Source organism: Nocardia carnea (assembly GCF_029869215.1).
Classification (GTDB): domain Bacteria; phylum Actinomycetota; class Actinomycetes; order Mycobacteriales; family Mycobacteriaceae; genus Nocardia; species Nocardia carnea_B.
Window position 1 is genome coordinate 1 of sequence record NZ_JARWPM010000447.1, and the last position, 57671, is coordinate 57671.

A 57671-nucleotide genomic window follows, 5' to 3' on the forward strand; every position below is an offset into this window, starting at 1 on the left:
CCCCCCCCCCCCCGCCCCGCGGGCCCGGCGGGGGCCCCCCCGGGCCTGCCGGGGCACCCCGGGGCCCCGCTTTCCCCCGCGGGCCCGGCCCCGGGGGCCCCACCCCCCCCGGGCACCGGCCCGTCGATCAATCGCGGAAGGCGTCCTTCACCTTCTCGCCGGCGTCCTTCAGGTTGGATTTGACCTGATCGGCCTTGCCTTCGGTCTTCTTGTCCTCGTCACCGGTGGCCTCGCCGTACTTCTCCTTGGCCTGACCGGCGAGGTCCTCGGCCTTGTTGCTGAGCTTGTCGGTTCCGCTCACAGCCGGACTCCTCTCGTCGGGACGACCGGCCTGCCCTATCCGGCCGGTCCAGGTCCGGGTAACCACCACACGGTCACCTAAACAGGCCCGCGCGGGAAGGGGCCGCGCCATCCGAGCTTGCACTCGATGCCAGCGAGTGCTATAAGAAAATCTGCGTCATCTGGCATAGGTTATCTCTTGGAGAAGTACTTGGTCATGACAGTTTCGGAATTGCCCGCAGCATCCACCCGAGACCGTGGCGATGCGCTACCCGAGGTGAACCCCGTGGTGTGGCCCGAACCGAGCCCGCTCGACGAGTGGTGGCACCGGATCATGCACGACGAGCGGAATGCGGGGTCGCGGTGAGCACGCCCGCGCGTCCGCGCAGCGGCGGAACCGGTACCACCCGGACACGTAACTCGACGTCGTGGCGGACGGGAAAGGTGATCTGGTTCGACGCCCGCAAGGGGTTCGGGTATCTGCAGCCCGACGACGATATCGCCCCGGTTTTCGTCGAATACCGCAGTATCGACGCCACCGGTTACCGCACGCTGTTCCCGGACCAGCGGGTCGTGTTCACCAGCGCCGAGCGGGCGGGCGGCCCGGAAGCGGTCACCGTCCGCACCTGCGACCCGCCGGGCACCGTCCACACCGATCCGGAACCGGAGCTGCCGATGTCGGCATAGCGCCCGGTGTCCCCGCACCGCCCTGCCGCTTCACCGCGCGGGAACCACGCGGCACCGATACGGTGAGCCCATGGCGCGTGCCACGAACAAACGCCCGGCCGAACTCGACCGGCTCATCGCGAGCGACCGGATCGAGGTGGCGGCCACCCTGCTGGTGGCCGTCTTCGCCGGCCGGGTGGACGAACCGTACGCGTATGTCGGCGCGTACCCGCTCGTCACCCTGCTGGCCGAACAGTACGACATCGAGTTGAAGAGCAAACTCGCCTGGAACCCGCGGCGCGAACCTGATGGCACGGTGCTCCGGCTCGCCATCGATATCCAGTCGGCCTGGCGCGCGGCGGGCCTGACGGGGCGCGGTTCGTCCACCGAGAGCGGTGAAGAGGTCCTGCTGTTGCGCGGGGCCACCGTGCTGGCCGGCGACGATCCCCAGCGGGCGGTGTGCGCGGCGCTCGCCGAATCCGGCGCCTCGCGGTCGTTCCGCTGAACTTCCGCGGTATCTGGATGATTCAGGCGGGATGGCCCGGTTCCAGGTCCGCGACGTGGTGGTAGCGCAGCGCCGCGGTATCGGACCGTACGATCTCACCCTCCTCCGGCGCCAGCACCAGCCCCATGTGGTCACCGAAATCGTGCCGGGCGAGAACGCGGCCGCAGAACCAGGCCGGCGCGGCGTCCAGGACGGGCACGCCGTGCGGTCCGGTTCGCCACGCGCAGTGCACGAACTTGTCTATCTCGTCGCCGGTTTCACCACCGAAGAGCGCGGCGAGCGGCGTATCGCCGGCGCCGGCGAGATGCACCGCGACGAACTCCGCGTGCTGGGCCAGCCGGTAGGTGTAATTGGCTTTGGACAGGCAGACCAGGAACCGCGCGGGCTCGATCGCGACCTGGGAGGCGAACCCCACCAGGCATCCGGCCCGCTGCGCACCGGCCGCGACGGTCACCAGATAGATCGGTGCGTCGGCGGCGGCCACCAAGGCGTCGAAGGCACCCTCGCGGTGCCCGGAGTTCTCCGGCATGTGCTGTGTATAGCCGGCGGCCGCGGGGCGCCGGGCGATGCGGCCCGCGCGCCGGATCCAGCCGCCAGGACGGCCGCGCCGGGCGGCCGGGCGAAGCCTTGGTGGTCACGAGCCCGGTTACTATGGCGGGCATGTTCTGCGACCGAATGCCGAAGGTGGCGCGGCGGAGCCGGCCGGAGGAATCCCATGCCTTCCGGATCTGATTCCGAGGGGCTGCTCGTGCCTGCTGTCCTCGGCAGCGCGCACGAGCAGGCCGAGGAACTGGCCGAGATCGCCGGCCGTACCGGACTGCGGGTGGCGGTGGCCGAATCACTCACCTCCGGTCAGCTCGCGGCGGCACTGGGCGCGGCAGGCAATTCCGGGGAATGGTTCCGCGGTGCGGTGGTGGCCTACAGCCGCACGGTCAAACATCATGTGCTGGGCGTCCCCGAGGGCCCGGTGGTCTGCGAGCCGGCGGCGGCGGCGATGGCCGAAGGCGTCCGGACGCTGCTGGAGGCCACGCTGGCTGTCGGCGTCACCGGAGCGGGCGGTCCCGATCCGCAGGACGGGCACGAACCCGGTTCCGTATGGTTCGCCGTTTCGGCCGGCGGAGTGGTGGAGACCGACCATCGGCACTTCGCCGGTGAACCCGCCGAAATCCTGGATCAGGTGGTGGTCCACGCGGTCGGCCTCCTGCTGAACAGGGCACGACGACTCGATACCTGAGCGCGCGCCCGCCGCAGGGGCGGCCCCGCTCGGCGCCACTTCCCGCCGGGCAGTTCGCGGCCCGCGCCGATGTGTGGATCCGCCACCCGGCCCGGCCGCGCCGTCGTTCAGGAACCGCGCAGCATGCGGCCCGCCGCCTCGACAGCCGGCGCCGAACTACCGGCGTCGGCGACGAAAACCGCGAAGGCGAGATCGCCGCGGATCCCGACGAACCAGCCGTGGGCATGGGTGTTGTCACCGTATTCGGCGGTCCCGGTCTTCCCGAGCAGGCCGTCGATATCGGCCAGTTGGGTGGCGGTTCCGGCGGTGACCGTTTCCCGCATCATGGTTTTCAGCTGATCGGTCACCGCGGCGGGCAGCGGTTGCGGACTCCGGTCGGGTTCGCCCGGTTCGCCGTCGACCATCATCGGCGCCGGCGTCGTGCCGTGCGCGATCGACGCCGCCACCAGCGCCATCCCGAACGGTGACGCCGTCACCCGGCCCTGCCCGATACTCGACTCCACGCGTTGCGCGGGCGTCTGCGCTACCGGCACACTGCCCGTCACCGTGGTGACCCCGGGCGTCACGTAGTCGACGCCGAGTCCGAGACGTTCGGCGGTGGTGGTGAGCGCCTCCGGCGGCAGCCGGACGGCGAGCCCGGCCATGGTGGTGTTGCAGGAGTGGGCGAAGGCGGTGTGCAAGGGCACCGGGCCCAGATCGAAATTGTCGTCGTTGGGGATACGCCGGCCCTCGATATCGGCGACGCCGGGGCAGGGCAGCACGGTATCGGGGGTGGCCAGGCCGTTGTCGAGGACCGCGGCCGTCGTCACCGTCTTGAACGTCGAACCCGGGGGGTACAGGCCGGTGAACGCGAGCGGGCCCGCGGCGTCGGCGGCCGCGTTCTGGCCGGCGGCCACGATCGCCCCGGTGGACGGGCGCAGGGCGACGATTGCCGCCGGGGTGCCGATCGGGTCGAGTGCGGTTTCCGCGGCACGCTGCAGACCTGTATCGATAGTGGTGCGGATATCGGTGGTCTGCCCGGGGTCCCGGCCGGCGATCCGGGTCGTGCCGTCGGCTGTCCGGGCCTGCACCGTCCAGCCCGCCGCCGCGTCGGCCTGCTCCTGCCACAATTCGGCCAGGCCGGACAGGGTCTGCGCCGACAGGGCGCGATCGGTGGTCAGCAGCCGTTTCTGCGGAGCCAGAGTGACACCCCGGGTGGCGGTGAGCGCCTCACGAATCGGCGCGATATCGGTTTCGCGCAGACTGATCGCGGTGACCGGACCGCCCTGCGCGGCGGCGAGGTCGGCGTCCAGCGAGGCCGCGGTGATTCCCGGTGCCAGCGGGGCGAGCAGACTCGCCACCGCCGTGGTATCGGCACCGGGCGCGAGCTGGACCAGCGTGACCACCTGTTCGGACATCAGTTCCCCGCCGGCGGCGTCGAGGACCCGCGCGGGGTCCGGATACACCGGGGTGTAGGACAGCTCGCCCCGGTCCAGGCCCGGCGCGAGAGTCACGGGGTCCCACCGGACGCGGTGGCCCGCATCGGTCTCCACGGCGGTGCCGGTGGTCGTGTATTTCCATTCCGCGGTGCCCTGCGCGCCCAGTTTCCAGGTGGCCTCGAGGGTGAAGGTGTCGTCCTCGACACCGGCGACGGTGTAGGTGACCTCCTTGCCGAGCCCGTCGTAGAGCGCACCGATACTCTCCTGCGCGCGGGCGGGGTCATCGGTGAGCGCGGCCGCGGCGGCGACGTCGTCGCGGTTGAGTGCCGCGGCGAAATCGCCGGCCGTGGTCTCGGGCTCGGGCGGCCCGGAGGAACAGCCGGCCAGGGCCAGACCGAGGATCGTCAGCAGGACGAGGACTTTCCGGTCGATACGCATCACCCGCGACTGTATCGACCCCGCCGTGCCGCGCGCTGCCCCGCACCCGGCGTGGTGCGAGCCCGCCGCGGACCGGCGCCACCGGCCGGCCCGGTACCTCCGATCCGCGCGCGGGCGGCGTCTACTCTCGGTGCATGCCTGCCCCACCGCCGACCGTCACCCGGTTGCGGCCGTTCGCCGCGACCGTTTTCGCCGAGATGACCGAACTCGCCGTACGGCACGGGGCGATCAATCTCGGGCAGGGTTTCCCGGACACCGACGGCCCCGCGGCCATGCTCGAGGTGGCCCGCGCGGCCATCGCCGAGGGCGGCAACCAGTATCCGCCGGGACGCGGTATGCCGGTGTTGCGGCAGGCGATCGCGGCCGATCGCGCTCGCCGCTACGGCACCCGGTACGACCCCGCCACCGAGGTTCTGGTAACCGTCGGCGCCACCGAGGCGATCAGCGCCGCCGTGCTGGGACTCGTGGAACCGGGTGCGGAGGTGGTGCTGATCGAACCCTTCTACGACTCCTACCCGGCCGCGGTGGCGCTGGCGGGAGCGCACCGGCGCACCGCGCGGCTCACCGCCGCGGGCGCGGGTTTCGTCCTCGATCACGACAGCCTGCGGGCGGCGATCACCCCCGCCACCCGGATGCTGATCCTGAATTCCCCGCACAATCCCACCGGAACGGTCCTGGGCCGCGCGGATCTGGCCGCGATCGCCGAAGTCGCCTGCGAACACGATCTGCTGGTGCTGACCGATGAGGTGTACGAGCATCTCGTCTACGACGGCGCCGAGCACATCAGTATCGCGACCCTGCCCGGGATGGCCGAACGGACGCTGGTGGTCTCGAGCGCCGCGAAAACCTTCGGTGTCACCGGCTGGAAGATCGGCTGGGTGTGCGGACCGGCCGCCCTGATCGACGGCGTGCTGGCCGCCAAACAGTTCCTCACCTTCGTCGGCGGCGGCCCGTTCCAGCCCGCGGTCGCCCATGCGCTCACCGAGGAACTCGGCTGGGTGGCGCGGCAGCGCGAGGCGCTGGCGGGGCAACGGCGGCACCTGTCCGCGGCGCTCGCCGCGGCCGGCTTCCGGGTGTACCCCAGTGCCGGAAGCTATTTCGTGTGCGCCGATATCCGCCCGCTCGGCCTGGCCGACGGTGTGGCGTTCTGCCGCGACCTGCCCGGACGGGTCGGCGTGGCCGCCGTACCGGTGAGTGTTTTCACCGACGACCCCGCACCGTGGCGCCCGCTCGTCCGGTTCGCGTTCTGCAAACGACCCGAGACGCTCGACGAAGCGGTCCGCCGGCTCGCCGGCTCGGGTTAGCGCTCACTCCCGGCCTTCGGGGTGCACGGGGACGTCGTCGTCCCAGGGCTGCCGGACGACCATATCCGCGACCCGCACGTACCCGCGTTCGAATTCCCCGGTCGCGGCGTCCACCAGGCGGTAGGTCTGCCGCTGCCGGTGGATCGGCTGGGCGTCCAGCAGCACCACCCGCACCTCGCCGGGTTCGAAACCGCACCGTTGTTGCAGGGCGGCGATCAATTGCTCGTTGTGCAGGTGGCCGTCACCGAAATTCCAGCCGAGCGCGGTGGAACAGATGCGTTCACCGTCGGTGAGCATGTAGTCGGCCTCGTTCTGGCCGGCCATCGCCCGGTGCGCCAGGGTGAACAGCGCTTTGCCGTGGGTGTTGAACGCGCGGAAGGCGTATCCCAGGAACAGCGGGATCTGCGCCGCTTCCCGGCTGCCGTAGTAGCGCTCGAGCTGGGCGGCGGGCATGGCAGCCACCGCGGTGATCCCGGCGCGGATCTTGGCGTCGGCCGACGGCTTGATACACCACAGGCCGGTGTCCCAGTTTCCGGCGTAGTACCGCATCCCGGGCAGGAAGGACACCTTGCGCGGGAACAGGTTCCCGAGGGTGACCGTGCCCGCGAGCACCAGGAACAGCAGTACCACCGGCAGCGGATCACCCACATCACCGAGACCGATATCGGCGTGCGCGACGAACAGCGTCAGCACACCGAAGATCATGAAAACGTTCCACTCGAGCGGCACACCCATCGGGATCGAGGTGAGGATCACCAGATGGAAGCAGATCAGCGCGGTGGCGGCGATCGCCGTGGGGATCCCGCCGTGGCTGAACAGCAGCACGATTCCGGCGAACATCTCGACGGCGGTACCGCCGTGCGCGAACCACCGGGACAGGCGGCCGGGCCGCAGATCGTCGGGGAACCGCTCGAAGAACAGGCGTTTGAGCGCCCGGGGGCGAACCACCGGGCTGTTGGACATCATGGTGGACACCACGAACGGGAAATGCTTGTTCAGCTTCGACACCGCCGCGCCCACCCAGATGACGACGAAGACGACCTTGGCGGCGACGATCGTATCCGCGCCGCCGAACAGGAAGGTCACCGCGAGCGCGCCGTACACCTCACCGCGCGCCGCCAGGAAAATGGTTTTGTCGCGCAGGCCGAGAATCGCGAGCAGGCCGAGGACCGCGGCGATCTCCCACATCGGTAGCAGCCCGACCTGTGTATCGATCCCGGCCACCGGCCCGGTGCCGTCGGACAGCAGCGCGACCAGCAGCATGATCAGCAGGGCCGCGTACAGCACCGCGTCGAACGGTGTGCGGGCGGTACCGCGGGTCAGTGGTATCCGGCCCGGCCACGGCGGCAGCCGGATCGTGCCGGGCCGCAGCCAGTACAGGATCGACCCCATCGGCGGGAAGAAGCGGTTGTTCAACGGCCCGAAACCGCAGCCCAGGCCGACCACTTCGAACAGCATGGTGAACAGCACGACCTTCTGGAACACGATCGGCTCCGACCACCACGACCCCACCGCCGTGAACCCGTCGATCCCCGCGGTGGTCAGCGCGAACAGCATGCCGCCCAGGATGTAGAGCGCGATCTTCACCACGTAGAACAGATGCAACGCCGGCGGCGTCCCGAAGCCGACCTCGGCCCAGTGCCGGGCCATCGGCCGGATCTTCTCCGCCCTGCTGCCGCGGCTCCATTCGTCCAAATCCACCACCGGAAGCTCCGGCCGGAGGATGCCGAACAACCGATCCGTTGTACCCACTGCGCGCCGCCCGATCCTTCTCGTTCAATCACGTGATTGAAAAAGGTACTACGGGCGGGCAGCGGTGTGCTCCCTTTCGGTCGAATTCCACCTCCGGGTCTACTCGACGAGCCCCTCGCCCTTCAGCCAGTCGTAGGCGACATCGGCGGGATCCTCGCCGTCGATATCGACGCGGCCGTTCAGCTCCTGCATCAGGTCGTCGGTGAGACGTTCGGAGATCGTCCCGATCAATGCGCGCAGCGGCGGATAGCGTTCGGCGATCTCGCCGCGGACCACCGCGGTGCCGCTGTAGGGCAGGAAGAATTTCTTGTCGTCCTCGAGGACCACCAGGTTCAGGTTCTTCACCCGGCCGTCGGTCGTGTAGATCATCCCGAAATTGCAGGGAGCGCCCTGGGCCGTCGCCGTGTAGACCACACCGGAGTCCATCCGGGTCACATTGGCCGCGGGTACGCCGTTCGGATCGTTGTACGGGATCGCGTACTTCTGCAGCATGGGCAGGAAACCGTCGGAGCGGCTGAAGAATTCGTCGTCGACGCAGAAGGTCCGCTCGGCGATCGGCAGCGCGGCCACCTCGGACAGGGAGCGCACGCCCAGTCGTTCCGCGGTCGGCGTGGACGCTCCGAACGCGTAGGTGTCGTTGAAGTTGGCCGGGGGCAACCACTCCAGGTCGTATTCGCTCTTCTCGATATCGTGGACGCGCTGCCACAACTCCTGCGGATCGGCGATGGTCTCGGTGCGATTGTGGTAGGTCACCCAGCCGGTGCCGGTGTACTCCCAGAGCACATCGGCGTCGCCGTTGAGTTGCGCCTGCCGCGACGACGCCGATCCCGGCGCGCCGGTGAGATCGCTGACCTCCGCACCCGCCGCGGCCAGATAGGTCGCGGTGATCTTGCCCAGCAACACCCCCTCGGTGAAGCTCTTGGAGGTGACGGTGATGCGCGCGCCGTCCAGCGGGCGGGCACCGTCCGGCAGGGTCGCGTCGTGGAAGGTCCCGGACGAACTCACCAGCCCGCAACCGGCCAGCACCAGCGCGAGCACGCCGGCCAGGACCGCCGGCCGGATCCGGGGCGCTGTCATGAGATTCCTCGCGGGGTCGCGGCCAGTTCGACGAGCCGGCCCAGCCAGTCGATGATCAAGGCCAGCAGCGCGACCAGGATCGCGCCGGAGACGAGCAGTTTCGGCAGGAACAGGGTGACTCCGGTGGTGATAAGAGTCCCGAGGCTGGTGGCGCCGATGAACGTACTGAGGGTCGCCGTGCCGACCAGGATCACCAGTGCGGTGCGTACCCCGTTGAGGATGACCGGTACGGCCAGCGGCAGTTCCACCTGGAACAGCGTGCGAGCGCCCGAGAAACCGATCCCCCGCGACGCCTCGATCGTGCGCTGGTCCACCTGCCGCAACCCCACGATGGTGTTCTGCAGGATCGGTAGCACCGCGTACACGACCAGGCCCACGATCGCCGTGCGGAACCCGGTGCCCAGCCAGAAGGTGAACAGGACGAGCAGGCCCACCGCGGGCGCGGCCTGGCCGATATTGGCGATATTGACGGCCGCCGGCTCGAATCGCCGCAGTGCGGGCCGGGTGAGGGCGATACCCAGCGGGATCGCGATCACCACCACGATCACCGTCGCCGTCACGGTGAGCTTGATGTGCTCGAGGAGGGTGGTCTGCAGATTCGCCCAGCTCAGCGATGCCTGCTCGGTCGGGGTGAAGGTTGTCGACCGGTACCACAGGACGTACCCGATACCGATGACGAGAATGATGAGCGGTTCGAACCAGACATCCAGCGGCACACGGCGAATCCGGTTCATGACGTCCCGGCCGAATCGTTGTCGCCGCCACCGGTTCCGGCGGAATCGGCCGGGTTCGGCGCAGTCGCCGCACCCCCGGGCGCCCGGGTCGCCGCGGACGGTGCACTACTCGCCGCGGGCTGCGCGCCGGGTCCCGCTTTCCCGGCGGGAGACTCCGCACCGGACGCGACGGATGGTTCGTCGGCGGCGGCGACCACCGGGGTCGGCGCCGGATCCGTCCCGTCGACATACGTGGTGTAAGAGACCTCGGTTTCCTCCTCGCGCACGTCGGCGAGTTTGTCGCGGATCACCTCGGTCACCGACCCGATACTCAGCGAGCCCACCACCGCGCCGCGGCCGTCGGTGACGAGGGCGGCACCCTGGCTGGTCGCGAGCATGGCGTCCAGCGCGTCGTTGAGGGTCGAGGACCGGGCCACCACCGGCAGCCGGCGGTCGAGGAAATCGGAGACTTCGGGTTTGGTCGCGAGTTCGGCGAGCGTCGGCCACGACCGCGGCCGTCCGGCACCGTCGACGACGACCACCCAGGTGTGCCCGGCGGCCCGCGCGCGTTCGATCACCGCCGGGGCGGGCTCCCCGACCCGGGCCGTGACCACCTCGTCGCAGGCGATATCGCGCACCCGCGACACGGTCAGATACGCGAGCTTCGCGCCGGAGCCGACGAATTCCTCCACAAACGGGGTCGCCGGATCGGTGAGGATCTCCTCCGGGGTGGCGTACTGCTCGATATGCCCGCCCTCGGACAGGATCAGCACCCGGTCACCGAGTTTGGTCGCCTCCTCGAAATCGTGGGTGACGACCACGATGGTCTTCCCGAGTTCGTGCTGGATGGCCAGCAGGCTGTCCTGCAGCCGGGCCCGGGTGATCGGGTCGACCGCGCCGAACGGTTCGTCCATCAGCAGTACCGGCGGATCGGCCGCCAGCGCCCGCGCCACCCCGACCCGCTGCTGCTGACCGCCGGACATATCCTTCGGCAGCCGGCCCGCGAATTCCGCCGGATCGAGACCGACCAGATCGAGCAGGTATTCGGTGCGTTCGGCGATCCGTTTCTTGTCCCAGCCCAGGACCCGCGGGATCGCGCCGACGTTCTTGGCGACGGTCCAGTGCGGGAAGAGTCCACCGGATTGGATGACGTAGCCGATGGACTGCCGCAGCTTGTCCGGATCCTCCCGGGTGACATCGCGGTCACCGATGAGGATCCGGCCCTCGGTGGGTTCGATCAGCCGGTTGATCATTTTCAGCGTGGTCGTCTTCCCGCACCCCGACGGCCCGACGAACGCGACGATCTCACCCGCGGCGATTTCCAGGTCGAGCCGGGCCACCGCCGGGGTCTCCTGCCCCTTGTAGCGCTTGACGACCGCGTCCAGGGTGATCGACGCACCGGTCACCGCCCGATCCGTCGTCGCCGGGGCGGTCCGCCCGGTCACAGCCTCGGTCACAACGCCTCCTCGGGAGCGAGTTCGTGCGGTCGGCGGAGGCCGGCATGCGGGTGGTGGTGCGTCATGACAATCCTCGTGCGATGGTGAGGCGGCCGAGCAGGACCAGCAGCGCGTCGAAGACCAGCGCGATGATCACGATGAGAACGGTGCCGGTCAGTGCCATCTCGAGCGCGTTCGCACCGCCGAGCCGGGAGAGGCCGTTGAATATCAGCGACCCCAGCCCCGGCCCGAGGACATAGGCGACGATGGCGGCGACACCGACGATCATCTGGGTGGACACCCGGATACCGGTGAGGATCACCGGCCAGGCAATCGGCAGTTCGACGGTGAGCAGGATCCGCCCGCGCGAAAAACCGATTCCCCGCGCCGATTCGATCACCGACGCCGGCACCGAACGCAGGCCCACGATCGCGTTACCGATCACCGGCAGGGCCGCGAAGAAGGCCAGCATCAGGAACGACGGGACGACCCCGAGACCGAAGGGCACCAGCAGCAGCGCCAGCAGGGCCAGCGACGGAATCGTCAGCGCGACCCGGCTCGAGGTCAATGACAGCGCCGACAGCAACGGCAGCCGGTAGACCGCCACAGCGATCAGGACGGCGGCGATACTGCCGGCCAGGACGGTCTGGAACGCCAGCGACGCATGCTGGTAGGTGAGGAACGCCAGAGTCTCCCCTCGTCCCTGGACGTAACTCCATATGTTCACGGGATTCCCATCGTCGACCGTGGACCGGCCGGTACCGGTCCGCGCGAGGTCACGGATGCGCGAGCCGCCAAGAATAGTCGACACCAGCGGCTCCGGCCGGGTACGGCACGCGGGTGGCGACCTCGGCAGACGGTCGGACGGAGACTGTGCCGACCCGCGACCAGGCCGGGAACGACGGACGCGGCGGCGCGGTCGCCATTGCGATCACAGTGATCACAAGTGCCGCCCTCACGCTCCGGGGATCACCGATTCACCGTGCGCATAGGTTTTGCGGAGTTCGGTTTTCAGTACTTTCCCGCTGGGATTGCGCGGCAGCTCGGCGACCACCGCGATCTCCTTGGGGCATTTGTATCCGGCCAGCTGGGTCCGGGCGAACGCCTCCACGCCCTCCGCGGTCGGCGGCGCCGCCGGGTCCGCCGGTACGATCACCGCGAGCGGCGCCTCGCCCCAGGTGGGATGCGGCACGCCGATCAGCGCGACATCGGCGATCCCGGGATGCGCGGCGAGCACGTTCTCCACCTCGGCACAGTAGATGTTCTCCCCGCCGGAGATGATCATGTCTTTCTTGCGATCGACGACGTAGATGTAGCCGTCTTCGTCCTGCCGCACCAGATCACCGGAGTGGAACCAGCCCCCGGCGAAGGCCGCTTCCGTTTCGGCCGGTTTGTTCCAGTACTCCTTCATCACCGTGGGGCCCCGGTAGACGATCTCCCCGACTTCACCGGGCGCCACATCGTTCATCTCGTCGTCGACGATGCGCGCCTCCACATTCAGGATCGGCGTACCCACCGAACCGATCTTGCGGATCGCGTCCTCGCCGCGCAGGGTGCAGGTGACCGGGCTGCATTCGGTCTGCCCGAACGCCGTCGACACCGAGGCCTGCGGGAACGTCTCGATCATGGTGCGCAGCAGGGTCGTCGAGGCCGGCGCCGCGCCCCAGGAGATCTGCCGCAGCGCGGACAGATCGTAGTCCCCGATATCGGGCAGCGCACAGATCGCCTGCCACTGCGCCGGAACGAAGAAACAACTGGACACCCGTTCCCGCGCCAGCAGTTCCACCGAGGCGCGGGGATCGAACCCGCCGGACGCCGTGATCACGAAGGTACCGCCGGGCAGCAGGCACATCAGATAACTCGACAATCCGGCGATATGGAACAGCGGTGCGCCGTTGAGCGCCACCGGGTCGACATCACCGGAACTGCCCTGGTGCAGGCTCACACTGAACGCGTGCAGCAGCAGGTTGGTATGCGTGAGCACCGCACCTTTGGGGCGGCCGGTCGTGCCGGAGGTGTACATGATGTACGCCGCCGAATTCTCGTCGAGGGCGAGCGCGGGACATACCGGATCGGCGGCGGCCAGCGCCGTGTCGTAGTCGTCGCCGTGCTCCCCGTTGCCGCCCGGTCCGGTGCCGATCACCAGACAGGACCGCAGTCCCGGAGCTTGTGCGCGCGCATCGGCCAGCACGCCCGCGAACCGGGCGTCCACCACCGCCGCGACCGCACCGGAATCCGCCAGCAGATACGCGATCTCGGCAGCGGTCAGCCGAAAGTTGATCGGTACGCAGAGCGCACCGATCCGCATGGGCGCCAGGAACGCCTCGATGATCTCCATCGAGTTCAGGCCCAATACGGCGACCCGGTCGCCCGCGCCGACACCGCGCTCGCGTAATGCGTTCGCCAACCGGGAGACGCGCTCGTCCAATGTGCGGTAGTTACGTGATATTCCGCCGAATCGCACGGCCGGTGTCTCCGGGATCTTACGGGCGTGGCGGGCGAGCTGATCGCCTGCGCTCATTCCTCGGGACATCATTTCCGCAGCACCGGCCATATCGCACTCCAGATTCGGTCGATCGAATCCGAAGCCTACGCCCGCCGGCTCTCCGTTCGTAGCGAATTCGGCATTCTCGACTACTACCGGGGCACCGCGGGCACGGAACCGGCTGCGGCGCAGCAGCCGTGGCGATACGGCCCCGGAATTCGGTCGGGGCGGCGTACCCGGCTCAGGCGTGCAGCACGGCGTGGTCGACGGTGATCGGGACGGTTTCCCAGCCGCGCATCGTGGAGGTGGAGGAGAGTTCCAGCGCCGTCCAGTCGACTTCCCAGACGGGGAAGCGTTTCAGGAACTCCTCCAGCGCGACCCGCGCCTCGAGCCGGGCCAGCGCGGCGCCCAGGCAGTAGTGCGTGCCGAAGCCGAAGGTCCGCAGATTGCTGATCCGGCGGTGGATATCGAAAGTGTCCGGATCGTCCCAGCGGCCGGGGTCGCGATTGGCGGAGGCCACCAGCAGCATCATGGCGCTCCCGGCCGGCACGGTGCTGCCGTGCAGTTCGATATCCGTGGTCACGTAACGGGCGATGGCGTGACCGGTGGGTTCGAACCGCAGGGTCTCCTCGATCGCGTTCGGGATCAGCCGGGCGTCGTCGACCAGCTCGGCGCGCTGCTCGGGGTAACGGGCCAGCAGGGTGCCCAGCCAGCCGAGCAACCGCGCGGTGGTTTCGTTACCGGCACCTGCCACCACCGAGATGTAGGTCAGGATCTCCTGTCGGGTGAGCGTTCGTGTCACACCTTCGGTGTCCTCGAATTGGGCGTTCAGCAATTCCGTCATCAGGTCGTCGGAGGGGTGCTCGGCACGCCAGTCGATGTATTGGGCGAAGGATTCGGCGTGCGGAATCGCCTGATCCGATACCTGCATCTGCTGTCCCGGCTCGGTGCGCAGGTTCGCGTCCGCGCGGTCACGAACCCCCTGTTGATCCGATTCGGGGATCCCGAGCAGCATCCCGATCACCCGCATCGGCACCTCGTTGGCGAACGCGGTCATGAGATCGAAGCTCCCGGCGCCGGCCAGGCGGTCGAGCGACCGCGTGCACATCTCGCGGATCCGCGGTTCCAGCGAGAGCACCCGCCGCGGTGTGAACACCCGCGCGAGCAGCGCCCGGTGGATATCGTGCGCGGGCGGGTCCTCCATCAGCAGAGTGCCGGGCGGGATCTCGATACCCGCCTTGATGATCTCCAGGATCGGCCCGCGCGCCGAGGAGAAGGTCTGCCAGTCCAGGAGCGCGCGGTCGACATCGTCGTAGCGGCTCAGGACGTAGAAATCGTGCTTTTCGTTGTAGTAGAGCGGCGCTTCCTCCCGCAACCTCCGGTAGACCGGGTAGGGATCGCGGGCGATATCGCGGTCGAAGGGGTCCCAATAGACCTGATCTGCACGGCGCACAGGCGAACTCCTTCGGTCGCTGCACGGGCCGGCGCCGGGTTTCCAGGACCGGAAGCGACACCGGAAGAATCCCACTTTCAAATGCCGGTAACGACATTATCAATCATGGGCCCGCCCGGTGGCCGAATGCGGGAAACACAGAGCAGCGGGGCGCCGGGCGGCGGGCCGGGGGGGGGGCGGGGGCCGCCGCCGCGCGGTGTGAAGCGGGCGGGGATGAGCCCCGCCCGCCCCCCCGGCGACACACCCTCTCAGTTGCCGGGGCGGGGTAAATCCCCGCGCCAAGCCCCCGTCTCGTGGCCGCGGGATTCGATGAACTCCTTGAAGCGCTCGAGATCACCCTTGACCCGGTGATCCAGGATCTTCAGCTTGTCCGCGGCCTGCTCGACGAATCCCTCCGGGTCGATATCCATCTGCGTGATGACCCGGGTGGTCGAATCGTCGATCCGGTGGAAGGTCACGACCCCGGCGTGCTTGGGACCGACGTCGGAGCGCCAGGCGATCCGTTCCTCGGGGTGCTGCTCGGTGATCGTCGCGTCGAACTCGCGGACCGACGGGCCGATCGAGACCTTCCAATGGGTATGGGTGTCGTCGAGCTGGTCGACCCGTTCGACGCCCTCCATGAACTGCGGAAACGATTCGAACTGCGTCCACTGGTCGTAGGCGGTGCGAATCGGTACCTCGACCTCGGTCGAAGCGGTGACAGTGCTCATTCACTACCTCACTTGCTCTCGCGCCCGGTGACGTCCCGGCATCGGGTTCGGCCGGCGACGCCCCGGAATGCGGTTTCGGTACACGCACGGCCTACCCGGGCGACCGCCGGACAAACAGCCGGCGCAGACAACGACTCTTCGGAAGAAAGCGGCTCCGGACAGAAATACTTCCGTTTCAAGACGGCTGTCCGCGCGACCGTTCCGGTCGCCGTACCGAGGAACCGGAATCGTCGCTGCTCGAGCGGTCGCGGGAGAATCGGCGCCGCCGATCGGGCGGGGGACGTTTTGCCCGACTTCGCCGGTAACGAATGCGTCACGTTACCATCGCCCCCCGTGACCGACACCATGATGAGGGCGGACCTGACGCCCGCGGAGCACTCTCGCGCCCCCGCGCCCGCACGCGGGCACTGGGCGCAGCCGGTGGCGTGGGTCGCCGGCCTGCTCGCCACCCTGCTCGCCCTGGCGGTGCCGCTGCTGCCGGTGCACGTGGACAAGACGACGATCAGCTGGCCGCAGCAGGGTTCCACCGACAGCATCGCCGCGCCGCTGGTCTCGTACGCGCCGGTCACCTTCGATGCGACCATCCCCGGTGAGGCGCTGCAGCAGCTGGCCGCACGCGGCGGCCTGGCCGCGGCGACCATGCCCGCGCAGGCGCCCGATCTGGAGAAGTACGGATTCGTTGCGCGGGTCCAGCCCGCGGCGGACGGCTCGCCCGCCCGCCTCGAGGTGGTGCTGCGCAGCCAGTCGATGTTCAGCCTGCCGGTCACCGAACTGGCCGACGCGACCCTCACCGTGCATTCCGACCGTTCCCTGACCAGCGCGGAACTCACCGGGACCGCGGTGCAGCCGGTGGTCCTGCAAGGTGATTTCCGGCCACAGTTGGTCGGCGTCTTCAGCGATCTCGACGGTTCGGCGGGCACGACGGTGACCGCGGAGGTCGACAGCCGGTTCTCGGTGGTACCGACCTTCGCGAAACGGGCGGCCGGAGTCCTGGCGGTGCTGTGCGCGCTGGTCTCGCTGGCGGCGCTGTTCCGGCTGGACCATTCCGCGGGGCGTCGGATCCGCCGCCTGGTACCGCAGCGGTGGCGCGGCTGCACCGGTATCGACGCCGTGGTCCTCGCGACGTTGCTGGTCTGGCATTTCATCGGATCCACGACGTCGGACGACGGCTATCAATTCGGTATGGCCCGCACCTCCCTGGCTTCCGGTTATATGGCCAACTATTTCCGGTTCTTCGGGGTGCCCGAGAACCCGGTGGGCACCCCGCCCTACGACGTGATCGCCCAGTTGACCGAGATCAGTATCGCCAGCCCGTGGGTGCGGTTACCGACGCTGCTCGCCGGTTTCCTCGCGTGGCTGGCACTGAGCCGGGAGGTGATCCCGCGGCTGGGCGTGGTCCTGCGCCGCGACCGGGTCGTCGTCTGGACCGGGGCGCTGGGGTTCCTGGCGGTGTGGCTGCCCTACAACAACGGATTGCGCCCGGAACCGGTGATCGCGGTCGCCGTCTTGCTCACCTGGTGTTTCGTCGAACGCGCCATCGCGGCCAGGCAACTGCTGCCCTATGCGATCGCCGTTCTGATCGCCGCGTTCAGTCTCACCGCGGCGCCCTCGGGCGTGATCTGTTTCGCGCCGCTGGCCGCCGGGGCACGCTCGGTGGTGCGGTTCGCCCTCGACCGCGCACGCGGGATGGCGGGCGGGCAACGGTCCCGGGCCGCCCGGGTACTGGCCTACGGCGCACTGCTCGCGCCGCTGACCGCCGCCGGCACCCTGGTCCTGGTTTTCGCGTTCGCTGTCCAGCCGCTGTCGGCGATGTTCGAGATGACCCGCGTGCACAACGAGGTCGGTCCTTCGATCCCCTGGTACGACGACTATGTCGCCTACCAGCGGTTGTTCACCCCCACGGCCGACGGTTCGATCGGGCGCCGGTTCGGCATGGTCGCGATGTGGCTGGGACTGCTGGTGTGCGCGTTCGTCATGTTGCGCAAGGGCGGCCGTATCCCGTTCGTCGCACCGGGCCCGGCGAAACGGCTACTGGGGATCACCTTCGGCGCGATGCTGCTGATGGCGACCGTGCCGACGAAGTTCACCCACCACAACGGCGTGTTCGCCGGGCTGGCCGGGGCGGTCGCCGTGGTCACGGCCGTGGCGGTGGGCCCGAAGGTGATGCGGGCGCCGCGCTATCGGGCCCTGTTCGCCGCCATCGTCGCGGTGGCGCTGGCGCAGATCTTCACCGGCGTCAACAAATGGTTCTACGCCTCCGATCACGGAATTCCGTGGTGGAACGAGGCGCCCTCGATCGGTGGCCTCGGTATGAGCCAGATCTTCCTGACGGTCGCCGTACTGTGCCTGGCACTCGCCGCCTGGTGGCATCTGCGAGCACCGGAACCGGGTATCCCGCATCGGGTTTCGCGCCGGGCCTGGCGGCTGGCGAAGATCCCGCCGCTGACAGTGGCGGCCGCCCTGATCGTGCTGTTCCAGGTGGGCTCGTTCGCCACTGCCGCCGCCACCCAGTATCCGGCCTTCTCGCTGGCGCGTTCCAATATCGACGCGGTCCGGGGCGAGCCCTGCGGGATGGCCAACGACGTGCTGGTCGAAACCGATCCGAATGCCGCGATGCTGCCCCCGCTGTCCGGCGACGCCGCGAGCACCTTCGCCGGCGAGGGCACCGGATTCGTATCCCACGGGGTCGCGAATGTGACCTCCGACGACGATCAGCCGAAGGACGAGGAAAGCAGTATCGCCGATGCCCTGGGCGACGAGGGCTCCGACGGCAGTTCCCGGACCCAGACCGGCGGTGCGCCGCTACCGTTCGGGCTCTCCCCCGGCACCCCGGTGCTCGGCACCGCCGGACAGCAGGAGGCCGCCGAATTGACCACCGGCTGGTACCGGCTGCCCGCGCCCGGGGAGCGCGACGGGATCATGGCGATCACCGCGGCCGGCCGTTTCCGGGCGATCACCCAGGACGGTTCGGTGATGCCGGGGCAACCGGTGGATATCGAATACGGCACCGCGGAGTCGGCGACCAGCGCCCGGACCCTCGGCGTGGCGATCCCCATCGATATCGGACCGACGCCGTCCTGGCGGAACCTGCGGGTACCGCTGGACCAGATCCCCGCGGCAGCCGATGTGGTGCGCATCAAGGCCAGGGACCTGTCCGTCGACTCCCAGGAGTGGATGGCGCTCACGCCGCCGCGGATCCCGCGGACGCAAACGGTCGACGAGCTGATCGGCTCGCAGCAGCCGGTGCTGCTGGACTGGGCGGTGGGCCTGCAGTTCCCGTGTCAGCGGCCGTACGACCACAAGGACGGGATCGCCCAGCCGCCCGGCTGGCGCATCCTGCCCAACCGCCCGGCGTCGGCGACCACCTCGATGTGGCAGAGCCACGACGGTGGCGGTCCGCTGGGCTGGACCCGCCAACTGCTGCGGTCACAGACCTTGGCCACCTACCTGAAGGACGATTGGAGTCACGACTGGGGCCAGCTGCAGCGGCTCACTCCCCTCGACCCCGCGACACGACCGGCCGTACCGGCAGTCACCCAGGAAACCCACGGAGGCCTGTGGAGCCCCGGGCCGATCAACGTCTCCTGGTGAGCCGGACGGTTCCCGGTCGGCGGCATCGCCGGACGGTCGGCGGCGCACCGCGTTCCGGCGGATCAGTACGCCCCGTCGCCCCGGAGCACGGCCCGCAACGTCCGGGCGATGATCCGCACATCGAGCAGCATGGACCAGTTCTCGACATAGGAGATATCGAATTCCACGGACTCTTCCGGAGTCAGGTCCGAACGGCCGCTCACCTGCCACAATCCCGTGATACCGGGGCGCACCAGCAGACGGCGGCGCATCACCCCGTCGTAGGAGTGGACCTCGCGCCGCACCTGGGGGCGCGGCCCCACCACGCTCATATCGCGGGCCAGCACATTGAAGAACTGAGGTAGTTCGTCGAGGCTGTACCGGCGCAGGAAACGCCCGACCGGGGTGACCCGGGGATCGTTCTTCAGTTTGAAGAACAGCGGATTCCCGCCGTGCGCGGTGATCAGCGCGGACGCTTCCCGGTCCGCCCGCACATACATACTGCGGAATTTCACCATCCGGAAAGGTTTGCCGTCCATGCCGATCCGCTCGGACAGGTAGAACACCGGGCCGGCGCTGGTCGATTTGACCGCCACGGCAATGGCGAGCAGAAGCGGCGAGATCAGGGCCAGGATCAGCGTGGAAAAGCAGAGATCGAATACGGCCTTGCCCAGTGAGAGCGCCCGATCGTATTGCGGCCGCTCGATATGCAGCATCGGCATCCCGGCGAGCACCTGATTCGACATCCGGGTACCGGAGATGTCCATCACCCCCGGCGCGACGATGAGGTCGGTGCCGAACGCGTCGAGATCCCAGGCGAGCCGGCGGATATCGCGCGGACCCAGCCGGTCGGTGGCCATCACCACCACGGTATCGGCGCCGGTACGGCGGACGGCGCTGCGCACGGACCGGTCGTCGCCGACGATGGGGATATCGCGGCGGCCGGCCCGCAGGGTGGCGGGTTCGGTGAGCGCGGCACCGGTGGGCGTACACACCCCGACCACGTGATACCCGTACATATCCTGTTCCGACAGGGCGGCGGCGATGGCCCGGGCCGCCTCGGGGCCCCCGACGACGAGTACGGAGCGCCGGTACCTGCCCGAAGCCCGGCGGCGAGCGGTATGTCTTCGCCACAGTGCCCGGGTGACGACCAGACCGGACAGGCCGGCCGGTAACGCGACCACCAGGTACCCCTGCGCCGTCTCGATACGCAGGAGCAGCGCCGCGATCGCGAGGGCGCCGAACAACTGAAGGGTGGCCGAAACGAGCCGCCGGTACTCGTCGCCGCCGGCACCCACGGTGTGCGGAGCCCGGGAACCGTTCCAGCCCAGCACGATCGACCACCCGGTCGCGACTCCGATCGTGAGCGCGACGGCACGGAGGTCGAAGACCGGGACGGGGGGCTCGCCGGCGAGACCGGCCAGGTGCGCGCCCAGCGCCGCCAGCGTGACCACGAGGGTGTCGGTACCGGCGAGCCGGCGGAGATGTCCCGCGCGCCACGAGTCCCGGTCAGCGGGATTCGGCAGGTGCAGGTCGACGATACCGCCGACTCCCCGGAGATCCAGAACCATGAAAATGTACTCGCTTGAACGTCGAACCCGCCGTGCTTCCGGTTCCCATCCATGACAACCGGAAGCACGCTGTTTTACAGCAAGCCCGGCCTCGATAATGTCGAGGCGCGTCGAGTCCGGGCCGGCCTGTTGCGAAAGTATTGCCCCTGTCGCCGTCCGGCACAAGTGTGGAGAATGAATTCGCGACCGCGAGTACGCCGAACACCCTGCCGCACAGTCGTGAAGCGCGGTTTCGGACGTAGACAATCGTCGCCGCCGACCCGATCGTTACGCGGTTTGCTGAAGATATGCCATTCTTCACTTCCCCGGGAAATTCACCTGCGACCGTGTCGCAACTGCGCCGGATCGGTGCTAACTTTCCCGTCGATCGGCAAGAGAGAAACCAATTCTCGGGGCTGCGGGGCGCCGCCGATATCCGTGACCGTTCTAGTGGAGCCCGAGTGCATTGTCGATTGTGTGATTCGTCCCGGCTGACCAGTGTCCTGGACCTGGGGGCGACACCACCTTGCGAGAGTTTCCTGTCCGAGGAGGAGTTAAACCTCCCGGAGATCACCTACCCGCTGCATCTGCGGGTGTGCGCCGACTGCCTGCTGCTGCAGATCCCGGCCCTGATCACGCCGGCCGAGACATTCACCGAGTACGCGTATTTCTCGTCGTACTCCGACAGCTGGGTACAGCACGCGCGGGACTTCGCCACCGCCGCGATCGCGCGGTTCGGCCTGGACAGCGAGTCGTTCGTGGTGGAGGTCGCGAGCAACGACGGCTACCTGCTGCGCACGGTGGTGGAGGCCGGTGTGCCCTGCCTGGGCATCGAACCCGCGGCGAACGTGGGCGCGGCCGCCCGGGCGGCCGGGGTGCCCCCCCGCACCGAATTCCTGGACGAGGCCACCGCGCGCCGGGTCCGCGCCGAATACGGCCCGGCCGACCTGGTCGTGGCGAACAATGTCTACGCCCACATCCCCGATCTGCGCGGTTTCACCCGCGCGCTGCGGACCTTGGTCGCCGACGACGGCTGGCTCGCGATCGAGGTGCACCATGCACTGAACCTCGTGCGGTACGGCCAGTTCGACACGGTCTATCACGAGCATTTCCAGTACTACACCCTCGCGTCGGCGCAGCGCGCGCTGGCGACGGCCGGTCTGGCGGTCGCCGATGTGGAGGCCCTGCCCACGCACGGCGGCTCGCTGCGTATCTGGGCCCGGCCCACCGCGGTGGCCGCGCCCACCCCGCGCGTCGCGCAGCTGCTGGCCGCCGAGGCGGAGGCGGGATTGCATACCGTCGCGGGATACCGGCCGCTGCGGGAGCGGGCCGAAGAGGTGCGCCGGGATCTGCTGCGCTTCCTGCTGGACCAGAAGTCCGCGGGCAAACGCGTGGTCGGCTACGGGGCACCCGGTAAGGGCAATACGCTGCTGAATTACTGCGGGATCCGGCCCGACCTGCTCGAGTACACCGTGGATCGCAACCCCTACAAGCACGGTCGCTACACCCCGGGCACCCGGATTCCCATCCATCCACCCGAGCGGATCGCCGCCGACCGCCCGGATTTCGTCGTCGTCCTGCCCTGGAACCTGGCCGACGAGCTCACCGAACAGTTGCGCTACATCGGGGAATGGGGCGGACGGCTGGTCTTCCCGCTGCCCGCCGTCGCGGTGGTGGCGCCGGGTATGGCGGAGGTCGGCGCGCGGTGAAGGTCGTATTGTTCTGCGGCGGCTACGGGATGCGGATGCGCAGCGGGGAGGCCGACAGCCCGCCGAAACCGATGCAGATGGTGGGCCCACGGCCGCTGATCTGGCATGTGATGCGGTACTACGCGCACTACGGGCACACCGAATTCATCCTCTGTCTCGGGTACGGGGCGCATCACATCAAGAACTTCTTCCTGACCTATCAGGAGACGATGTCCAACGATTTCGTCATCCGCGACGGGCAGGTGGAGTTACTGCACTCCGATATCGCGGACTGGACCATCACCTTCGTCGACACCGGCCTGGAATCGGCGATCGGGGAGCGCCTGCGCCGGGTGCGCCCGTACCTGGACGGCGACGAGATGTTCCTGGCGAACTATTCCGATGTCCTCACCGACGCACCGCTGAACCGGATGATCGAGCAGTTCACGGCGTCCGGTGCGGCCGCGTCGATGATGATCGTGCCGCCGCAGTCGTCGTTCCATTGCGTCGATGTCCTGCCCGGCGGCGAGGTCAAGCAGATCACCCCGGTGAGCAAACTCCCGATCTGGGAGAACGGCGGCTATTTCGTGCTCACCCAGGAGATCTTCGAGCACCTGCCGGAGAACGGGGACCTGGTGGAGGACGTCTGCGGTGCGCTGGCCGCGGTCGGCCGGTTGTACGGGTACCGGCACGACGGCTTCTGGAAACCGGCCGATACGTTCAAGGAGCGCGCCGAGCTCGACGCCGGGTATCACCGCGGTGAGCGTCCCTGGATGGTGTGGGAGCGGGCCGCCTCGTGATCGCGCTCGTTCCCGCGCGACTCACCGAGATCGCGCTGCTCGGCGCGCACTGCGACGATATCGCCATCGGTATGGGTGCGACCCTGCTGACGCTGACCGGCCGGTATCCGGACCTGCGGGTACGGGCGCTGGTGCTGTCCGGCCGCGGTACCGAACGCGCGGCGGAGGAAGCCGCCGCCCTCGGATCCTTCTGCGGTAACGCCGATCTGGAGCTGACGGTGCTCGAGCTGCCGGACGGGCGCGCACCCGCGCACTGGGATCGGGTGAAGGACGCGCTCGCGGAATTCCGCCGCGGTATCGAACCCGAGATCGTCTTCGCCCCGCAGCGCGGGGACGCCCATCAGGATCATCGGCTGCTGGCGGAGCTGGTGCCCACGGAGTTCCGGGATCATCTGATCCTCGGCTACGAGATCCTCAAATGGGAGACCGATACCCCGCGGCCCGCGGTCCTGCATCCGGTGACGCCGGAGACGATCCGTCACAAGGCCCGGATCCTCGCCGAATGCTATCCCTCGCAGGCGAATCGCGACTGGTTCGACGAGGAGGCGTTCCGCGGGCTGGCGCGGTTGCGCGGCGTCCAGTGCCGCGCGCCGTACGCGGAGGGGTTCGACCTGATCAAAGCCGTACTCGAATTCGGAGAGGCGTAAACGATGCGAGTTCTGGTCACCGGGCATCAGGGCTATCTCGGTACCGTCATGGTGCCGGTCCTGCGGGCCCGCGGGCACGAGGTGACCGGCCTGGACACCGGGTTGTTCGCCGACTGTGTCCTGGGCCCGGTCCCGCAGGATCCGCCGACGATCACCGCCGATCTGCGGGATGTGCCGGCCGGTCGGCTCACCGGGTTCGACGCGGTGATCCATCTGGCGGCGCTGTCCAACGATCCGCTGGGTGCGCTGGTCCCCGAGATCACCCACGACATCAACCATCGGGCGGCGGTGCGGCTGGCGCGGCTGGCCAAGGACGCCGGCGTCCGGCGGTTCCTGTACGCCTCGACCTGTTCGGTGTACGGCGCGGCGGGGGACGAACTGGTCGACGAGTCCGCGCCGCTGCGGCCGATCACCCCGTATGCCGAGAGCAAGGTGCGGGTGGAGGACGATCTGGTCGCGCTCGCGGACGCCGATTTCGCGCCGGTGTTCCTGCGCAACGCGACCGCGTTCGGGTTCTCGCCGCGGTTGCGCGCCGATATCGTGCTGAACAATCTGGTCGGCCACGCCGTGCTGGACGGGGTGGTGAAGGTGCTCTCCGACGGCACGCCGTGGCGGCCGCTGGTGCACGCGGAGGATATCGCCGAAGCCTTCGCGGTGTGCCTCGAGGCGCCGGTCGCGGCGATCGCCTGCCGCGCCTACAACATCGGCACCGAGGCCAACAACTGTACGGTCGCCGAGATCGCGCAGGCGGTGGCGGCGGTCGTGCCGGGCTCGCAGGTGGTGATCACCGGTGAATCGGGTGCCGATCCGCGCTCGTACCGGGTCGATTTCGGCGCGGCCCGGCGCGAACTGGGGTACACCGCACGCTGGACGGTGGCCGCGGGCGCGGAGCAGCTCTACACCGAGTACGTGGCCCACGGTTTGACCGCGGCGGATTTCGCGGACCGGTTCGTCCGGCTGGCCCGGTTGCGGCAGCTGGGGAGTTCGGGCGCGGTGGACGCCACCCTGCGACGGATCAGGACCGGTGTGTGAGATGGCCGGATTCGAGCAGTGCCCGCCAGCTACCGGCGGCGCGGTCGCGGGCCGATACCCGGGTGACCTCCCGCGGCCAGGTCAGGGCGAGATCGGGATCGTCGTAGGCGACGGCGAGATCCTCGGTGGGGTCGTGCGGCCGGTCGATGCGGTAGCACACGTCGGCGGTGTCGGTGAGGGCCTGGAAACCGTGCAGGAAGCCCGGCGGTACGTACAGGTGGTGGAAACTGTCGTCGTCCAGCAGGAATGCCTGACTGTGCCCGAAGGTGGGCGAGCCGGGGCGGATATCGACGAGGATATCGTGCACCGCCCCGTGCGCGCACCGCACCAGTTTGGCCTCCCCGCGACCGGCTCGCCCGTGCATCCCGCGGATCACCCCGCGCGCCGACCGCGACTGCGAATCCTGCACGAACGCGGCGGCCGCCCCGGCGCCGAGGCGGGCGTCGAAGAGCGCGGCGTCGAAGGTGCGGGTGAACAGGCCGCGGGCGTCCCGGAACGGTTCGGGTACCAGCAGCAGCACATCGGCGAGTTCCGTCTCTTCGATTCGCACCGGGAGATCGTGCCATGACCGGGCATCCGCTCCTGGCGCCGCCCGCCGCGTCCCCCGGGCCACGGACCGACCCCTCGGGATGCCGCGCCTGCCGCCGCGCGGATCCGGTGCCGGTGCTGGATCTCGGGCCGATGCCCGCGGCCGACCATTTCCCGCTCGCCGCCGAACCGTGCGAGCCGGGCGAAACCGCGCATCCACTGGCGATGGTGCTGTGCCGCGGCTGTGGTCTGGCGCAGCTGGCGTACGACGATACGGTGACCGCGGAGCCGCGCGGCGTCGAACCGCGCGCCCTGCGGGATCAGGCCGCCGACGCGGTACGCCGGGTCGCGGCGGCCGGGTTGCTCCGGGGCACGACGGTGCGGGAATTCGCCAGCCCGCACGGGGGTAGCTGGCTGGGTTTGCTCGCCGGCCGCGGGGTCCGCCCGGGCCGCGGGCCCCCGGGGGTGGTGGTGGGTTTGTTTTGTTCGGGCAACACCCACACACGCGACCAGGCCGCGGCGGTGGCGGGCCGGGCCGCGGCCACCGCACCGGCGGGTGTGCTGCTGCTGCAATACCATTCGCTGCACACGATCGTGGCCCAGGGCCAGTGGAATGCGTTGCGGCACGGCCACTTCGCGTACTACACGCTCGAAGTCCTCCGCACCATGCTGGCCGGGGTGGGGATGTCGGTGGTGACCGCGTGGGATTTCGGCCTGTACGGCGGCACGGTGCTGGCCGCGGCGGTGCACGGCCCCGCCGCACCGGACGACTCGGTGCACCGGATCGTCGCCCGGGAGGCCGGGCTGAACGATCCGGCGGCCGTGCGCGAATTGCAGTACGCGGCCGACCGGCACACCGAGTCTCTGCGCAGCACGCTGGTGGCGGAGGCGGCGCGCGGCCGGCGGGTCTACGCCTACGGGGCGGCGTCCCGCGCGGTGGCCCTGTTCTGCCGTGCCGGGGTGCGGCGTGACCTACTGGCAGCGGTCGCGGATGCGGCACCCGCCAAACAGGGCCGGCGGATGCCGGGCACGGATGTGCCGATCATCGCCCCGGCGGATCTGCTCGCGGCGCGGCCGGACCGGGTACTGCTGACCGTGCCGGACCTGTACGGCGAGGTCACGGAGCGGTTCCCGGATCTGGCCGGGCGCTGGCTGGTCGACGATCCGGCCGGATACGCGCGGGAGCGGCCCATCCGGTAGCGCGGCGCATCGCCGGACCCTGTCCGGTACGGCGCGACAACGGATCCGGCGCAGCCGCCGGATCCGCAGACGACGTGTATTCGATTCCGCGGATTTCCGCATCATCCCATCGAAAGGAGGGGCAGTGGCCGCCGTGTCGGTTTGTGTCCCCGCCTACGAGGCCGCCCGGACGCTGGAGCAGACGCTGCGTTCGATCCTGAGTCAGGACGTGGACTTCGAACTGCTGGTACTCGACAACGCCAGCACCGACCGGACCGGCGAGATCGCCGCGTCGTTCGACGATCCCCGGGTACGGGTGGAACGCAACGAGACGACCCTGCCCATCGGCGACAACTGGAATCGCGCGATCGCCCTCTCCACCGGCGACCTGGTGAAAGTGGTGTGCGCCGACGATATCCTGCTGCCGGGGTCGCTGGCGGCGCAGCTCGAGGTGATGGCCGATCCCGCCTTCGCGATCAGTTCCAGCCGGTTCCAGGTGATCGACGAACAGGGCGCGCTGGTGGAGACCGGTCTCGGGCTCCCGGGCCTCGACGGTGTGCACACCGCGCGGGCGCTGGCTCGCACCATCGTGCGGCGCGGCCCCGCCGATTTCGGGCCCACGGCGGCGGCGATGTTCCGGCGCGAGCATTTCGACCGGGTCGGCGGGTTGCGCGGCGACCTGGTGTTCCCGATGGATGTCGACCTGTTCGCGCGGGTCGGGCAGTTCGGACTGTTCTTCGGGCTACCGGAGGTCGCGGCCGCCTGGCGCGCCTCGAGTTTCAATCTGTGCGCGCGCACCTCGACGGTCAGCAAACTGAGCGAGACCCTGCGCTTCCATCACCGGTTGGCCCGGGACTGCCCGCGGCTGCTGTCACCGCTGGATGTGGCCGTCGGTGATCTGCGCCTGGCGCGGACGGCACTGCACCGGCTGCGGGTGCGGGCGGGCCGGTGGCGCGGCCGGAGCAGGACCGGCGGATGACCACGGCGACCGCACCGCGGATACATATGACCGGCTCCGAGTGGTTCGGTTCGGCACCCGGCGGACTCAACCGCTATTTCACCGATTTGTTCGGCGCACTGGCCGATCGCCCCGAAATCCGTGTGTCGGCCGCGGCGTTCGGCGACCCGCCGCCCGGCGGGAGGTCGTGGGGCCCGGCCGGCGGCTCGACCTGGCGCCGGGCACGCATCGCCTACCGCGACGATCGCCCTGATCGCGGAACCGCCATCCTGGACCGGCATTTCACCCTGTACGGCCCGCCGGTGCGCGGGCCCCGGGGCCGGCGGCTGGTGGTGCATTTCCACGGACCGTGGGCGGCGGAGAGCCGATGGGCGGGCGGCGGCGCACTCGCGGCCCGCGCGAAATACACGCTGGAACGGCTGCGGGCCCGCCCCGCCGACAGGTTCGTCGTGCTCTCCGAACACTTCCGCGACCTGCTCGTACACGATTACCGCGTGGCCCCGGACGCGGTGTCGGTGATCGCGCCGGGTGTCGATTTGGACCGGTTCACGGCCACTCCCCCACCGGTGCCGGACGCGCCGGTCGTGCTGTGTGTGCGGCGGCTGGAACACCGCATGGGGATCGATGTGCTGCTGCGTGCCTGGCCCGCCGTCCGCGCGGCCCAGCCGCGGGCCCGGCTGGTGCTGGTCGGCACCGGTACGGCCGAGGCCGCCCTGCGCGCGCAGGCCGAATCATTGGGCGCGAGTGTGCATTTCGCCGGATCTGTGACCGACTCCGGTCTTACGGACTGGTACGCCCGGTCGGCGCTGACCGTGGTGCCGTCGGTGGCGCTGGAGGGCTTCGGTCTCATCGCGCTCGAATCGCTGGCGGCCGGGCGGGCCCCGGTGGTGACCGCCTGCGGCGGTCTCCCCGATTCGGTACGCGCTCTGGACCCGTCCCTGATCGTGCCCCCCGGCGACCCCGCCGCCCTCGCGTCCCGGCTGGTGGCCGCGCTCGACGGCGAGCTCCCGGGACCGGAGCGCTGCCGCGCGCATGCCGAAACCTTCTCCTGGGCGGCGGCCGCCGACCGCCATATCGCGCTCTACCGGGAGCTGGCCGGATGATCCGCGCCGTGTTCCTCGCTCATACCGCCGCCCCGTCCGGCGCCGAACTGGCGACGCTGCGGCTGCTGTCCGCGCTGCGGGCCGCGGGCTCGGTGGAGGCCTCGATGCTGCTCACCGCGGACGGCCCGCTGGCGGACCGGCTGCGTGCCCGCGCGATCCCGGTCACCGTATGCGCCGGCGGCGTCGACGGCCGGTCGCTCACCCGCACCGGTTCCGGCCCGCTACGCCTGCTCGGCGGCGCCCTGGCGCTGGCGCGGCTCGGCGCCCGGCTCGGTACGACCGTCCGCGCGGAAGACGCGGACGTCCTCGTCGCGCAGAGCACGAAGGCGCTGCTCATGGGTGCGGTCGCGGCGCGGCGGGCGGGAATACCGCTGGTGTGGCAGGTGCACGACCGGATCAGCACGGAATACTTCGGCGGCCCGCTCGCACTCGCACTGCGGTTACTCGGCCGGTGCGCAGCCCAGGGCATCATCGCCAACAGCCGGTCGACGCTGGATACGCTGTCCACCGGCCGGCGGGCGGCAGTGGTCGCGTATCCGGGGGTGGAGAACGACCCGGATCTCCCGCGAGCACCGCAGCGCGACCCGCATCAGGTGCGGATCGTCATGGTCGGTCGCCTGACTCCGTGGAAGGGCCAGGACGTCCTGCTCCGTGCCCTCGCGCGGATGCGGAACCGGCCGGCCACCGTCCACCTGGTGGGCGGAACCTTCTTCGGCGAACAGGACTACCGCGCCGAACTCGAACGCACCGCCACCGCACTGGGCCTGCCGGTCGAATTCACCGGCCACGCCGACGATCCCGCCCCGTACTTCGCGCACGCCGATATCGCCGTGCACTGCTCGGTCCTCGCCGAACCGTTCGGACAGGTCGTGGTCGAAGCCATGGGCGCCGGGTGCGCGGTGGTGGCGGCGGATGCGGGCGGCCCCACCGAAATCATCCGGCCGGAGCTGGACGGTGTGCTGACCCCGCCGGGCGACCCGGTCGCGCTGGCCGCCGCGCTGGACCGGCTCGTCGCCGATCCGGCCCTGCGCACCCGGCTCGGCGCCGCGGCCCGCGACCGCGCCCGCGATTTCACCGTCACGGCCACCGCACGGGCCGTCACCGGCCTGCTGGAACAGGTCACCGCGCGGCAGGCGGTGCCGCGATGAATCTGTCCGCGCAGAACACCATCCCGATCCGGATAGTGGCCCGCCACTATCCGGTCCCGCTGGACGGTTTGCGGATCCCCGACTACGACCTGCCCACCGAGATCATCCCGGCCTTCGCCGACTGGCCGACCGAGAAACTGCCGGTCGTCGCCCCGGCCACGGCCGAACCGCCGGCCGCGCGGTCCCGGGCGCGCGAACTGGCGACAGTTGTCCGCGATATCGCCTACGTCAGTTTCGGCAAATACGGCCAATACCTGGTGACCGTGGCCACGCTGCCGCTCATCGCGCGCCTGCTCGGCGCCGCCGGGATGGGCCTGCTGGCCATCGGGATGTCGGCCTATTTCCTCGGTTCGCTGATCGTGGACCTCGGCATCACCTCGTATCTCGCGGCGCGCGTACAGGAGTCGGGCCTGGACCGCGCCGTCGTCAACCACACCCGCGGCACCTATCTGGCCATCCGCGGCGGCATCTTGGGCGTGCTCGGTGCCGCGCTGGCCGCGGCCGCCGCCGCGGCCGCCCCGGACTATCTGACGATGGTGCTGCTCGGCCTGTTCGTCGGCGGCTTCTGGTCGATGTCGGAGGACTGGGTACTGATCGGGCAGGGCCGTTTCGGTGCGTCCACGCTGTACCAGTCGATCGCCCGCGTGGGGTATCTGGGTTTGCTGCTCACGCTGCTGCCGCGTTTCCCGACCGCGGCCATGGCCCTGCTGTGCCTGCTGGCCTCCTCGGTGATCAGCCTCGCGCTCACCTGGTGGGACACCTGGCGTGAATTCGGCCCGCCCGGCGCACCGCGCGGCGCATGGAAACTCATCCGCGCCGCACTGCCGGTGGTGACCGGCCGGCTGCTGGTCACCAGCTACGGCCAGGGCTCGGCCGCGGTGTACGGCGCCGTACTCAACGCCGTCTCACTCGGCCTGTACTCGGCCTCGGACCGGCTGGTACGGGCCGTGCAATCGCTGCTCGACCCGATCGGCTTCGCACTGCTACCGCGGATGGCCAAACGCGCCGGTGAGCAGAGTTTCTGGCCGTCGGCGTTGCGCGCGCTGGCGGTCTGTGTCGCGATGGCGGCCTCGGCCGCCGCGGCCCTGTGGGTGGCGGCGCCGCTGGTGATCCCGCTGGTGTTCGGGGACGAATTCGCCGGGGCGGTGGGTGTCCTGCGCCTGGAGGCGCTGATCCTGCCGGCCACGACGGTGACCTCCTTCGTCACCACGGCGGTGCTACCGGTCCGCCAGGACACCCTCGGCGTCCTGATCGGTTCGGCCGTCGGCACCGCCGTCGCGGCGGTAGCGCTGCTGATCACGATGCGGACGCATTCGGTCTGGACATTGGCGGGCGGCATCGTCGCCGCCGAATTCGCGGTCGCGATCTGGTATCTCGCGCGGATGCGCGGGCTGATCGTCCGGGAACGCACAGGACATACCGGGCGCGAACACGCGTCCGGCGCGGTACCGCCCGCCACCGCGGGTGAAAGAGGAACACGATGAGAATTCTGTTCGTCGGCGACGACTGGCTCGGCAGCAATGCCCGCTCGCTCGCCGAGGGGTTCCGCCGGCTCGGGCACGAGGTCATGGTGGTCGACTCCACTCCGGTGACCCTGCCGCCGCGGCTGTCACCGTCGTGGCTGTACGCGAAACCGAACACGGGGCGGGCGCCCTGGACCGTCGACCGGATCCACACCCGGCTGGAGCGGGCCGCCGCGGAATTGCGCCCGGACCTGGTGTTCGGTTTCAAATCGGTATATCTGGACCAGTCCCGGCTGCTGGAGATCCCGGCCGCGCTGCATGTGCACTACAGCCCCGACGACGTGTCGAACCCGGCGAATACCACACCGGATTATCTGGCGCACGAACCGGAATGGGATCTGGTGGTGACGACCAAACGGCACAACCTGCCCGAACTCGCCGAACGCGGTGTCCGGCGGACCCTGTTCGTCCGCAGCGCCTACGATCCGGCCTGGCATCATGTCGCGGCGCGGCGCAGCACCCGCCGGTTCCTGGTCGGGTTCATCGGCGCGTGCCGGCCGGACCGGCGCCCCGGGATGGTATCGCTGGCCCGCACCTACGGGGCACAATTGCTGGTCTGCGGCCCCGGCTGGCGGCGGGTACGGCAACTACGGACCACTCGCGCCGCGGTCGCGGGGCCCGTGTACGGCGAGGATTTCGCGATCACCGTCGCCTCGGTGACCGCCAATCTGGTCCTGCTCAACTCCGGTAACCGCGATACCCACACCTGCCGCACCTTCGAGGTGCCGGCCGCCGGCGGCCTGTTCGTCGGCGAACGCACCGATGAGCACGCCGAACTGCTCGACGACGGTACCGAGGCGTTCCTGTTCTCCAGCCGCGACGAACTGGACGAGATCCTGGACCGCTGCGCACAGTACCCGGACCAGGCGGCGAAAACCGCCGAGGCCGGGCACCGGCGGATCGTCGAGGGCGGCCACACCTATACCGACCGGGCGAGGGAGATCCTGCGTGCGCTCGGGTGAACCGGCGAGGGCGGGAGCGGCGGCATGCTGAACCAGGCGCTGCCCCTGCTGTTGTCGAATACCTCGCTGCTGGTGGTCGCGGCGGCACTCGCGGCGCTGGTGATCGCGGCGCTGCTCGCGCACGGTGTGCTGCGGGTGCTGCTCATCGCGCAGGCCGTGTACTGGGCGATGTCGTACGTGGCGCGCCCGGTGGTACTGCTGACGGTGCGCCCGGAACCGCGATTCGGCGACAATATCGCCGACCCGCGGCTGGCCGAGATCGGCTACGACGTGGGTATCGAGGCCGCGCTGCGGCCGGTGGCCTTCGGGCTCACCGTGTACGCGCTGATCGTGCTCGCCTACGTACTGTGGGCCCGGCAGCGGCCGCGGCCCGGGCGTGCTCCGCTGGCCGGGGATCCGGATCTGATCGCCACCCTGTGGGTGCTGTACGTCCTGGGCACCGGTGCCCGGTTGCTCAGCGTGGCCACCGGCGCCGCCGGGAGCGCCGGCGATGTGCAGAGCGCTTCACCGGTGCTGAGCCTGCTCACCATGCCGGCCACGCTCGGCGCCGTCGGTTTGATCGTCTTCGCCCGGCCGTCCCGGCAGCCGGGCACGCTCGCGGTGCTGGGTGTGCTCATCGCGGGCGAACTCTGGTGGACCACCGCCACCGAATCGAAGACCCCGATCCTCGGGGCGGCGCTGGCGGTCGCGGTGCGGTTCGCGCTCACCGGCTGGACCCGCGCGAAGATCGCCGGTATCGGCGCGGTGTCGGTGGCCGGTATCGCCGGCTTCGACTGGCTGCAATCGCTCAAGACCTCACCGCACCTGCGCGCCGAGGCGGCCGCGGTGGACGGCGCCTACCCGGATGCGGTGCGGCCGTTCCTGAGCCTGCTGCGCCGCTTCGACCTCCTCGAGGCCGCGACCGATGCCTACTACGTGGGCCCGGGTTCCTGGCTCGGCCCGGCCGAGGTGGTGGGCCATCTGGCCCGCAGCATGATCCCGGCCCAGTTGCTGGCAGAGGAGAAGTTGCACGCCGGCACCGCGTGGGCCGCCGACGTGCGCGGCGCCTCGGTCGATATGAGCCAGGTGTCGGTCTCGCTCGCGGAAGGCAATGTGAGCGAGGGGTATGTGCTCGGCGGCTGGACCGGGGTGGTGGTCGGGGTGGCGTTCACCGCGGTGGTGCTGGTGGGCTGGTCGCGCACGCTGTACGCGCGGCATCTGGTGCCGGTGCTGTTCGGGATCGCCTTGATCGAGATCCCGGTGGTGTTCGAACGCGGAATGCTCGGCAGCGCCGAAACTCTCGGCAAATATCTACAGGTCGTCGTGCTGGCGTGGCTGGTGCGGCTGGTGGTCGGCCAGTGGCGCCGCACGCACGGCGCGCCGGGGCGGCCGGTGGCAGAACGTGATCGGGAAGTACCGGCCGGGCCGCACCCGGCACCGGCCGGCGCGAGCGTGGGAAGTGAAGGAAATCAATGATGGAACTGCCCGATTACCTGCGCCTGGTGCGCCGCTACTGGGCGGTGCTGCTGGCCGGGCTGGCGCTCGGCGTGGGCGTGGCCGCGTTCCAGGCGGATTCGATCCCGAAAACGTATACGGCCACCAGCACGATGTACGTATCGATGGCGACCGGCACCTCGGTGGCCGATTCCTATCAGGGCGGTCTGGCCGCCCAGCAGCGGGTGCGGTCCTACCTCGAGCTGGTCACCAGCGATCGTGTCGTGGACCGGGTCATCGGCCAGCTCGGGCTCGACGTCGATCGCGAAACACTGCGCGCCGCGATCAGCGCGGACACCCCGCCGGCGACGGCCCTGCTGCGGGTTTCGGTGACCGATGAGAACGCCGAGACCAGCCGCATCCTCACCGACCAGGTGGTGGCCCAGTTCCGGGCGCTGGTCGACGAACTGGAAACCATCGAGGTCACCGCCGCCCCGGCGGCGCGGGTGGCGGTAGTCGACGCGGCGCAGGCCCCGGCCGAGGCGAACGGGTCGGGCGGTACCCGGCTGCTGGCATTGGGCGCCATCGCGGGGCTGCTGGTCGGCGCGGTCGCGTCGTATCTGCTGGACCGGCTGGACATGCGTATCCGCACTGCCGGTGCCCTCGCGGATCTCGGGCACCCGGTGCTGGGCACCGTCGCGCTCGGCACCGAACCAGAGGCCGACGGGCTGCGCGCGGTCCGGGCCCGGCTGCCGCGGGCCGAACGGATCGTCGTGACCCGGCTCGCCGGTCGTTCCGAACCGTCGCTCGTTCTCGGACTGGCTTCCGTACTCGGCGCGACCGGTGCGCGGGTGCTGGTGATCGATGCGAACACCGGCGAGGACGGGGTGTCCGGGCTGGTGCCCGAGTCGCTGATGCTGCCCCCGGCGACCCCCGACTGGCCGGTGCGCGACGGTAATCCGCGCCGTGAACTGGCGACCGCCGTCTCCGGCCGGACCGCGGCCGCGGTGCGCGGCGAAATCTTCGACCCGCCGACGGTCAAGCTCGATCTGCGGGCCGGGAAGAACACCGTGCCGGACGATCCGCAGGAGCCCACGGGCCCCGCTGTGACCGGGTCGCGCGCCGCGGACGGTCTGGCCGCCGTCCTGCGGCAGGACGCCCGGCTCGACGAGATCTACGTGCCGTGGCCGGAGAAATCGGTCACCGTCGCACCCCTCGGCGCGGCCGACGGGCAGACGGCGGATCTGCTCGCCTCCGCCCGGTTCGCCGCCGTGCTCACCGAGGCCGCGACACGTTTCGATCGCGTCGTGGTCGATATCGCCCCCGCCGACGCCGCCGGGGCGGGAGCGGCCGGTGTCGTCGGCATCGTGCTGCTGGGCCGCGACCGCGGTGATCGGGTGACCGCCGCGCTCACCGCGCTGTCCGGGGCGGGCGCCGAGATCGCCGGTGTGGTCGCGGTGACCCGTCGCAGCAGGTGGGGCCGCCGGTGACCGAGAACCACTCCGGTGACTCCGTCCGGCGCGGCCGGCGGGTCCAGCGCCGCGATCTGTTCGCCGCCGGGCTCGGCGCGGCCGGGCTGGCGGCCGTCGCCGCTCCCCTGGCCTCGTCGGGGGTACCGCCCGAGCCGGTCGTCGTGCCCACCGGTTCGCCGGCGACCACCGTGCGTGATGTCCGCGCGTACGGTGCGATCGGTGACGGCGTGGCCGACGATACGGCGGCGCTGGCCGCCGCCTGCCGCGGCGACGGCACACCCCCGGTGGTGTACCTGCCGGCCGGCGACTACCGGATCACGGCCTGGCCCGAGCTACCCGATTTCGCCGTCGTCTACGGTGACGGCGCCGATGTGTCCACGGTGTTCTGCGATCAGGACACCACGCTGGTGGATCTCACCGGCAAACAGCGGATCCGTTTCGCGCGCCTCGGTTTCTACCTCACCGGCCCGCAGTCCACGGCGATCCGGCTGGCCGAATGTTTCCGCTGCAGTTTCGATTCCGTCCTCGTGCGCGGCAACCACCTCGGCGACAACCACCCCCGCTACACCGGGCAGCGCGGGGTGGTGCTCGAGGCCAATACCGGCGGCACCTCGTTCCTCGACTGCGATATCAACAACTTCGGGGTCGGGCTCGCCACCTCCTGTATCCAGAACTACGTCACCTCCTCGAAGTTCGCCGGGAACCGGATCGGCGTTCTGGGCACCGGGAACGACCACAACGCCGGACTCGCCCTCACCAATGTCGAATTCGTCTCCGATACCGACCCGGCGACCACCGACCGGCACCTGCTGATCGACGGGGCCGCCAACAACTGGTGGCTCACCAATGTGTGGTTCGAGGGCGCCGAGGTCGCGGTGCAGGTGGGCACCGCCGGGCTGGGCGGGCCGTCGCAGTTCGGGATGGTGAACTGCAAGGTCGCGGCGCGGGCCTGCGATATCGATCTGGTCTACTGCCGGCAGCCGTATCTGGCGAATATCGCCTTCGACGCCGACCCCGGCAGCCGGCCGATCGAATTGCGGATCGACGAGGCCGGCTGCCCCGAAGGTATCGCGGTCAATCTGATCTCCGGCGCCGGCACCGAGATCGGGCCCGCGGTGTTCCCCCGGCACTGGCAGGTCACCGGCCGGGGCCAGACCTACCGGCCGACGTTCACCGGGACCATCACGGCCCGTTCCGGCGGCGACGAGGAAATCCTGCGGGCCACCGCGGCGGACGGGGCGGGGCTGGCGTCCGTGCTGGCCAGCGGCGCCTGGCTCTCCGATCACGCCGACGCCGGCGTGGTGCTCAAGGATCCGGAGGGCGGCTACTGGCGGCTCGTGGTCGCGCCCGACGGCGCGCTGCGCACCGCGCCCCTGGGCCGGGACCGGCCGGTGCGCTGACGATGGACCGACAGTCACGAGGTGCGCGGCGAGGGTGGCGGGCCGCGGTGACGGGCCTGATCGCGGTGGTACTCGCGGGCATCGCCGGATGGCCGGTGTTCGTGGCTCCGCAGACCGACCCGCTGCGCCCGGCCGACGCCATCGTGGTCCTCGGTGGCACCCCGTACGAACGCTTCGATTTCGGGCTGGCGCTGGCCCGGGAAGGGTGGGCGCCGGAGCTGCTGATCTCCGCCTCCACCGGTCTCGACGATCCGCGGATGGACCGCTACTGCCGTGCCGGATACCCGTTCCGGGTGGACTGTTTCGAGCCGCGGCCGTGGACCACCCGCGGCGAGGCGCAGGAGATCCGCCGCCGGGCGATCGCGGGTGGCTGGCGCCATATCATCGTCGTCACCTTCACCCCGCATATCTCGCGGGCCCGGTTCATCGTCGACCGCTGTTTCGACGGCGAGCTCACCATGGTCGCCAGCCCCAGCCCGACCGGCCCCGCCTTCCGGGCGTGGATGTATGTGCGGCAGAGCGCCGGATATCTGAAGGCCTTCACCGAATCCGGCTGCTAGCCGGCCGACGCAGGAGTGAGTGTGATCACCGATTTCGGTCAGAGCGGCAGCGCGCAGGCGCGGCTGCACGAACTGGTGCCCGGCGGGGCCCACACCTATGCCCGGGGCGCCGACCAGTACCCGGAGGGGATGGCGCCGGTTCTGGTGCGCGGGCACGGGTGCCGGGTCACCGATTGTGACGGCAACGAATTCATCGAATACGGCATGGGATTGCGGTCGGTGACGCTCGGTCACGGCTACCGGCCGGTCGTCGACGCGGTGAGCGCCGCGATCGCCGACGGCGTGAACTTCTCCCGGCCCACGACGCTGGAATTGGCCGCCGCCGAGGATTTCCTGACCCTGGTTCCGGGCGCGGAGATGGTGAAATTCGCCAAGAACGGCTCGGACACCACCACCGCCGCGGTGCGGCTGGCGCGCGCCGTGACGGGCCGGCCTACGGTCGCCGCCTGCGAACAGCCGTTCTTCTCGGTCGACGACTGGTTCATCGGTACGACCGAGATGTCGGCCGGGATTCCCGCCCAGCCGACCGTGCGCTTCCCCTACGGCGATCTCCCCGCACTGGAAAAGGTCCTGTCCGCCCGCGAGGTGGCGTGCGTGATCATGGAAGCCGCGACCGCGCTCCAGGAACCGCCACCCGGCTACCTCACCGGCGTCCGGGCACTGTGCGACCGGTACGGGACGCTGCTCGTATTCGACGAAATGATCACCGGGTTCCGCTGGTCGTCCGGCGGCGCGCAGCGGGTCTACGGGGTGACTCCCGACCTCTCCTGCTGGGGCAAGGCGATGGGCAACGGCTTCCCGATCGCCGCGCTCGCCGGCCGGCGCGAATACCTCGAGCTCGGCGGTCTGCGCACCGACGCCGCCCGGGTGTTCCTGCTGTCGACCACCCACGGTCCGGAAACCGCTTCGCTGGCCGCCTTCCGCGCGGTGGTACACGCCTACGCGACCACCGACCCGATCGCCCGCATGGAGCGGGCCGGCCGCCGGCTGCGCGCAGGCTTCGCGGAGGTCACCGCCGAACTCGGTATAGCCGACCGCCTCCGTATCGCGGGGCGCCCGTCCTGCCTGCTGTTCCAGACCCTCGACCCCTCGGGCAACCCGTCCCAGGAATTCCGCACCCTGTTCCTCCAGGAGCTGCTGCGCCGCGGTGTCCTCGGCCAGTCCTTCGTCACCTCTGCCGCGCATACGAACCGCGATATCGACCACACCGTCGAAGCCTGCCGCGCCGCCGCAGAGGTCTACCGTCAGGCCCTTGAACAGGGCACGGTGAACGGACTGCTCACAGGCCGCCCTGTCGCTCCCGCCCTGCGCGCGTACGCGGCACCGCGCCGGCTCTCGGAGGTCGTGCGGTGAACCCCACTCGGATCCACCGATTCCGATCACACACAGCGCCACGGCCGTCGGTAGCGGCGGCGCCGCGCCACGGCGATTCCGCAACGAACCCACCGCCGCCTTCACACCGGGCCGAGGAGTATCTCTCATGAAACCACCTGCCACGCACCCAGCGGACGAACCGTCCACTCTCGGCGGCACCGCGGCACGGATTGCGATCGTGCACGAGCGGTTCACCGAATACGGCGGCTCCGAGGCGGTGGCCGGGGAACTCGCCCGCACCTGGCCGCAGGCCCGGATGTTCGCCCCGATCGTCGATCCCGCCGCCGCCCCGGCGATCGCGTATCCGCCGTGGGACACCGTCGCCGGAACCTGGCTCTCCCGCGCCTACACCGCCACCGGCCGGCGCTCGCACGCCCCGCTGCTACCGCTCGTCCCGCGTGCGCTACGCCGGCTACCGCTGCGGGACCGCTTCGACGCGGTGGTGGTGAGCCATCACGCCTTCGCGACCCAGGCGGTGTTCGCCACCGACGCACCGGTGATCGCCTACGTGCACAGTCCCGCCCGCTGGGCGTGGGAGCCCGCTTTCCGCGCACAGGAGGCGGACAGTGCGGCCGGCCGCGCCGCGCTGACCGCCCTCGGTATGCTGGCCCGCCGCACCGAACTCGCCGCGGCCCCGCGCCTCACCGCGGTGGTCGCGAATTCCCGCGCGGTCGCCGACCGGGTCCGGACCCGGTGGGGCATACCGGCCACCGTGGTGAACCCGCCGGTCCGGCTCGACCGTTTCACCCCCGACCCCGCCGTGCCGCGCGAGGATTTTCTGCTCTTCGCCGGCCGGCTCGTCCCGTACAAACGCGCCGACCTGGCCATTCGTATAGCCCAGCGCGCGGAAATGCGGCTGGTGATCCTCGGCGCCGGACGTGACCGGCGGCGGCTGGAAGCGCTCGCCGGACCGGAAACCACCTTCCTGGGCGCCGCCTCCGACGCGGTGCTGGTCGATCTGTACCGCCGCTGCCGGGCCCTGCTCATGCCCGGTGTGGAGGATTTCGGCATCGTGCCGGTGGAGGCGATGGCGTGCGGGGCTCCCGTGCTGGCGGCCGGCGAAGGCGGCGCCCTGGATACGGTGCTGCCGGGTCTCAGCGGTGCCCATGTGCCCTTCGGCTCCGACGAGGACGTCATCTCCGGTTTCGCCGCCGCCCTGCGCGATCCGGGCACCACCGACCTCGATCCCGCCCGGATCAGAGCGCATGCGCAATCCTTCGGCCCGGAGATGTTCCGGGCCCGCATGGCCGAGGTCGTCGACGAGGTGCTGCACGGCACGGTCCCCTCCCCATCGCCGAACGCCTGACCGGATCCGCATCCGAACCCCGCGCCCGCGGCTGCGCAACCATATGGTGCGTGCGGGTGCGCGACTGCGGTAGCGCACCCTTGCCCGCACCGGCGACCCGGCATATCCCGGGTAGTGCGGCCGGCACGCGGGCTGCTCCGCCCTCGGCGGGCGCGGTGGCGCCGCACTGCTGCCGACCACGACCGCCGCCCGGCAACCCGACCGTCGACCGGAGCGGCGGCGGCATCGCTGTGGTCGCGGCCCCGGCATCGCGCGCAACCGCAGGAGCGCTCATAGTGACGCCGCGCGGCCGCCTACTCGCCCGCGGCACGCGGACCGCGCCGGACCTGCCGATACGGGGCGGCGGTCAGTCGCAGATCGCGCCCTGCGACGCCGAACCCACCAGGCGCGCGTATTTCGCGAGCACCCCGCGGGTGTACCGGGCAGGCAGCGGCTCCCAGCCCTCGCCGCGGCGGGCGATGTCGGCGGGGTCGACCAGCAGGTCGAGCGTGCCCGCGCCGACATCGAGACGGATCCGGTCACCGTCGCGGACGAAGGCGATCGGGCCCGCGTCCACCGCTTCCGGCGCCACATGCCCGACACAGAGGCCGGTGGTGCCGCCGGAGAAACGGCCGTCGGTCAGCAGCAGCACATCCTTGCCCAGCCCGGCGCCCTTGATGGCGCCGGTGATCGCCAGCATCTCCCGCATACCCGGCCCGCCCTTGGGGCCCTCGTAGCGGATCACCACCACATCACCCGCGGCGATGGTGCCGTCCTCGAGTGCGTCCATCGCGGCCCGTTCCCGGTCGAAAACCCGTGCGGTGCCCTCGAAGACATCGGATTCGAAGCCCGCCGATTTCACCACGGCACCGCCGGGGGCCAGCGTTCCGTGCAGGATGGTGATGCCGCCGGTCGGGTGGATGGGCGTGGTGAGCGCCCGCACGACCTTGCCGTCCGGGTCCGGCGGCGCGATATCGGCCAGGTTCTCCGCGACGGTACGGCCGGTCACGGTGAGGCAGTCACCGTGCAGCAGTCCCGCATCCAGCAGCGTTTTCATCACCACCGGCACCCCGCCCACGCGGTCGACGTCGGTCATCACATGCCGGCCGAACGGTTTCACATCGGCCAGGTGCGGGACGCGCCGGCCGACCCGGTCGAAATCGTCCAGGCTCAGCTCGACCCCGGCGTCGTGCGCGATCGCCAGCAGGTGCAGTACCGCGTTGGTGGAGCCGCCGAAGGCCATCACCACCGCGATGGCGTTCTCGAACGCCTCCTTCGTGAGGATATCGGCGGTGGTGATACCCCGCCGGATCAGTTCGATCACCGCCATCCCGCTGCGTCGGGCGTAGCCGTCACGCCGGCGGTCGGTGGCCGGGGGCGCCGCGCTGCCGGGCAGCGACATCCCGAGCGCCTCGGCCGCACTCGCCATGGTGTTCGCGGTGTACATCCCGCCGCAGGCACCTTCACCGGGACAGATGGCACGCTCGATGGCGTCCACGTCTTCCCGGCTCATCAGCCCGCGCGCGCACGCCCCCACCGCCTCGAACGCATCGATCACGGTGACCTCGCGCTCGCTGCCGTCGGACAGTTTCGCGATACCCGGCAGGATGGAACCGGCGTAGAGGAACACACTGGCCAGGTTCAGCCGGGCCGCCGCCATCAGCATGCCCGGCAGGGATTTGTCGCAACCGGCCAGCAGGACCGAGCCGTCGAGCCGTTCGGCCTGCATCACGGTTTCCACGCTGTCGGCGATCACCTCGCGGGAGACGAGCGAGAAATGCATCCCCTCGTGCCCCATCGAGATCCCGTCGGATACCGAGATGGTGCCGAACTGCATGGGGAATCCGCCCGCTTCGAACACACCGTCCTTGCAGCCGCCGGCCAGCCGGTCCAGCGAGAGGTTGCACGGCGTGATCTCGTTCCACGAGGACGCCACACCGATCTGCGGTTTCCCCCAGTCGTCGTCGCCCATACCGACGGCGCGCAACATCCCGCGTGCGGCGGTTTTCTCCAGGCCGTCGGTCACATCGCGGCTGCGTGGTTTCATATCGGGGGTTGCGGATTCTGCTGACACGCCTGCCATCGTCCTCTCTCCGAGCGGTGATCCGGGTGTACCACGCCGGAGCGGCGCCCCCGGCACCGGCCGGACGTTCCGGCACGGGCCGGGCGGCGCGTCGCCCTCGGCAGACGGACATTCCCGTGTCCCGCGCTTCCGGAATTCTCATCCATTCCCCGCCGGCCAATTATTCGAAAACAATACGCACCCGGCAGATGGATTCGATATTACGCGGAACAGAACTCGATCGAGACCCGCGCCCGGCGGTTACCCCGTCGCACAGATATTACGCCCGGCGGCGTGAATGTCCAGCGGCACGAGAAGCAACGAGGCACGAGTTTCCGCGTCCTCCCGGACGCGCCATGGCATCGCCCACCTGGGTGGTTCCGAAATACATTACCCGCGTGCGCCGTTATGAATTCGTCGCCCGTTATTCGGCGGAATGTCAACCCCGGCAAGCACGCTGGACGGTAGCGAATATTCTTCGCGTCGAGCACCGGGCGATGGGAGCCCCTATGGACAGCAAATACACCGACGCGCCCAAGTACACCATGCGGATAAGCCGGCTGACCATAGACAAACTCGGGATCCGGCTCTACGACCGGGTTTCCGCGGTATTGGCCGAACTCATCGCCAATTCCTACGATGCCGATGCGACGCGGGTGGAGATTTCGCTGCCGTGGGGTGTCACCCTGGCCGGGACGGTACGGGCCGCCGAGCACGCACCGTATTCGATCGTGGTGCGCGACAACGGCCACGGGATGACCGCCGACGAGGTCAACGACCACTATCTGCGGGTCGGTTCCGATCGCCGGTTGCGCGCGGGCAGCGATCTGTCCCGCTCGCTGCGGCGACCGGTGATGGGCCGCAAGGGAATCGGGAAACTGGCCGCCTTCGGAATCTGCCGGACCATCGAGGTGATCTCGGTGGGCGGCGCGGAAACCGAACGCGGACCGGACGGCTGGCCGGTGGCGAATATCGTGATGAGCCTCGACGATATGCTCTCCGATACCGAACGCGACTACCACCCCCGGCCCGGTCCGCTCGACGGCACCTTCGGCGCCCAGCGCGGCACGACGATCATCCTGCGTGATTTCCTGCGCAAACGGGTGGCGTCCGGGCCGGAACTGAGCCGGCAGCTGGCGGCCCGGTTCGGTCTCGAACGCACCGACTGGCAGGTGGAGGTACGCAACAGTGTCGCCGCGGCGGATGCGCCCCAGTATTTCGTGCTGCGCGATCTGGCCATCGACGTCATGCCGGAAACCCGGATCGCTGTGGCCGACCGTCCGGTGGAACTCGGTGACCGGTTCCTGCCGGTGACCGGCTGGGTCGCCTACGCCAAACACCCCTACCGGGACGACGCCATGGCCGGGGTCCGCATCTACGCCCGCGGCAAACTGGTCGCCCAGACCCGCGATTTCGGGATACCGGCCGGATTCACCGGCGAGTTCAAACTGCGGTCGTACCTGGTCGGCGCGATTCACGTGGACTGGCTCGACAGCGAAGAAGATCTCGTGCGCTCCGACCGTCAGGACATCATCTGGAACTCCGAACGCGGTGAGGCACTGTCGGCGTGGGGCCGCAATCTGATCCGGGAGCTGGGCCGGCTCGGCGAGAGTTCGGTGAAGCGCCGGGTGTGGGAGGAATTCGTCGAACGCTCCGGTATCCACACCATGTTGCAGTCCATCGCGCCGCAGGACCGGATGTTCCGCAAATCGGTGATGGACGCCGCCCGCATTCTGGTGAACAACAAGGACCGCGCCGCGCTCGAGGACCAGAACCATATCGACAGCCTGGTGCGGCTCGCGCTATCGCTCGGCCCGCAGCGCAGCCTGCTGGAAACGTTGAAAGAGGTCGCCGAGGATACGGGTAACCGGCTCGATATCGTCGTCGCACTGTTCGAAACCGCCCGGGTGGCCGAGGTGTATTCGCTGGGCCAGATCGCCTCGGAACGGGTCGCGGTGGTCAACCGGTTGCAAACCCTCATCGACGACCGGCATTCCCTGGAGCGGCCGTTCCAGGAGCTGATCGAACGGGCCCCGTGGCTGCTGGCCCCGGAATGGACACCCCTCGGCATGAACGAATCACTGAAGCGGGTGCGCGCCGCCTTCGAACGCTGGTATCTGCAGAAATCCGGGGTCCCGCTGGTGACCACCGCGATCGGCAGCGAGAAACGCGAACCCGATTTCGTGTTGCTGCACGATTCCGGGGAACTGTGGATCGTGGAGATCAAACGTATGGACTACCGTCTCACCGACGAGGAATACAGCCGCGCCGTGAACTACCTCTACATGCTGGAAACATTCCTCGACGAGAACCCGCGCATCGGCGAACAGTTCCCCCGCCGCCGCCTCACCTTCATCGTCGACCATATCGACCGGCTCCGCCCCGCTTCGCTGTCCTCGCTCCGCAACGATTTCCGCATCGACCGCCGCACCTGGCGCGAACTGCTCGATTCGACCCTGCGCGCCCACCGCGATTTCCTGGATCGCGTCGACGCGATGCGCCTCGGCGAACCGGGCTATCTCACCCCCGGCGCCTCCGCGGGCTGAACTGCAGGCCCGTGGCACCACACCGGCGCGCCCTCGCCACCGCGGTCACGGAAACTGCCCGGCAGCTGGGCACACTTCTGCACTGACCGCGGCCGCGCCCGATGGCCGGCAGTCGACCCGGCCCGGCGCGGCGGACCCACTGCCCCGGCGGCCGGCCGGACCTCACTTCCGCGATCGCCGAGCCGCTTGCCGCGGTGTCAGCACAACGGTCAGGCCGTCGAGCAGCCGTTCCAGTCCGAACGCGAACAGTGATTCCAGGTCGACCTCGGTATCCGGTTCGGTGAGCTGGGTGATCAGTGGCCGGTCCACGGCGAGCCGGGCCGCGCCCCATTGCCGGCTCGTCATTCCGGTGTCCAGTTCGGCGCGGGCTTCGCTCTCGATGTTCATCGCGGTGCCCCGCACATAGTTGACCAGGGTGGCGTAGACGTGGAGCCGGGTGGAGGAATCCAGCTCCAGGCCGTCGAAGGCACGCAACGTCCACAGCCCGTAGGCGATCATGGCCGGCAGGGTGGCCGGGCGAGTGATCGACACCAGCGGCGGCACCCACGGATGCCGCTGGTAGACACCCCATTGCAGCTGCGCGGCCACGCGCAGATGGGAGCGCCACACCGGCGACGGCTCGGGGTAGTCGATCTCGGCGAACGCGGCATCCGCGAGCAGCTGGGTGAGTTCGGCGCCGGCATCGAGATGGCGGCGCAGCGTCATCGTCGCGACGCCGAGGTCGGCGGCCACTGCCCGCAGGGACAGCGCGGCCAGACCGCCCTGGTCGGCAATCCGCATCGCCGCGCGCACGACCTGTTCACGGTCGAGCCCCTCGACCGTCCGCGCGGGCAGCCGTCGCGCGGCGACCACGGCGCCGACGCGGGAGGTCGATTCGATGGCACCTGAATGTTTGAGTGTGGCCAGCGCTTTGGTGGCGGTGGCGATGGCGACGCCCCAGTCGCGTGCGATGGACCTGGTGGTGGGAACGGGATCGCCCGGCCGCAGTTCGCCCGCGGCGATGCGCCGCTCGATCTCGGCGACGATACGGAGGTAGGGCGGGCGGGGATCGGTCACCCCATCATGCTGGCATGGGTCAGTGGTCGGGCAGCCAGTTGCCGTGCAGGCCCAGCGGTACGCGGGCGGGCAGGTGAATACGCGCGACGGGTGCGCCGGTGAAGTCCTGAGCGGCCAGTACGACCAGATCGGCGGCGTTGCGGTGCGGATCGTGAACGTAGGTGAGGAGATACCCCTCGTCTTCACCCGGTCCGGTGGCCGCGAACACCGCCTCGCCCACGGCTTCTCCGGCGCCGAACGCGTGCACCTCCGCGGTGCCTCGCTGAAAATCGTGTTTGACCAGTGCATTGGTGAACGAATCGTCCGGGGGCGCGCCCTCGGCTGCGAACGGTATGCCATACAGGGCCGTCGCGGCGGAGTACCCGTAGCGGTGGGGGTGCGCGGCGTAGGCGTCGTTGATGCGGGGGAAGTCCTGCGGCCGGTCGTCGATGCGTTGCTGCCGGAACTTGCCGGTGGTGAGGGTCCAGCGGTCCAGTACCGGCCGGATCGCGCCGGGATCGGCGGGGTCGAACGGGCCCTGCGCGGTGACCAGATCGACGATGATCGACTCACCCTCCTCGTAGGCGTTGAGCGTATGACTGACATGTACCGGATCGATATCGTGCCAGCGCACTTCCCCACCCGTCCGCGGCATCACCCCCACCCGGGTGGGGTGCTCCGGTAGCCAGCGGCAGTCGAACCCGTCGAACCCGAGCGGGGTATCCCAGAGCACCACATGGTTGCCGGTGAGCGCGAAGTCGTGCAGAAACGGCGTCCGCGTCATCTCGATCGGCACGGTGCGGATCACCGCCCCCGCGGTATCGGTCACGATGTACTGCACGAAATCACGGCCGGGCATATAGGACAGCGAATGCAACTCCCCCGTCCGCGGGTCGTGTTTGGAATGCGCCCCCGCGCTGAATCCCTCCGCCGTCGCGCCCAGCTCGGCGAATCCGACGGTGTTCAGTTCGTCGTCCAGTAAGGCCGGCGGCAGTCCGCCCTCGGCCATGGCGAATGTCTGCCCCGCATGCCCGATCACATGCACCATGGGGGCAAAACCCGGGACCCGCACGAACCGGTTGCGATACCACTCGGCCCGCCCGTCCCGCAGCCGCACCCCGTGCACCATGCCCTGCCCCATCCCCCAGACGTGAGCGCCCGGCTCCTCCACGCTCACCGGATTGGGACCGTTGCGCACATACCGGCCACCGAGTTCGGCCGGAATATGCCCGGTCACCGGCAGATCGTAGGCCGTGACCTCCACCTCTACCGGCGCGAAATGTCCTTCCAGATACCTCATGAGAACAACCTAGGAACTGCGGCCCGGAAACCGGTCCCGCACAGCACGATCCCCGCACTGTGTACTAGTACAGACCGCCACGCCGTGCGGCGACCGACGCCATACGGGGTGCCGAGCGCACTCCCCGGGACTTCGGTAGCCACGGTCGACGCTCCGCGGTCACGGTATGTCCTTCCGCCCGGTTGCCGTATCGATTCCCGGCCCGGTGGCATCCCGGTCTCCGTGCCGGATCACGCCCCGCAAGGTATCGGCGAAAACGGCTGTGATGGCGGCTTTTCCGATTCGGTCGGGATCGGTGCCGTATTCCAGTGCCAGACCAAGTCGCAACGACTGCAAGGTGAGAGCCAGCTGACCGGCCGGCACCGTGAGTTCGATACCGAGTTCGGCGCAGGCCCCGGCCAGCGAAGCGGCCAGCTCCTCCCGTAATGCCCGCCGCACGCCGACATAGACCTCGCGGACCTCCGGATCCCGCGCCGCCTGTTGCGCGATCTCGGTGAGCAACCGGGTCCAGGTCTCCTGCTCGACGATGCCCCGGGCCCAGACCTCGGCGATATCTTCGAGCACCGCCTCGGGCCGGTTCTGCGCTCGCACCTCGAGATTCCCCAGCGCGAGCTGGGTGCGCGCACGCTGTTCGATCACTTCCGCGAGCAAGGCGTGCTTACTCGGGAAGTTCGAGTACACCGCGCCTTTCGTGAAACCGGCGGTATACGCGATCCGATCGAGCCGTGCCCCCGAATACCCGCTTTCGGCGAAGACCGTCGCGGCGGCGTCGATCAGTCGACGGCGCACCTCCTCCCGCGGAACGCGCGGCACCGGCCCGCTCACAGGCGCCCGCCCGGCAGGTATATCTGCTGTTCATTGCCAGTTTTACGGAATCGTCCCGGTATCGGCATACCATTACGATACTTCCGGGTATCGGATACCGACAAGTATTCACACTGGTTGGATACCCGGAGGTATCGGATACTCTTGGGTATCATCGAGCCGGTCCGACCAGACACGGAAGGCGATGCGCGCAGCTCACCGCTTCCACGTCGCCGCCGACCACGAACCCATCGAGCCGGCCGAGCGACCGGACAATCACCCTGCCCACTCCTGCGAACGAAAGGCCATCGTGCCCGCGCATCTACCGGAGCCGCATGCTCTCCCCAACCCGGGCCGCCGCCAAGTGTTGTCCCTGCTGGCAGCCGCACCGTTCATAGCTCCGGCACTCGGCGCGCTGCGGCCCGCCTCCGCCACGGCGGCCCCGGCTCGCCGGCCCAACATCCTGATCGTGATGACCGATCAAGAACGCGCCGATATCGCGCGCCCGGCCGGTTTCGCGCTACCCGCCCGCGACCGGATCGATGCCGCCGGTGTGCGATTCGCCATGCACCACACCCCCACCGCGCCCTGCACACCGGCGCGGTCCACGTTCTTCACCGGTCTGCAGGCCCCCGTGAACGGCATGACCGACAATGTGGGCGGCACCGGTGTCGTCGACCACGTGCTCAACCTCACCGGCATCGCCAACGCGAACCTCGACACCGCCATCCCCACCCTCGGCACCGTGCTGCAGCAGGCCGGCTACCACACCGCCTACATCGGCAAATGGCATCTCTCCGACCCGGTGGGCCCGGATCCCGCAGGGTTGGCCGGCTACGGTTTCCACGAATCCCACGACGTCCTCGGCGGTGGCGGCCCCAACGAGGGACTGCGTGCGGACCCCGGTGTGACCGATCGCGCGGTGAACTGGTTGCGCGACAACGCCACCCGCTCCGAGCCGTGGCTTTGCGTGGTGAGTATGGTCAACCCGCACGACATGATGTTCTGCCCCCGGTTCTACCGCCTCGAGGATGTCCCCGACCACGGCGCCGAGGTGCCCCCGAACTTCGAATCCGACCTTTCCGGCAAACCCCACGTCCAGACCGTCTGGCGCACGCTCAACACCGCTGTAGGCGGGCTCATGCCCGGGGAAGCGACCTCCCCGGACGGGCGCAGGCAGTGGCAGCAGTGGGGTAACTGGTACCTCGAATTGATGCTGCGCACCGATGAACTCATCGGCCGGGTACTCGACGGTCTGGACGCCACGGGCGCCGCCGGCGACACGGTCGTCGTGCGGGTCTCCGATCACGGCGAGCTCGGTGGTGCCCACGGGCTGCGGCAGAAGGGCGCGATGATCTACCGCGAGAACAACCGGGTTCCGCTCACCATCGCCGACCCGCGCCGTCCCGGCACCCACGGCGCCGCGGTCTGCGCTCTCACCTCTCATATCGATCTCGTGCCGACGCTCGCCGCGCTCGCCGGGGTCGCACCGATCACCACCGGCCGCGACCTCACCCCGCTACTCGACAACCCGGCCCGCACCGTCCGCGAGGCGCTGCTGCTCACCGCGGACGCGAAGTCCAGCGGCGGCGCCGCCCCCGGTGTGAAGTACTGCCTGCGTGGCACCGTCACCCCGCGCTACAGTTTCGGCCGCTATTCCACCCCCGAGGGTATCGACGGCCCGCACAGCGAGTTCGAGTACGAACTCTACGACCGGCAGGACGACCCCCAGGAGCTGCGCAACCTCGCGCACGAGCCGGCCGCGGCCGCGCTCGTCGACGAACTCAACGGTGTGGTCGACGCCCTCGTCGCCGAGGAGCTGACCCCAACCTGACCCGCAGCCCGTGTGCGCAGACCATCGGCGCCTGCACGATCGGCAAGCGCGCCGCCGGCACCACCGCCGCTCTCCACGGCGGGTCGCCGCACGGGCACGAGCCGGCGGACCGGGCGAGACCTTCGACACGTAGGAGCGCGAGCCGTTCCCGCGGTCGGGCACCGGGGCCCGCGGGTCGTGTTCGGAATGCGCCCCGCACCGAACCCCTCTGCCGGGGCGCCCGGCTCGCGAATCCCACGGTGTTCAGTTTCGTCGTCCAGGCGGGATCCGGCGTCGTCTCCGCTACCCACGCCATCAGCCACAACGCGTGGGCGTGATCCGACGGCTCGGGCGGCCGAAAGACTCAAGCAGCGAGAACACGCGGTCCGAAGGCGGTGTCGAGGCGTCGTACTCGCTGGGCGACTGTGGGGCTGAACGCACTGGAATAGATGCGCATGAAACCGCGAACCAAGTGGTAGTTCCGAATGTCGTGGTCGATCATCAAGTCCATGACCGGGCGCCCCATCACCTCGGCCACCCGATGGTCGATGCGGTAGATGATGCGTCGGGATCGCACGGCGAAGGTCAGCAGGTAGCTGAGCACGTAAAGCGCCGCGAACACCGGGAGCACCACCGAACCCGGAAGTCCGGACAGGACGGCCAGGTAGACCAGCGGTAAGCCGACGGCCGAGAAGCTCAGGCCGAAGGCGATAACGGTCTTGTACGCTCCGGCTCGATAGAAATCGCCTGCGACGAGAGCTAATGCGAGCGCACCCTCCTGTTCGGCCGCGAGGAGGTCGCCGAATCGGGCACCGACTCGGAGAACCGGCGGCCGCTTCCAGGTGGCGTACCGCAATCCCAGGGTCGACCAGGTAGGAACGTTTCCCGCCACAATGCGGGGCGCCCGCACACCGAAGTTCGCCGCCAGTTCGGCAGTTCGGGTGCTGATTCGATCTAGATCCACGCGATCATGATCGCCTACGGGCACCGGAAAGAACAGACCTGTTGGTATTTCCCCTCCGATACAGCCGCCCGATCGGGCAGCACGACCGAACACCGGCGCACCCACCGGAGGGGTGGGGGTGGAACAGGTGCACAGGGATGGTCGACGATGGAGGGATGTCGCTCAGTGCGCACGAGACGGATCTGTTCGAGGGATCGCGGGGCCGGTTGGCGGCGATCGCCTACCGGCTGCTGGGGTCGGCCGGTGAGGCCGAGGACGCGGTGCAGGAGGTGTTCCTGCGCTGGCACGCGGCCGACCGGGACGGGATCGAAACGCCCGAGGCGTGGCTGACGAAAGTGCTCACCAATCTCTGTCTCAACCAGCTCACTTCGGCGCGCGCCCGGCGGGAAACCTATGTGGGCGAATGGCTTCCGGAGCCGGTGCTGGCGGGTGACCCCATTCTCGGTCCGGCCGATACCGTGGAGCAGCGCGAATCGGTATCGCTGGCGATGCTCACCCTGATGGAACGACTCTCACCCCAGGAGCGGGTGGTGTACGTGCTTCGCGAGGCATTCGAGTACCGGCACCGGGAGATCGCGGACATCCTGGATCTCTCGGAGGCGAACTGTCAGCAGCTCTACCGGCGGGCGAAGGAGCATATCGCCGCGGGCCGTGCGCGGCGGCAGGTCGACGCGGCGGCGGTGCGCACGATCGCCCGGGAATTCCTGGCCGCGACCCTCAGCGGAAATACCGAACCACTGGTCCGGATGCTCACCGCGGATGCCGTGAGTATCGCCGACGGTGGCGGCCGGGTACAGGCCCGCAAGGTGCCGGTCCGCGGTGCCGCCGCGATCGCGCACTACCTGTACGGCCTGTTCCGGCCGAACGCCGTCAAACGCAAACTGCTCGGCGACAGCCCGCGTTTCTACAGCGTCTCCGTCAATGCCGGCGAGCCCGCCCTGCTGGTCGAGGTGGGCGGGGAAGTCCTCGGCGTCTTCTGCTTCGAGGCGGCCCCGGACGGTATCGCCGCGATCCGTATCCAGGTCAATCCGGAGAAACTGGTGCGGCTCGCGGACCGCTGGGCGGCCACGGCACCCCATCACCCTCTTCCCGGCGAATGGTGACCCCGCGGCGTGCGACGGCGCTGCCACCACAGCAGCACCACAGTCGACGCGAACGGAACGGCGACGAAGGCCACCGCGGTAACGGTCAGGTCCGGATCGTGTAACTCCATCTGGGTCCAGGTCCCGCCGAAGAACTGGGCGGTGACCTGGAATGCCGTGTGGAAGCCCATACAGGACCAGAGGTTGCCGGTCACCGTGCGCAACGCACCGAGCAGCGTGGCGAACAGCCCGAACAACACCGTGCGTTCGACCGTGATCTGGCCACCGTTCAGCGCACCCCAGGCGGTGAACAGCGCCGCCTGGCCCAGTACCGCCCAGACCGGCGCGAAACGGCCGGCCAGGATTGCGATGAAGTATCCGCGGAACACCAACTCCTCGGGTATCGCCTCGTAGAGCAGCACGAGCACGGTGAGACCCAGTAGGGCGACGGCGATTTCGGCCACCGGCGCCCGCACGGTCAACTCGCTCCCGCCTGCTCCCACCAATACAGCAAGGGTGAGCCATGCGGGGACCGCCCAGCAGGCGGCACCGGAGACGAACTGCTTCACCCCGGTTCGCCACCCGGTGAGGCCCAGGTCGGACCAGCGGAGGCGGACCGGGAATCGCCGCATCAGCGCGAGCAAGGGAATGACGAACAGCGTCGCCCCTACCGCTCGCACGATATGCGCGCCGCGGGTGTACTCGGTACCGGCGACAGCGCCCACCCCGTCGATGAGCAGCAGCCACCACCCGGTGACGGCCACGAATACCAGGAGAATTCCGGCGGCTACGGCGGCACGAGCCGGCGGCTCGGCGGTCGATTGCTCCATATGCCGACAGTAGAGTCGGCAGCGGACCGTGCGCGTCCTTCATTGGGAGGACTCCCGCACATCGCCGCCGGTCCGCGCCGCCACGGAACCCATGACGCCCCATCTCCGGCCGCACTTCTCATCCGCCCGCCCAACCCGTTTCCAGCGCAGAAGCTTTCGCCGACGGCGTGCCGCTCGCTACCAGGATTCGATGAGCGGGGCCGGGTGCTCGGTCCGCCGCCACTGCTCGGTGATGCGGCCCAGCCGGTGCGTGGCGGCCATACCGCAGAAACCCGCGATCTTCCCGTCCCGCACCTCCAGGACCACCACGCCCACCACCCGGTCGCCGGTGGTCGCCACCATCGCGGGGGCACCGTTGACCACACCGGCGTGAATGGATACCGGGGCACCCACGAACCGGCGCTTGGCCGCGGTCGGTTTGAAGCCCGAGCGCAGGGTGCGCGCGATCTGGAGGGGGGACCGCAGCACCTGCAGCTTCGCCGCCAGGCCGGCGCCGTCGGAGATCGCGGTGGCGTCATCGGTCAGCAGGGCCACCAATTGTTCGGTGCGCCCCGAGGAAGCGGCGGCGACGAACGCCTCCACGATCCGGCGGGCCGAGGCCCGGTCGGCGGCGCCGGCGTGGCGGCCTGCGGCGATCCGCTGCCGGGCCCGGTGGGTGTGCTGCTGGCTCGCCGATTCGGTGATATCGAGGATATCGGCGATCTCGGCGTGCGTGTAGGAAAACGCTTCCCGCAGAACATAAACCGCCCGCTCGACCGGGGACAGCTGTTCCATCAGCCGCAGCACCGCCAGGGTGACCGATTCGCGCTGTTCGACGGTATCGGCCGGGCCCAGCATGGGGTCGCCGTCCAGCAGCGGTTCGGGGAGCCAGGCGCCGGCCGCGCGTTCGTGCCGGGCGCGGGCCGAGCGCAGCCGGTCGAGCGACAGGTTGGTCACCACCTTGGTCAGCCAGGCTTCGGGGACCTCGATCCGGTCCCGGTCGGCGGCCTGCCAGCGCAGGAACGCGTCCTGCACCACATCCTCCGCGTCGGCGGCCGATCCGAGCAGCCGGTACGCCAGCGAGGCCAGCCGCGAGCGGCCGGCCTCGAAGCGTTCCACGGTGGCGGTGTCCACGATCGCCACTTTAGGCCGCGACCGCCTTGCCACTGCGCTGCGCCGCGTCCGCCACGTGGAACCGGCGCCTGGGCATGCCGTAGGTCGGGTGACGCAGGCTCCACGGCCCCGCGGCCAGGATGGCGGCCTTCACGCCGGCGGCCGGCCGGCCCCGCAGCGCCCAGGCCCGCGACTGCGCGTCGTCGTCGACCAGCTGGAAGATCGCGTCCTTGCGGCCGAGGCTGATGTGGTTGCCGACGTAGGGCAGGCCGGTCCGCGCGATCGGCCGGCCGGTGAGATCACCGACGATAGCGGCCACGGCCTGGGTCGCGGTGAACCCCGCCGACGCGCACGACATCGGCAGCGGCCGGCCGTTGTCGCCGATCACGAAAGCGCTGTCGCCGGCGGCGTACACCCCCGGATGCGAGACCGACCGCATCATCCGGTCCACCAGGATCCGGCCGTTCTCCTGCACCGCCAGCCCGCTGGCCGCGGCCACCGGATGCACCGCGAAACCGGCTGTCCAGACGGTGGCGTCGGCGGGAAACACGGTGCCGTCGGCGGCGACCGCGCTGTTCGCCTCGACCCGTTCGATAGTGGTGTGCTCGTGCACAGCGATCCCGAAGCGGTCGAATGCCTGCCGCAGATGGCGGCGCGCCGCGGGCCCCAGCCACCCGCCCAGCTCGCCGCTGGTGGCGAGGGTGATCCGCAGCCCGGGCCGGGATTCGGCGAGTTCGGTGGCGGCTTCGATGCCCGTGAGATTGCCGCCGACGACGAGCACGGTGCCGTTCCCGTCGAGTTCGTCCAGGCGGGTGCGCAGCCGCAACGCCGACGGTCGCCCGGCAACGTGGAAGGCATGCTCGGCCACCCCCGGCACCTCGTGCACGGCGGCGGTGCTGCCCAGGGCGTAGACGAGGGTGTCGAAATCCAGCCGGTCGTTCCCGTCGTCCCCGGTGAGGGCCACGGTCCGCGCGTCCGGATCGACGGCGTCGACGCGCGCCACCCGCAGCCGGAGACCGGTTCCCGCGAACATCTCCGCCAGCTCGTGCCGCGGCAGCTCATGGCCCGCGGCGAGCTGGTGCAGGCGCATCCGTTCGACGAAATCGGGTTCCCCGTTGACGACGGTGATCTCCACCTCGTCGCGATGCAGGCGCCGGGCGAGCAGCCCGGCGGCGTAGGCGCCGGCGTATCCGGCCCCGAGGATCACGATGCGATGCAACATAGCGGTGCTCCTGTCTCGGTTCGCGTGCCCGAACCGGTGGTTCGCGGGCACTGGCGAATTTCTGATTCGCGTGCCCCTTGAACGGGGCAGCGCGCGAATCCCTGACAGGATCATCGTGTGATGTGGATCACTCTCCCGGCGCGGCCGATCGCGGGCGCCGGAAAACCCGGCGAGCCCACGCACGCAAGCGGGCGGCCCGCGGTTCCGATTCGGCGACGTCCACGGTCTCCGCCGCGGCCACCGCCTGGGCAAACCGGGCATGCAACTGCTCCCGGACCTCGTCCGGTGTGTACGCCCGGCGGCGGCGTTCCGCGCGCACCACCACCACACCGGTGGCGACCACACCGGCCGCACCCGCCAAACCCAGCACCTTCCACCACCTCATAACGCCTAGGCTACTTCTATGGCGGGTACGGATATCGATCTCGACCGGGCTGTCGAGATCACCAGAACGGGCGATATCTGGTTGTTCCGTGGACATTCCACGGCCGACCGGATGATCAGGATGACCACCAACAGTCCGGTCAACCACGTCGGTATGGCCGTGGTGATCGACGATCTCCCCGCCCTGATCTGGCATGCCGAACTCGGCCGGTCGCTCCCCGATATGTGGTCGGGCACCACCCACCGCGGCGCCCAGCTGCACAACCTGCGCGACGCGGTCCTGGTGTGGGCCAACCGCTACGGCCAGCAGGCCTGGCTGCGGCAACTCGATCCGCCCGCCACCCGCCCGATGGAGGACGGCGCGCTGCGCGCGATCGCCCGGCTCGACGGCACCCCGTTCCCATCCACGGCAGCGCTGACCGCACGCTGGTTCCGCGGCCGGATTCAATTGCCGCGCCGCAAAACCCGCCGCCCCGCGGCCCGCGAGGTCGAGAACGCCTACTGCGCGGAAATCGTCGCCGCCACCTATCAGGAGATGGGTTTGCTACCGGAGAAGCGGAGCCCCGACTGGTACGACCCCGGCCGATTCTGGAGCGGCGACCACCTGCGGCTCACCGGCGGGCATACGCTCGGCGGCGAGGTCGCGGTCGACGTGCCGCAGGCAAACGCCGGCTGATCGCATCGGGCCCGCTCGCAACGGAACTGCTCCTGCCGAAGGACCACGAACACGTCCGCAGCCTCCTCGAACAGAAACCCCGATCACCGCGTCTGCACCGCCAGCCGCGCACCGAGGGCGACGAAGGTCGCCGCGAACGTTTTGCGCAGCACGCCGAGAACCCGTGGTCGCCTCAGCACGTGGTCACGGACCGCGGCGGCACCCACCCCGTAGACCACGAACACGACGAACGTCATAGCCATGAACACGGCGCTCAGCCCGAGCATCGCGGGAACCCCCGCATCGCCGGCCGGAACGAATTGCGGAAGAAAAGCGAAGAAGAACAGCGTGAGCTTCGGGTTGAGCAGGTTCAGGGTCACCCCGGTGGCGAGGATGCGCAGGACCGAACCGCCGGTAGCCCTGGCGTCCACGGAAAGCGCGCCCGTATCGCGCCATGTCGACCATGCCAGAAAGAGCAGATACGCGACACCCGCATACTTCAGTACGGCGAAGGCCACACCACTTGCGTACAGCACGGCGGCGAGCCCGGTGATCGCGGCGAGCAGATGCGGGAGGGTGGCGAGCGTGCCCGCGAGAGCAGCCACAATACCGGCGCGGGCACCGCGGTTCAGACCGGCAGCGATCGTGTACAGGGCCCCCGTTCCCGGCGTGATGACGATGATCAACGACGTGACTACGAAGGCGAGGCCCATACCGCCGGATAGTACCGAGCACCCGGCAGATCGGAATGCCGGTTGATCCGACCGCCATCGCCGATCCGAATCCATTCACCGCCGGTCCAGGTCGACCACGAGCCAGCGATAACCGAGCGGGTAGACGTGCATCGGTGTGACGAGGGCGGCTATATCGGTAATGGCGTGCCGTACGGCGTCGGCATGCTCGAACGAGGGCACCACGACCGCTTCCGCGGCGTGTTCCATGACCGCGCCGCACAGGATGAGCGCAGTGGCCAGGGGGCCAGTATCGAGGCGGACCGTCCATACGATCCGGTAGCCGTGCCGCTCGGCAACCCGGTGGATATCCACGCCGTCGCCGTACAAGTCCCGCCGTTCCAGTCCGATCGCCTTCGGCAGTGTGCCGTCCATCCGGGCCCTTCCGGTTCGAAGTAGTGGGTACACCCGGAACCGGGGCCGGGACCGCGCCATCCGGCGACGATGCTCCTCGACCGTGCCGGATGTCCCCTCGGCACAGTCGTGCTGCCGTGGGCTTTCCCGGATCCGGGTGCGGGCCCAGTAGACACGCGGAAGCCCTTCGTGGACAGCCCATTTGGATGATCCTCGCGAGTTCGCCGGATTCCCCAGCAAACCGTCCGCGACGCGGGCACAATGCACCCAGCACGACCTGTTGGGCCATCCACGAAATCGACTGTGCGCCATCCACGATCAGGGGGAACGAAACCATGGGAAGGATCCCGACCACCATCCCGCGCCGCCAACTCGGCCGCCGCCTCCGCGAAATGCGGCAGGAGGCGGGCATGTCGATCCAGGACGCCGCCAGGCTCATCGAACGGGGAGCCGGAACCGTGCAACGCCTGGAAAAAGGCGAAGCCAACCGCATCCGGATGCTCGATATCCAAGGGCTCTGTCAGATCTACGACCGAATGGATCAGTTCGAAGAGCTGATCGAACTCGCGAAGGTCGCGGCAACCGGAGACGGCGCGGGAGGGCTGTGGCTGGGCGCGGACGGCCTCTGGCAGAACGAGTATCGCCCTGCGATTCGGGCTGACTTCGGTCTCTACGTGAGCCTGGAAACGGCCGCATCGAAACTGACCATGTACCGGCCCGACATAATCGACGGGTTGTTCCAAATTCCCGCGTACGCCCGGGCGCTCGATGCGCTGTACTTCCCGGACGCGGATTCCGAAGAACTCGACCAACGCACAAACATACGACTGAACAGGCAGCGGATTGTTACGCGTCGGCGCAACCCGGTCGACGTGGATTTGGTGATCGACGAGAGTGTGCTGCGCCGTATCGTCGGCGACCCGAATATCATGCGTAGGCAACTGCGCCACCTCGCAGACCTGTCCGTGAACGTCACAGTCGAAATTTTGCCGTTCTCCAGTGGATACCCCGGCGGCATTGCGCCCGGCCCTTTCACAATTCTGGATTTCGACCGAGTGACCGGCGAACCACCCACCGTGTTCGTCGAGAATTTCGCCGGGAACATATACCACGACCGCCCGGAGACCGTCGCCCG

General features: G+C 69.5%; 51 protein-coding genes (1 of these 51 running past the window's edge). 27 read left to right on the forward strand and 24 right to left on the reverse strand.

Features of this window, described 5'->3' with window-relative positions; all coding sequences use genetic code 11:
• Positions 1 to 127: 127 nt before the first annotated feature.
• Positions 128 to 301, reverse strand: a complete 174-nt coding sequence (locus QH276_RS33840) for a CsbD family protein (RefSeq protein ID WP_280398336.1) — start codon at positions 299 to 301, stop codon at positions 128 to 130.
• Between the two features lie 195 nt (positions 302 to 496).
• Between QH276_RS33840 and QH276_RS33845 the strand changes: the two genes are divergently transcribed.
• The 3 genes from QH276_RS33845 to QH276_RS33855 all read left to right on the forward strand — a co-directional run bounded on the left by QH276_RS33845 (position 497) and on the right by QH276_RS33855 (position 1450).
• Entirely contained in the window at positions 497 to 646 is a 150-nt protein-coding gene (locus QH276_RS33845; protein ID WP_280398335.1) for a hypothetical protein, read from the forward strand.
• Positions 643 to 966, forward strand: coding sequence for a cold-shock protein (locus tag QH276_RS35650; RefSeq protein WP_432278599.1), 324 nt, complete (start codon positions 643 to 645; stop codon positions 964 to 966). The genes QH276_RS33845 and QH276_RS35650 overlap by 4 nt, the downstream gene beginning before the upstream one ends.
• Positions 967 to 1036: 70 nt before the next feature.
• Positions 1037 to 1450, forward strand: coding sequence for a hypothetical protein (locus QH276_RS33855; RefSeq protein ID WP_280398334.1), 414 nt, complete (start codon positions 1037 to 1039; stop codon positions 1448 to 1450).
• A gap of 22 nt (positions 1451 to 1472) precedes the next feature.
• On the opposite strand, the gene QH276_RS33860 is transcribed toward QH276_RS33855, so the two are convergent.
• Complete coding sequence (locus QH276_RS33860; protein WP_280398333.1) at positions 1473 to 1979, reverse strand: flavin reductase family protein; 507 nt, start codon at positions 1977 to 1979, stop codon at positions 1473 to 1475.
• A gap of 186 nt (positions 1980 to 2165) precedes the next feature.
• Between QH276_RS33860 and QH276_RS33865 the strand changes: the two genes are divergently transcribed.
• Positions 2166 to 2684, forward strand: a complete 519-nt coding sequence (locus tag QH276_RS33865; protein WP_280398332.1) for a CinA family protein — start codon at positions 2166 to 2168, stop codon at positions 2682 to 2684.
• Positions 2685 to 2791: 107 nt separating this feature from the next.
• Here QH276_RS33865 and QH276_RS33870 read toward each other — a convergent pair whose 3' ends face one another.
• Positions 2792 to 4540: a penicillin-binding transpeptidase domain-containing protein gene (locus QH276_RS33870; RefSeq protein WP_280398331.1), complete on the reverse strand. Its 1749-nt coding sequence runs from the start codon at positions 4538 to 4540 to the stop codon at positions 2792 to 2794.
• A gap of 134 nt (positions 4541 to 4674) precedes the next feature.
• On the opposite strand from QH276_RS33870, the gene QH276_RS33875 reads away from it, so the two are divergent.
• Positions 4675 to 5844, forward strand: coding sequence for a pyridoxal phosphate-dependent aminotransferase (locus QH276_RS33875; protein ID WP_280398330.1), 1170 nt, complete (start codon positions 4675 to 4677; stop codon positions 5842 to 5844).
• A 3-nt stretch (positions 5845 to 5847) separates the two neighbouring features.
• On the opposite strand, the gene QH276_RS33880 is transcribed toward QH276_RS33875, so the two are convergent.
• The 8 genes from QH276_RS33880 to QH276_RS33915 form a co-directional block, all read right to left on the reverse strand.
• Positions 5848 to 7596 carry a DUF3556 domain-containing protein gene (locus QH276_RS33880; RefSeq protein ID WP_280398329.1) on the reverse strand — a complete coding sequence of 583 codons (1749 nt, stop codon included), beginning with the start codon at positions 7594 to 7596 and terminating at the stop codon, positions 5848 to 5850.
• Positions 7597 to 7695: 99 nt separating this feature from the next.
• Entirely contained in the window at positions 7696 to 8673 is a 978-nt protein-coding gene (locus QH276_RS33885) for a glycine betaine ABC transporter substrate-binding protein (protein ID WP_280398328.1), read from the reverse strand.
• Positions 8670 to 9407, reverse strand: a complete 738-nt coding sequence (locus tag QH276_RS33890) for an ABC transporter permease (protein WP_280398327.1) — start codon at positions 9405 to 9407, stop codon at positions 8670 to 8672. Before QH276_RS33890 ends, QH276_RS33885 begins: the two co-directional genes overlap by 4 nt.
• Positions 9404 to 10843, reverse strand: coding sequence for an ATP-binding cassette domain-containing protein (locus QH276_RS33895; RefSeq protein WP_280398326.1), 1440 nt, complete (start codon positions 10841 to 10843; stop codon positions 9404 to 9406). Before QH276_RS33895 ends, QH276_RS33890 begins: the two co-directional genes overlap by 4 nt.
• 61 nt (positions 10844 to 10904) lie before the next feature.
• Positions 10905 to 11549 (reverse strand): ABC transporter permease, encoded by a 645-nt coding sequence (locus QH276_RS33900; protein WP_280398349.1) that lies wholly within the window; start codon positions 11547 to 11549, stop codon positions 10905 to 10907.
• Positions 11550 to 11777: 228 nt separating this feature from the next.
• Positions 11778 to 13343 carry a long-chain-fatty-acid--CoA ligase gene (locus tag QH276_RS33905; RefSeq protein WP_280398325.1) on the reverse strand — a complete coding sequence of 522 codons (1566 nt, stop codon included), beginning with the start codon at positions 13341 to 13343 and terminating at the stop codon, positions 11778 to 11780.
• Between the two features lie 205 nt (positions 13344 to 13548).
• On the reverse strand, positions 13549 to 14760 hold the full coding sequence (locus tag QH276_RS33910; protein ID WP_280398324.1) for a cytochrome P450: 1212 nt from the start codon (positions 14758 to 14760) through the stop codon (positions 13549 to 13551).
• Between the two features lie 248 nt (positions 14761 to 15008).
• A complete protein-coding gene (locus tag QH276_RS33915) occupies positions 15009 to 15470 on the reverse strand; it encodes an SRPBCC family protein (RefSeq protein ID WP_280407022.1) in 462 nt (153 codons plus the stop codon).
• A 345-nt stretch (positions 15471 to 15815) separates the two neighbouring features.
• Between QH276_RS33915 and QH276_RS33920 the strand changes: the two genes are divergently transcribed.
• A complete protein-coding gene (locus QH276_RS33920) occupies positions 15816 to 19061 on the forward strand; it encodes an arabinosyltransferase domain-containing protein (RefSeq protein ID WP_432278552.1) in 3246 nt (1081 codons plus the stop codon).
• A 62-nt stretch (positions 19062 to 19123) separates the two neighbouring features.
• Here QH276_RS33920 and QH276_RS33925 read toward each other — a convergent pair whose 3' ends face one another.
• Positions 19124 to 20611, reverse strand: a complete 1488-nt coding sequence (locus QH276_RS33925) for a sugar transferase (RefSeq protein ID WP_280396990.1) — start codon at positions 20609 to 20611, stop codon at positions 19124 to 19126.
• A 440-nt stretch (positions 20612 to 21051) separates the two neighbouring features.
• Between QH276_RS33925 and QH276_RS33930 the strand changes: the two genes are divergently transcribed.
• The 4 genes from QH276_RS33930 to QH276_RS33945 are packed head-to-tail and all read left to right on the forward strand — an operon-like array spanning position 21052 to position 24757.
• Positions 21052 to 22299: a class I SAM-dependent methyltransferase gene (locus QH276_RS33930; protein ID WP_280407023.1), complete on the forward strand. Its 1248-nt coding sequence runs from the start codon at positions 21052 to 21054 to the stop codon at positions 22297 to 22299.
• Entirely contained in the window at positions 22296 to 23078 is a 783-nt protein-coding gene (locus QH276_RS33935) for a glucose-1-phosphate cytidylyltransferase (protein WP_280399272.1), read from the forward strand. The genes QH276_RS33930 and QH276_RS33935 overlap by 4 nt, the downstream gene beginning before the upstream one ends.
• Entirely contained in the window at positions 23075 to 23725 is a 651-nt protein-coding gene (locus tag QH276_RS33940) for a PIG-L deacetylase family protein (RefSeq protein ID WP_280399271.1), read from the forward strand. The genes QH276_RS33935 and QH276_RS33940 overlap by 4 nt, the downstream gene beginning before the upstream one ends.
• A gap of 3 nt (positions 23726 to 23728) precedes the next feature.
• Entirely contained in the window at positions 23729 to 24757 is a 1029-nt protein-coding gene (locus tag QH276_RS33945) for an NAD-dependent epimerase/dehydratase family protein (RefSeq protein ID WP_280399270.1), read from the forward strand.
• Here the strand turns inward: QH276_RS33945 and QH276_RS33950 are convergent.
• Complete coding sequence (locus QH276_RS33950; RefSeq protein WP_280399269.1) at positions 24741 to 25307, reverse strand: dTDP-4-dehydrorhamnose 3,5-epimerase family protein; 567 nt, start codon at positions 25305 to 25307, stop codon at positions 24741 to 24743. The two genes, QH276_RS33945 and QH276_RS33950, sit on opposite strands and share 17 nt — an antisense overlap.
• Before the next feature lie 14 nt (positions 25308 to 25321).
• Here QH276_RS33950 and QH276_RS33955 point away from each other — a divergent pair, with 14 nt between their 5' ends.
• From QH276_RS33955 to QH276_RS34010, 12 genes are all read left to right on the forward strand, one after another.
• Entirely contained in the window at positions 25322 to 26485 is a 1164-nt protein-coding gene (locus tag QH276_RS33955) for a class I SAM-dependent methyltransferase (RefSeq protein ID WP_280407024.1), read from the forward strand.
• A 124-nt stretch (positions 26486 to 26609) separates the two neighbouring features.
• On the forward strand, positions 26610 to 27443 hold the full coding sequence (locus QH276_RS33960; protein ID WP_280399267.1) for a glycosyltransferase family 2 protein: 834 nt from the start codon (positions 26610 to 26612) through the stop codon (positions 27441 to 27443).
• A 26-nt stretch (positions 27444 to 27469) separates the two neighbouring features.
• Complete coding sequence (locus QH276_RS33965; RefSeq protein ID WP_280399274.1) at positions 27470 to 28525, forward strand: glycosyltransferase family 4 protein; 1056 nt, start codon at positions 27470 to 27472, stop codon at positions 28523 to 28525.
• On the forward strand, positions 28522 to 29673 hold the full coding sequence (locus QH276_RS33970) for a glycosyltransferase family 4 protein (protein ID WP_280399266.1): 1152 nt from the start codon (positions 28522 to 28524) through the stop codon (positions 29671 to 29673). The genes QH276_RS33965 and QH276_RS33970 overlap by 4 nt, the downstream gene beginning before the upstream one ends.
• Positions 29670 to 31157, forward strand: a complete 1488-nt coding sequence (locus tag QH276_RS33975; protein WP_280407025.1) for a lipopolysaccharide biosynthesis protein — start codon at positions 29670 to 29672, stop codon at positions 31155 to 31157. The genes QH276_RS33970 and QH276_RS33975 overlap by 4 nt, the downstream gene beginning before the upstream one ends.
• Positions 31154 to 32158: a CgeB family protein gene (locus QH276_RS33980; RefSeq protein ID WP_280402685.1), complete on the forward strand. Its 1005-nt coding sequence runs from the start codon at positions 31154 to 31156 to the stop codon at positions 32156 to 32158. The genes QH276_RS33975 and QH276_RS33980 overlap by 4 nt, the downstream gene beginning before the upstream one ends.
• A 24-nt stretch (positions 32159 to 32182) precedes the next feature.
• Positions 32183 to 33613, forward strand: coding sequence for a hypothetical protein (locus QH276_RS33985; RefSeq protein WP_280402686.1), 1431 nt, complete (start codon positions 32183 to 32185; stop codon positions 33611 to 33613).
• Entirely contained in the window at positions 33610 to 35061 is a 1452-nt protein-coding gene (locus QH276_RS33990) for a protein tyrosine kinase (RefSeq protein WP_280407026.1), read from the forward strand. The genes QH276_RS33985 and QH276_RS33990 overlap by 4 nt, the downstream gene beginning before the upstream one ends.
• Positions 35058 to 36443, forward strand: coding sequence for a glycosyl hydrolase family 28-related protein (locus tag QH276_RS33995; protein WP_432278753.1), 1386 nt, complete (start codon positions 35058 to 35060; stop codon positions 36441 to 36443). The genes QH276_RS33990 and QH276_RS33995 overlap by 4 nt, the downstream gene beginning before the upstream one ends.
• Before the next feature lie 2 nt (positions 36444 to 36445).
• The gene (locus tag QH276_RS34000) at positions 36446 to 37003 is read left to right on the forward strand and encodes a YdcF family protein (RefSeq protein ID WP_280402688.1); all 558 of its coding nucleotides are present in this window, start codon (positions 36446 to 36448) and stop codon (positions 37001 to 37003) included.
• 21 nt (positions 37004 to 37024) lie between these two features.
• Entirely contained in the window at positions 37025 to 38356 is a 1332-nt protein-coding gene (locus QH276_RS34005; RefSeq protein WP_432278754.1) for a glutamate-1-semialdehyde 2,1-aminomutase, read from the forward strand.
• Between the two features lie 127 nt (positions 38357 to 38483).
• On the forward strand, positions 38484 to 39683 hold the full coding sequence (locus QH276_RS34010; RefSeq protein WP_280402689.1) for a glycosyltransferase: 1200 nt from the start codon (positions 38484 to 38486) through the stop codon (positions 39681 to 39683).
• Between the two features lie 346 nt (positions 39684 to 40029).
• Here QH276_RS34010 and ilvD read toward each other — a convergent pair whose 3' ends face one another.
• Positions 40030 to 41709: a dihydroxy-acid dehydratase gene (gene ilvD, locus QH276_RS34015; RefSeq protein ID WP_280402712.1), complete on the reverse strand. Its 1680-nt coding sequence runs from the start codon at positions 41707 to 41709 to the stop codon at positions 40030 to 40032.
• A 524-nt stretch (positions 41710 to 42233) separates the two neighbouring features.
• Between ilvD and QH276_RS34020 the strand changes: the two genes are divergently transcribed.
• Entirely contained in the window at positions 42234 to 44270 is a 2037-nt protein-coding gene (locus QH276_RS34020; protein WP_280402690.1) for an ATP-binding protein, read from the forward strand.
• Between the two features lie 162 nt (positions 44271 to 44432).
• Here the strand turns inward: QH276_RS34020 and QH276_RS34025 are convergent, their stop codons facing one another.
• From QH276_RS34025 to QH276_RS34035, 3 genes are all read right to left on the reverse strand, one after another.
• Positions 44433 to 45326 (reverse strand): GntR family transcriptional regulator, encoded by an 894-nt coding sequence (locus QH276_RS34025; protein WP_280402691.1) that lies wholly within the window; start codon positions 45324 to 45326, stop codon positions 44433 to 44435.
• Positions 45327 to 45345: 19 nt separating this feature from the next.
• The gene (locus QH276_RS34030; protein ID WP_280402692.1) at positions 45346 to 46605 is read right to left on the reverse strand and encodes a carotenoid oxygenase family protein; all 1260 of its coding nucleotides are present in this window, start codon (positions 46603 to 46605) and stop codon (positions 45346 to 45348) included.
• Positions 46606 to 46764: 159 nt separating this feature from the next.
• Positions 46765 to 47394, reverse strand: a complete 630-nt coding sequence (locus QH276_RS34035) for a TetR/AcrR family transcriptional regulator (RefSeq protein ID WP_280402693.1) — start codon at positions 47392 to 47394, stop codon at positions 46765 to 46767.
• Positions 47395 to 47614: 220 nt separating this feature from the next.
• On the opposite strand from QH276_RS34035, the gene QH276_RS34040 reads away from it, so the two are divergent.
• Complete coding sequence (locus tag QH276_RS34040; protein WP_280402694.1) at positions 47615 to 49243, forward strand: sulfatase-like hydrolase/transferase; 1629 nt, start codon at positions 47615 to 47617, stop codon at positions 49241 to 49243.
• A 343-nt stretch (positions 49244 to 49586) separates the two neighbouring features.
• On the opposite strand, the gene QH276_RS34045 is transcribed toward QH276_RS34040, so the two are convergent.
• Positions 49587 to 50186 (reverse strand): hypothetical protein, encoded by a 600-nt coding sequence (locus QH276_RS34045; protein ID WP_280402695.1) that lies wholly within the window; start codon positions 50184 to 50186, stop codon positions 49587 to 49589.
• Positions 50187 to 50323: 137 nt separating this feature from the next.
• Here QH276_RS34045 and sigJ point away from each other — a divergent pair, with 137 nt between their 5' ends.
• Positions 50324 to 51289 (forward strand): RNA polymerase sigma factor SigJ, encoded by a 966-nt coding sequence (gene sigJ, locus QH276_RS34050; RefSeq protein ID WP_280402696.1) that lies wholly within the window; start codon positions 50324 to 50326, stop codon positions 51287 to 51289.
• On the opposite strand, the gene QH276_RS34055 is transcribed toward sigJ, so the two are convergent.
• The 4 genes from QH276_RS34055 to QH276_RS34070 all read right to left on the reverse strand — a co-directional run bounded on the left by QH276_RS34055 (position 51265) and on the right by QH276_RS34070 (position 54797).
• Positions 51265 to 52098 (reverse strand): CPBP family intramembrane glutamic endopeptidase, encoded by an 834-nt coding sequence (locus QH276_RS34055; RefSeq protein ID WP_280402697.1) that lies wholly within the window; start codon positions 52096 to 52098, stop codon positions 51265 to 51267. The genes sigJ and QH276_RS34055 overlap by 25 nt on opposite strands.
• A gap of 177 nt (positions 52099 to 52275) precedes the next feature.
• Positions 52276 to 53211, reverse strand: a complete 936-nt coding sequence (locus tag QH276_RS34060; protein WP_280402698.1) for a sigma-70 family RNA polymerase sigma factor — start codon at positions 53209 to 53211, stop codon at positions 52276 to 52278.
• A gap of 10 nt (positions 53212 to 53221) precedes the next feature.
• On the reverse strand, positions 53222 to 54412 hold the full coding sequence (locus QH276_RS34065; RefSeq protein ID WP_280402699.1) for an NAD(P)/FAD-dependent oxidoreductase: 1191 nt from the start codon (positions 54410 to 54412) through the stop codon (positions 53222 to 53224).
• Positions 54413 to 54539: 127 nt separating this feature from the next.
• Positions 54540 to 54797 carry a hypothetical protein gene (locus QH276_RS34070; RefSeq protein ID WP_280402700.1) on the reverse strand — a complete coding sequence of 86 codons (258 nt, stop codon included), beginning with the start codon at positions 54795 to 54797 and terminating at the stop codon, positions 54540 to 54542.
• Between the two features lie 18 nt (positions 54798 to 54815).
• On the opposite strand from QH276_RS34070, the gene QH276_RS34075 reads away from it, so the two are divergent.
• Positions 54816 to 55472, forward strand: a complete 657-nt coding sequence (locus QH276_RS34075) for a hypothetical protein (RefSeq protein WP_280402701.1) — start codon at positions 54816 to 54818, stop codon at positions 55470 to 55472.
• 83 nt (positions 55473 to 55555) lie between these two features.
• Here QH276_RS34075 and QH276_RS34080 read toward each other — a convergent pair whose 3' ends face one another.
• Both QH276_RS34080 and QH276_RS34085 read right to left on the reverse strand, forming a co-directional pair.
• Positions 55556 to 56164 (reverse strand): LysE family translocator, encoded by a 609-nt coding sequence (locus QH276_RS34080; protein ID WP_280402702.1) that lies wholly within the window; start codon positions 56162 to 56164, stop codon positions 55556 to 55558.
• Positions 56165 to 56239: 75 nt separating this feature from the next.
• Complete coding sequence (locus QH276_RS34085) at positions 56240 to 56557, reverse strand: hypothetical protein (RefSeq protein WP_280402703.1); 318 nt, start codon at positions 56555 to 56557, stop codon at positions 56240 to 56242.
• Between the two features lie 314 nt (positions 56558 to 56871).
• On the opposite strand from QH276_RS34085, the gene QH276_RS34090 reads away from it, so the two are divergent.
• A protein-coding gene (locus QH276_RS34090; protein ID WP_280402713.1) for a helix-turn-helix domain-containing protein crosses the window boundary here: on the forward strand, positions 56872 to 57671 show its 5' portion. Its footprint extends 94 nt past the window's final position; the window shows 800 of its 894 coding nt (coding positions 1–800); its start codon is at positions 56872 to 56874; its stop codon lies beyond the right edge, outside the window.

Coding starts and splice junctions, on each gene's coding strand:
- QH276_RS34040 (WP_280402694.1), top strand. CDS start 47,615: ATGCGCGCAGCTCACCGCTTCCACGTCGCCGCCGACCACGAACCCATC.
- QH276_RS33925 (WP_280396990.1), bottom strand. CDS start 20,611: ATGGTTCTGGATCTCCGGGGAGTCGGCGGTATCGTCGACCTGCACCTG.
- QH276_RS33955 (WP_280407024.1), top strand. CDS start 25,322: ATGACCGGGCATCCGCTCCTGGCGCCGCCCGCCGCGTCCCCCGGGCCA.
- QH276_RS34085 (WP_280402703.1), bottom strand. CDS start 56,557: ATGGACGGCACACTGCCGAAGGCGATCGGACTGGAACGGCGGGACTTG.
- QH276_RS33965 (WP_280399274.1), top strand. CDS start 27,470: ATGACCGGCTCCGAGTGGTTCGGTTCGGCACCCGGCGGACTCAACCGC.
- sigJ (WP_280402696.1), top strand. CDS start 50,324: ATGGTCGACGATGGAGGGATGTCGCTCAGTGCGCACGAGACGGATCTG.
- QH276_RS34030 (WP_280402692.1), bottom strand. CDS start 46,605: ATGAGGTATCTGGAAGGACATTTCGCGCCGGTAGAGGTGGAGGTCACG.
- QH276_RS33905 (WP_280398325.1), bottom strand. CDS start 13,343: ATGAGCGCAGGCGATCAGCTCGCCCGCCACGCCCGTAAGATCCCGGAG.
- QH276_RS33885 (WP_280398328.1), bottom strand. CDS start 8,673: ATGACAGCGCCCCGGATCCGGCCGGCGGTCCTGGCCGGCGTGCTCGCG.
- QH276_RS33970 (WP_280399266.1), top strand. CDS start 28,522: ATGATCCGCGCCGTGTTCCTCGCTCATACCGCCGCCCCGTCCGGCGCC.
- QH276_RS33990 (WP_280407026.1), top strand. CDS start 33,610: ATGATGGAACTGCCCGATTACCTGCGCCTGGTGCGCCGCTACTGGGCG.
- QH276_RS33855 (WP_280398334.1), top strand. CDS start 1,037: ATGGCGCGTGCCACGAACAAACGCCCGGCCGAACTCGACCGGCTCATC.
- QH276_RS33860 (WP_280398333.1), bottom strand. CDS start 1,979: ATGCCGGAGAACTCCGGGCACCGCGAGGGTGCCTTCGACGCCTTGGTG.
- QH276_RS34065 (WP_280402699.1), bottom strand. CDS start 54,412: ATGTTGCATCGCATCGTGATCCTCGGGGCCGGATACGCCGGCGCCTAC.
- QH276_RS33870 (WP_280398331.1), bottom strand. CDS start 4,540: ATGCGTATCGACCGGAAAGTCCTCGTCCTGCTGACGATCCTCGGTCTG.
- QH276_RS33975 (WP_280407025.1), top strand. CDS start 29,670: ATGAATCTGTCCGCGCAGAACACCATCCCGATCCGGATAGTGGCCCGC.
- QH276_RS33845 (WP_280398335.1), top strand. CDS start 497: ATGACAGTTTCGGAATTGCCCGCAGCATCCACCCGAGACCGTGGCGAT.
- QH276_RS34000 (WP_280402688.1), top strand. CDS start 36,446: ATGGACCGACAGTCACGAGGTGCGCGGCGAGGGTGGCGGGCCGCGGTG.
- QH276_RS34010 (WP_280402689.1), top strand. CDS start 38,484: ATGAAACCACCTGCCACGCACCCAGCGGACGAACCGTCCACTCTCGGC.
- QH276_RS33890 (WP_280398327.1), bottom strand. CDS start 9,407: ATGAACCGGATTCGCCGTGTGCCGCTGGATGTCTGGTTCGAACCGCTC.
- QH276_RS34075 (WP_280402701.1), top strand. CDS start 54,816: ATGGCGGGTACGGATATCGATCTCGACCGGGCTGTCGAGATCACCAGA.
- QH276_RS33865 (WP_280398332.1), top strand. CDS start 2,166: ATGCCTTCCGGATCTGATTCCGAGGGGCTGCTCGTGCCTGCTGTCCTC.
- QH276_RS33875 (WP_280398330.1), top strand. CDS start 4,675: ATGCCTGCCCCACCGCCGACCGTCACCCGGTTGCGGCCGTTCGCCGCG.
- QH276_RS34055 (WP_280402697.1), bottom strand. CDS start 52,098: ATGGAGCAATCGACCGCCGAGCCGCCGGCTCGTGCCGCCGTAGCCGCC.
- QH276_RS34020 (WP_280402690.1), top strand. CDS start 42,234: ATGGACAGCAAATACACCGACGCGCCCAAGTACACCATGCGGATAAGC.
- QH276_RS33945 (WP_280399270.1), top strand. CDS start 23,729: ATGCGAGTTCTGGTCACCGGGCATCAGGGCTATCTCGGTACCGTCATG.
- QH276_RS33915 (WP_280407022.1), bottom strand. CDS start 15,470: ATGAGCACTGTCACCGCTTCGACCGAGGTCGAGGTACCGATTCGCACC.
- QH276_RS33920 (WP_432278552.1), top strand. CDS start 15,816: ATGATGAGGGCGGACCTGACGCCCGCGGAGCACTCTCGCGCCCCCGCG.
- QH276_RS33985 (WP_280402686.1), top strand. CDS start 32,183: ATGCTGAACCAGGCGCTGCCCCTGCTGTTGTCGAATACCTCGCTGCTG.
- QH276_RS34070 (WP_280402700.1), bottom strand. CDS start 54,797: ATGAGGTGGTGGAAGGTGCTGGGTTTGGCGGGTGCGGCCGGTGTGGTC.
- QH276_RS33980 (WP_280402685.1), top strand. CDS start 31,154: ATGAGAATTCTGTTCGTCGGCGACGACTGGCTCGGCAGCAATGCCCGC.
- ilvD (WP_280402712.1), bottom strand. CDS start 41,709: ATGAAACCACGCAGCCGCGATGTGACCGACGGCCTGGAGAAAACCGCC.
- QH276_RS34080 (WP_280402702.1), bottom strand. CDS start 56,164: ATGGGCCTCGCCTTCGTAGTCACGTCGTTGATCATCGTCATCACGCCG.